The organism is Aureibaculum flavum (assembly GCF_016406085.1).
Taxonomy (GTDB): Bacteria; Bacteroidota; Bacteroidia; order Flavobacteriales; family Flavobacteriaceae; genus Aureibaculum; species Aureibaculum flavum.
In genome coordinates, this window is the sequence record NZ_JAEHFJ010000006.1 from 1 (window position 1) to 57671 (window position 57671).

At 32.4% G+C, this 57671-nt stretch carries 59 protein-coding genes and 1 riboswitch (1 of these 60 running past the window's edge); of the genes, 10 read left to right on the forward strand and 49 right to left on the reverse strand.

What is annotated here, in order from left to right; all coding sequences use genetic code 11:
- Positions 1-171: 171 nt before the first annotated feature.
- The 4 genes from JBL43_RS12870 to JBL43_RS12885 are packed head-to-tail and all read right to left on the reverse strand — an operon-like array spanning position 172 to position 3023.
- Positions 172-813: an MBL fold metallo-hydrolase gene (locus JBL43_RS12870; RefSeq protein ID WP_198841826.1), complete on the reverse strand. Its 642-nt coding sequence runs from the start codon at positions 811-813 to the stop codon at positions 172-174.
- Complete coding sequence (locus JBL43_RS12875) at positions 810-1775, reverse strand: alpha/beta hydrolase (RefSeq protein ID WP_198841827.1); 966 nt, start codon at positions 1773-1775, stop codon at positions 810-812. The genes JBL43_RS12870 and JBL43_RS12875 overlap by 4 nt, the downstream gene beginning before the upstream one ends.
- 14 nt (positions 1776-1789) lie before the next feature.
- A complete protein-coding gene (locus JBL43_RS12880; protein WP_198841828.1) occupies positions 1790-2434 on the reverse strand; it encodes a DsbA family oxidoreductase in 645 nt (214 codons plus the stop codon).
- Positions 2435-2450: 16 nt separating this feature from the next.
- Positions 2451-3023 (reverse strand): carboxymuconolactone decarboxylase family protein, encoded by a 573-nt coding sequence (locus tag JBL43_RS12885; protein ID WP_233098774.1) that lies wholly within the window; start codon positions 3021-3023, stop codon positions 2451-2453.
- Positions 3024-3338: 315 nt separating this feature from the next.
- Here JBL43_RS12885 and JBL43_RS12890 point away from each other — a divergent pair, with 315 nt between their 5' ends.
- Complete coding sequence (locus JBL43_RS12890) at positions 3339-3728, forward strand: winged helix-turn-helix transcriptional regulator (RefSeq protein WP_198841829.1); 390 nt, start codon at positions 3339-3341, stop codon at positions 3726-3728.
- Between the two features lie 314 nt (positions 3729-4042).
- Here the strand turns inward: JBL43_RS12890 and JBL43_RS12895 are convergent, their stop codons facing one another.
- Together JBL43_RS12895 and JBL43_RS12900 are read right to left on the reverse strand one after the other, a co-directional pair.
- Complete coding sequence (locus JBL43_RS12895; RefSeq protein WP_198841830.1) at positions 4043-4936, reverse strand: WG repeat-containing protein; 894 nt, start codon at positions 4934-4936, stop codon at positions 4043-4045.
- 384 nt (positions 4937-5320) lie between these two features.
- Entirely contained in the window at positions 5321-6496 is a 1176-nt protein-coding gene (locus JBL43_RS12900; RefSeq protein ID WP_198841831.1) for a proline dehydrogenase family protein, read from the reverse strand.
- Between the two features lie 360 nt (positions 6497-6856).
- On the opposite strand from JBL43_RS12900, the gene aroB reads away from it, so the two are divergent.
- Together aroB and JBL43_RS12910 are read left to right on the forward strand one after the other, a co-directional pair.
- On the forward strand, positions 6857-7924 hold the full coding sequence (gene aroB, locus JBL43_RS12905; protein WP_198841832.1) for a 3-dehydroquinate synthase: 1068 nt from the start codon (positions 6857-6859) through the stop codon (positions 7922-7924).
- Between the two features lie 215 nt (positions 7925-8139).
- Positions 8140-8520 (forward strand): RidA family protein, encoded by a 381-nt coding sequence (locus tag JBL43_RS12910; protein ID WP_198841833.1) that lies wholly within the window; start codon positions 8140-8142, stop codon positions 8518-8520.
- Here the strand turns inward: JBL43_RS12910 and JBL43_RS12915 are convergent.
- The 3 genes from JBL43_RS12915 to recG all read right to left on the reverse strand — a co-directional run bounded on the left by JBL43_RS12915 (position 8513) and on the right by recG (position 12296).
- The gene (locus JBL43_RS12915) at positions 8513-8875 is read right to left on the reverse strand and encodes a methylglyoxal synthase (RefSeq protein ID WP_198842018.1); all 363 of its coding nucleotides are present in this window, start codon (positions 8873-8875) and stop codon (positions 8513-8515) included. The two genes, JBL43_RS12910 and JBL43_RS12915, sit on opposite strands and share 8 nt — an antisense overlap.
- Positions 8876-8962: 87 nt before the next feature.
- Entirely contained in the window at positions 8963-9823 is an 861-nt protein-coding gene (locus tag JBL43_RS12920) for an N-acetylglucosamine kinase (protein WP_198841834.1), read from the reverse strand.
- A 295-nt stretch (positions 9824-10118) separates the two neighbouring features.
- Positions 10119-12296 (reverse strand): ATP-dependent DNA helicase RecG, encoded by a 2178-nt coding sequence (recG, locus tag JBL43_RS12925; RefSeq protein WP_198841835.1) that lies wholly within the window; start codon positions 12294-12296, stop codon positions 10119-10121.
- An 88-nt stretch (positions 12297-12384) separates the two neighbouring features.
- Between recG and JBL43_RS12930 the strand changes: the two genes are divergently transcribed.
- The 5 genes from JBL43_RS12930 (at position 12385) to JBL43_RS12950 (ending at position 16345) form a co-directional block, all read left to right on the forward strand.
- The gene (locus JBL43_RS12930) at positions 12385-12894 is read left to right on the forward strand and encodes a DUF6438 domain-containing protein (protein WP_198841836.1); all 510 of its coding nucleotides are present in this window, start codon (positions 12385-12387) and stop codon (positions 12892-12894) included.
- A gap of 60 nt (positions 12895-12954) precedes the next feature.
- Positions 12955-13404 (forward strand): methyltransferase family protein, encoded by a 450-nt coding sequence (locus JBL43_RS12935; RefSeq protein ID WP_198841837.1) that lies wholly within the window; start codon positions 12955-12957, stop codon positions 13402-13404.
- Positions 13401-14165, forward strand: coding sequence for a TIGR02757 family protein (locus JBL43_RS12940; protein WP_198841838.1), 765 nt, complete (start codon positions 13401-13403; stop codon positions 14163-14165). The genes JBL43_RS12935 and JBL43_RS12940 overlap by 4 nt, the downstream gene beginning before the upstream one ends.
- A 123-nt stretch (positions 14166-14288) precedes the next feature.
- Positions 14289-15494, forward strand: a complete 1206-nt coding sequence (locus JBL43_RS12945; RefSeq protein ID WP_198841839.1) for an RsmB/NOP family class I SAM-dependent RNA methyltransferase — start codon at positions 14289-14291, stop codon at positions 15492-15494.
- 248 nt (positions 15495-15742) lie between these two features.
- Complete coding sequence (locus JBL43_RS12950; protein WP_198841840.1) at positions 15743-16345, forward strand: hypothetical protein; 603 nt, start codon at positions 15743-15745, stop codon at positions 16343-16345.
- A gap of 94 nt (positions 16346-16439) precedes the next feature.
- On the opposite strand, the gene JBL43_RS12955 is transcribed toward JBL43_RS12950, so the two are convergent.
- The 29 genes from JBL43_RS12955 to nfsB (JBL43_RS13095) form a co-directional block, all read right to left on the reverse strand.
- Complete coding sequence (locus tag JBL43_RS12955) at positions 16440-17471, reverse strand: YncE family protein (RefSeq protein WP_198841841.1); 1032 nt, start codon at positions 17469-17471, stop codon at positions 16440-16442.
- A gap of 5 nt (positions 17472-17476) precedes the next feature.
- Positions 17477-19303, reverse strand: a complete 1827-nt coding sequence (locus JBL43_RS12960) for a TonB-dependent receptor plug domain-containing protein (RefSeq protein WP_198841842.1) — start codon at positions 19301-19303, stop codon at positions 17477-17479.
- Positions 19304-19335: 32 nt separating this feature from the next.
- Positions 19336-19554: riboswitch (cobalamin riboswitch) on the reverse strand.
- A gap of 264 nt (positions 19555-19818) precedes the next feature.
- Positions 19819-20187, reverse strand: a complete 369-nt coding sequence (locus JBL43_RS12965) for a DoxX family protein (RefSeq protein WP_198841843.1) — start codon at positions 20185-20187, stop codon at positions 19819-19821.
- 9 nt (positions 20188-20196) lie between these two features.
- On the reverse strand, positions 20197-20844 hold the full coding sequence (locus tag JBL43_RS12970) for a DsbA family oxidoreductase (protein WP_198841844.1): 648 nt from the start codon (positions 20842-20844) through the stop codon (positions 20197-20199).
- A gap of 3 nt (positions 20845-20847) precedes the next feature.
- Complete coding sequence (locus tag JBL43_RS12975; RefSeq protein WP_198841845.1) at positions 20848-21162, reverse strand: EthD family reductase; 315 nt, start codon at positions 21160-21162, stop codon at positions 20848-20850.
- 87 nt (positions 21163-21249) lie between these two features.
- The gene (locus JBL43_RS12980; RefSeq protein WP_198841846.1) at positions 21250-21813 is read right to left on the reverse strand and encodes a carboxymuconolactone decarboxylase family protein; all 564 of its coding nucleotides are present in this window, start codon (positions 21811-21813) and stop codon (positions 21250-21252) included.
- 79 nt (positions 21814-21892) lie between these two features.
- Positions 21893-22456, reverse strand: coding sequence for a TetR/AcrR family transcriptional regulator (locus tag JBL43_RS12985; protein ID WP_198841847.1), 564 nt, complete (start codon positions 22454-22456; stop codon positions 21893-21895).
- 121 nt (positions 22457-22577) lie between these two features.
- Complete coding sequence (locus tag JBL43_RS12990; RefSeq protein WP_198841848.1) at positions 22578-23423, reverse strand: SDR family oxidoreductase; 846 nt, start codon at positions 23421-23423, stop codon at positions 22578-22580.
- Positions 23424-23529: 106 nt separating this feature from the next.
- Positions 23530-24195, reverse strand: coding sequence for an aspartate/glutamate racemase family protein (locus JBL43_RS12995; RefSeq protein ID WP_198841849.1), 666 nt, complete (start codon positions 24193-24195; stop codon positions 23530-23532).
- A gap of 3 nt (positions 24196-24198) precedes the next feature.
- Positions 24199-25146 (reverse strand): L-histidine N(alpha)-methyltransferase, encoded by a 948-nt coding sequence (locus JBL43_RS13000; RefSeq protein ID WP_198841850.1) that lies wholly within the window; start codon positions 25144-25146, stop codon positions 24199-24201.
- Complete coding sequence (gene egtB, locus JBL43_RS13005; protein ID WP_198841851.1) at positions 25147-26295, reverse strand: ergothioneine biosynthesis protein EgtB; 1149 nt, start codon at positions 26293-26295, stop codon at positions 25147-25149. It lies immediately after the preceding gene.
- Position 26296: 1 nt separating this feature from the next.
- Complete coding sequence (locus tag JBL43_RS13010) at positions 26297-27025, reverse strand: siderophore-interacting protein (RefSeq protein WP_198841852.1); 729 nt, start codon at positions 27023-27025, stop codon at positions 26297-26299.
- A 6-nt stretch (positions 27026-27031) separates the two neighbouring features.
- The gene (locus tag JBL43_RS13015) at positions 27032-27661 is read right to left on the reverse strand and encodes a ferric reductase-like transmembrane domain-containing protein (protein ID WP_198841853.1); all 630 of its coding nucleotides are present in this window, start codon (positions 27659-27661) and stop codon (positions 27032-27034) included.
- Between the two features lies 1 nt (position 27662).
- A complete protein-coding gene (locus JBL43_RS13020) occupies positions 27663-27860 on the reverse strand; it encodes a hypothetical protein (protein ID WP_198841854.1) in 198 nt (65 codons plus the stop codon).
- A gap of 1 nt (position 27861) precedes the next feature.
- Positions 27862-28494, reverse strand: coding sequence for an O-methyltransferase (locus tag JBL43_RS13025; protein ID WP_198841855.1), 633 nt, complete (start codon positions 28492-28494; stop codon positions 27862-27864).
- 193 nt (positions 28495-28687) lie between these two features.
- A complete protein-coding gene (locus JBL43_RS13030; RefSeq protein ID WP_198841856.1) occupies positions 28688-29191 on the reverse strand; it encodes a MoaF-related domain-containing protein in 504 nt (167 codons plus the stop codon).
- Positions 29192-29289: 98 nt separating this feature from the next.
- Positions 29290-30150: a helix-turn-helix domain-containing protein gene (locus JBL43_RS13035; RefSeq protein WP_198841857.1), complete on the reverse strand. Its 861-nt coding sequence runs from the start codon at positions 30148-30150 to the stop codon at positions 29290-29292.
- 160 nt (positions 30151-30310) lie between these two features.
- Complete coding sequence (locus tag JBL43_RS13040) at positions 30311-32200, reverse strand: monovalent cation:proton antiporter-2 (CPA2) family protein (RefSeq protein ID WP_198841858.1); 1890 nt, start codon at positions 32198-32200, stop codon at positions 30311-30313.
- A gap of 3 nt (positions 32201-32203) precedes the next feature.
- Entirely contained in the window at positions 32204-32800 is a 597-nt protein-coding gene (gene kefF / locus JBL43_RS13045) for a glutathione-regulated potassium-efflux system oxidoreductase KefF (protein ID WP_198841859.1), read from the reverse strand.
- A 79-nt stretch (positions 32801-32879) separates the two neighbouring features.
- Positions 32880-34370: an aldehyde dehydrogenase family protein gene (locus tag JBL43_RS13050; protein WP_198841860.1), complete on the reverse strand. Its 1491-nt coding sequence runs from the start codon at positions 34368-34370 to the stop codon at positions 32880-32882.
- A 44-nt stretch (positions 34371-34414) separates the two neighbouring features.
- Positions 34415-35041: a putative quinol monooxygenase gene (locus JBL43_RS13055; RefSeq protein WP_198841861.1), complete on the reverse strand. Its 627-nt coding sequence runs from the start codon at positions 35039-35041 to the stop codon at positions 34415-34417.
- 29 nt (positions 35042-35070) lie between these two features.
- On the reverse strand, positions 35071-36012 hold the full coding sequence (locus tag JBL43_RS13060) for an NADP-dependent oxidoreductase (protein WP_198841862.1): 942 nt from the start codon (positions 36010-36012) through the stop codon (positions 35071-35073).
- 39 nt (positions 36013-36051) lie between these two features.
- Positions 36052-36570 carry a nuclear transport factor 2 family protein gene (locus JBL43_RS13065; RefSeq protein WP_165749685.1) on the reverse strand — a complete coding sequence of 173 codons (519 nt, stop codon included), beginning with the start codon at positions 36568-36570 and terminating at the stop codon, positions 36052-36054.
- A 144-nt stretch (positions 36571-36714) separates the two neighbouring features.
- On the reverse strand, positions 36715-38286 hold the full coding sequence (locus JBL43_RS13070) for a carboxymuconolactone decarboxylase family protein (RefSeq protein ID WP_198841863.1): 1572 nt from the start codon (positions 38284-38286) through the stop codon (positions 36715-36717).
- Between the two features lie 7 nt (positions 38287-38293).
- Positions 38294-39148: an acetolactate decarboxylase gene (gene budA, locus JBL43_RS13075; RefSeq protein ID WP_198841864.1), complete on the reverse strand. Its 855-nt coding sequence runs from the start codon at positions 39146-39148 to the stop codon at positions 38294-38296.
- Positions 39149-39176: 28 nt separating this feature from the next.
- Entirely contained in the window at positions 39177-40079 is a 903-nt protein-coding gene (locus JBL43_RS13080) for a hypothetical protein (protein WP_198841865.1), read from the reverse strand.
- Between the two features lie 12 nt (positions 40080-40091).
- On the reverse strand, positions 40092-40715 hold the full coding sequence (locus JBL43_RS13085) for a putative quinol monooxygenase (RefSeq protein WP_198841866.1): 624 nt from the start codon (positions 40713-40715) through the stop codon (positions 40092-40094).
- 61 nt (positions 40716-40776) lie between these two features.
- Entirely contained in the window at positions 40777-41397 is a 621-nt protein-coding gene (locus JBL43_RS13090) for a putative quinol monooxygenase (protein ID WP_198841867.1), read from the reverse strand.
- A 26-nt stretch (positions 41398-41423) separates the two neighbouring features.
- Positions 41424-42077 carry an oxygen-insensitive NAD(P)H nitroreductase gene (nfsB, locus tag JBL43_RS13095; RefSeq protein WP_198841868.1) on the reverse strand — a complete coding sequence of 218 codons (654 nt, stop codon included), beginning with the start codon at positions 42075-42077 and terminating at the stop codon, positions 41424-41426.
- A 264-nt stretch (positions 42078-42341) separates the two neighbouring features.
- Here nfsB (JBL43_RS13095) and JBL43_RS13100 point away from each other — a divergent pair, with 264 nt between their 5' ends.
- Positions 42342-42725, forward strand: coding sequence for a winged helix-turn-helix transcriptional regulator (locus tag JBL43_RS13100; RefSeq protein WP_198841869.1), 384 nt, complete (start codon positions 42342-42344; stop codon positions 42723-42725).
- 91 nt (positions 42726-42816) lie between these two features.
- Here the strand turns inward: JBL43_RS13100 and JBL43_RS13105 are convergent, their stop codons facing one another.
- The 10 genes from JBL43_RS13105 to JBL43_RS13150 form a co-directional block, all read right to left on the reverse strand.
- The gene (locus JBL43_RS13105) at positions 42817-43146 is read right to left on the reverse strand and encodes a CBU_0592 family membrane protein (protein ID WP_233098775.1); all 330 of its coding nucleotides are present in this window, start codon (positions 43144-43146) and stop codon (positions 42817-42819) included.
- A 118-nt stretch (positions 43147-43264) separates the two neighbouring features.
- On the reverse strand, positions 43265-44128 hold the full coding sequence (locus JBL43_RS20400; RefSeq protein WP_198841870.1) for a helix-turn-helix domain-containing protein: 864 nt from the start codon (positions 44126-44128) through the stop codon (positions 43265-43267).
- Between the two features lie 207 nt (positions 44129-44335).
- Positions 44336-45142, reverse strand: coding sequence for an SDR family NAD(P)-dependent oxidoreductase (locus JBL43_RS13115; protein WP_198841871.1), 807 nt, complete (start codon positions 45140-45142; stop codon positions 44336-44338).
- A gap of 489 nt (positions 45143-45631) precedes the next feature.
- The gene (locus JBL43_RS13120; RefSeq protein ID WP_198841872.1) at positions 45632-47185 is read right to left on the reverse strand and encodes a DEAD/DEAH box helicase; all 1554 of its coding nucleotides are present in this window, start codon (positions 47183-47185) and stop codon (positions 45632-45634) included.
- 251 nt (positions 47186-47436) lie between these two features.
- The gene (locus JBL43_RS13125) at positions 47437-47733 is read right to left on the reverse strand and encodes a hypothetical protein (RefSeq protein ID WP_198841873.1); all 297 of its coding nucleotides are present in this window, start codon (positions 47731-47733) and stop codon (positions 47437-47439) included.
- 46 nt (positions 47734-47779) lie between these two features.
- Positions 47780-48793, reverse strand: coding sequence for a zinc-binding alcohol dehydrogenase family protein (locus JBL43_RS13130; RefSeq protein WP_198841874.1), 1014 nt, complete (start codon positions 48791-48793; stop codon positions 47780-47782).
- Positions 48790-49146, reverse strand: a complete 357-nt coding sequence (locus JBL43_RS13135) for a hypothetical protein (RefSeq protein ID WP_198841875.1) — start codon at positions 49144-49146, stop codon at positions 48790-48792. The genes JBL43_RS13130 and JBL43_RS13135 overlap by 4 nt, the downstream gene beginning before the upstream one ends.
- Before the next feature lie 64 nt (positions 49147-49210).
- A complete protein-coding gene (gene nfsB, locus JBL43_RS13140; RefSeq protein ID WP_198841876.1) occupies positions 49211-49876 on the reverse strand; it encodes an oxygen-insensitive NAD(P)H nitroreductase in 666 nt (221 codons plus the stop codon).
- Between the two features lie 271 nt (positions 49877-50147).
- The gene (locus tag JBL43_RS13145; RefSeq protein WP_198841877.1) at positions 50148-50777 is read right to left on the reverse strand and encodes an alpha-ketoglutarate-dependent dioxygenase AlkB family protein; all 630 of its coding nucleotides are present in this window, start codon (positions 50775-50777) and stop codon (positions 50148-50150) included.
- 7 nt (positions 50778-50784) lie between these two features.
- Positions 50785-52311 carry a BCCT family transporter gene (locus JBL43_RS13150; protein ID WP_233098776.1) on the reverse strand — a complete coding sequence of 509 codons (1527 nt, stop codon included), beginning with the start codon at positions 52309-52311 and terminating at the stop codon, positions 50785-50787.
- A gap of 404 nt (positions 52312-52715) precedes the next feature.
- Here JBL43_RS13150 and purL point away from each other — a divergent pair, with 404 nt between their 5' ends.
- Entirely contained in the window at positions 52716-56420 is a 3705-nt protein-coding gene (gene purL, locus JBL43_RS13155; protein WP_198841878.1) for a phosphoribosylformylglycinamidine synthase, read from the forward strand.
- A 271-nt stretch (positions 56421-56691) separates the two neighbouring features.
- On the opposite strand, the gene JBL43_RS13160 is transcribed toward purL, so the two are convergent.
- Positions 56692-57671 carry the 3' portion of a quinone-dependent dihydroorotate dehydrogenase gene (locus tag JBL43_RS13160; protein ID WP_198841879.1) on the reverse strand. Its footprint extends 37 nt past the window's final position, so only the last 980 of its 1017 coding nucleotides appear in the window; its start codon lies off the right edge, out of view — the gene reads right to left on this strand; the stop codon is at positions 56692-56694.

Below are 57671 nucleotides of genomic sequence, written 5' to 3' on the forward strand. Positions count from 1 at the left end.
AATCGTATTTTGAGCCTAGAATAATAGTGTGTAAATTTAATGAAGAAATTGTTTGTTTTTTAGCTCAGTTCTTTGTTGTATGCAGGTGCTTATATGTAACAGTTAGTTTATTCCTCAACAAATCTAACCTTTTTGTTTTCTTATAAACCTTTAAAATATTAAGGTATGCGATTATATCACATAAGAGTTATACTTCTTTTCATAAGCTATTGTGGTAGAAGGTCCATGACCGGTATAAACAATAGTAGCATCGGGCTTAATTAATAATTTCTTTTTAATACCATCTACTAAAATCTTTAAGTTGCCATATGGTACTTCTGTATGACCAATATCCCCCTTGAAAAGAACATCTCCACCAATCATAAAATCTTGCTGTTCACAGTAAAGGACTATACTTCCTGGTGAATGACCTGGTACATGAATAATCTCAAACCTAGACGTTCCTAAGGGTAGCGTATCTCCTTCTTTGACATAATTGGTTAATGGAGATACGGGTTCCATATGAAGATTAAACCAGCCAGCCATTTCTGGAACTCTTGGCATTAGTAAATTAGCTTCTTTATGACCTATTAAAGGAACTTTCCATTGCTTTAATACAAAGTTAACGCCTGCTACGTGGTCAAAATGTGCATGTGTCAGCACGATTTTAGTAACCTTTAATTGCTCTTTTTCTATAAAAGAAACTAGTATTTGTTCTTCTTCTGTATTCCAACAACCTGGATCTATAAGAATGCAATCTTTTGTTTCAGAGTCCCAAAGCACATATGTATTTACTTGAACGGGGTTGAATGGGAAAACTTGAACATGAATCATTGCTTTATATATTTATCATAGAATTCGCCAAACGAATCGTACGTAAATTTTACCGCATCTTTAGAAATTTGAGCATTAGGAACGTAAGCATCAAAACCGTGATATGCACCTTTATATAATTTGAACTTCACATCAATATTCTCCTGTTTCAAAGCATCAATGTAAGCAATTGTTTCATCCTTAAATGGTTCCATATCACCCACAAATGAGATGGTTGGAGGGAAGTTGGTGTAATCTTTATTTCTTGCTGCCGCTGCGTAAGCAGGAACTTCTTCATTATTAGCTTTAATATTTTTCAAATAAGAATCCCAACCTTTTTTATTTGATTTTGTATTCCAAACAGGAACCGATGTCATCTCTTTAGCCGAATTAGTATTCTGAAGGTCATCTATCATTGGATAAAAAGGCATTTGAAAAGCAATGTTAAAATCACCTGTATCTCTTGCTTTTATAGTAACAGCTGCTGTTAATCCACCACCACCACTATGACCAGCTACCATAAAATTATCATCATAAATGCCGAGTTCTTCAGCATTTTCTTTTGCCCACAACAAGGTGTCATAACAATCATTAAAAGCAGCAGGATAAGGAGTGTCTAAAGCTTTTCTATAAGCGGGAGCGATAACTATACATGGTCTTTTTTCAATAAATTGTTTAATAATATCAAGATTCGGCATCATTTCTGGACTTCCTAAAATATAACCTCCACCATGTATATATTGTAATAGAGGTAATCTCCCTTTAACATTTAGAGGTTTAAAAATGCGTACTCTAATATCAGGACCACCATTCTTACTTGGAATAAAACGTTCTTCATTATGTAGTCCTTTTATTTTTTTTCCATTAAACATACGAGCTGAGAAATTCATCATCTTAATACCCCAATTTCTACTTGCCAAATAAGTAAAGGATTTTAATGGCGTGTACATAGACTGAAGTCCTTTGTCTATTTGGTTTTTCATAATTTTTCTATATTTTAATTTGCTAAAACCTCGGCTAACACTTGCTTATAACTTGCAACAGATTGTGCTCCACCAACAGGTTCTGAGTCATTGAAAAACATGGTTGGTACACCTGATACTCCTTGGTTTTTCCAATATTGTAATTGTTGTTCAACGTGCTTACGAGCTTCTGTATCATCTAATTTTTTAATCCCTTCATCAGCGTTCAGTCCAACAGCCAGTAATTCCTTATATAGAACATCTTTGTCAGATATATCCTTTCGTTCGCTAAAAAAAGATGCTACTAAACGCGAATTTAATTCGGTCTGTAAACCATAACCTTTGGCATAGTCTAGTAAAATATGTGCATTTTTTGTATTCACCACTTTCATGCCATCAAAAAGATCAAATTTAAAGCCTTCAGCCTCAGCCATAGCAGCTAAGCGTAATTTATGTACATCTGTTTCCTCATTGCTTGCTCCATATTTTTGCGACCTGTATAGATATTGATCTATGCCTTCTGCAGGCAAACCTGGGTTTAATTCAAAAGGTTCCCATATGATTTCTACTTTATCTTGTAATTCCATTTCGGTAATGGCTTGCTGAAGTCTTTTGTATCCAATAAGACACCAAGGACAAACCACATCTGAAACGATGTTTATTTTTATCTTATCTGACATTTTTTCTAGTTTAAAATTAGTTTTTAGTCCAAGCTCTGCTTTCAAATGCTTTGTCTACTGGGATATCAAAGATGTGATTTGTGTAGTTACTCATTGTTTTAACAGCTGCCCCTGTAACAACACCAAGAATATGACTTTTTGTATAGCCTACATTCAAAAAGTTTTCAATATCTAATTCTGAAGGATAGCCTCGTTTCTCTATCATTATTTTAGAAAATAAACTTAATGCCTTCAATTTCTCATCAGGAATTTCTGTATTATTTCGTATTGCATCAGTTACTTCTTTAGGGACTTTTGACATACGGTCTGCAATAACACTATGTGCAGCCATACAGTATTCACATCCATTTTCATAATTCATAGATAAAAATATAACTTCCTGTTCTTGTGGAGTAAAACCTGCATTTTTTCTAAACGAATCATAAGCGTAGGTGTAGGCATCAAGTAACGCATCGTTATTTGCCATGGTGCCATACATATTGGCAATCATTCCAGCTCTTTTTTTAGAGGTTTCTAAAATGGAGCTTGATAACGTGTTTGCAGTTTCTATTGTTTTCGGTGCTAAGCTTACTTTCTTTATTGTATTCATAATTTCTATTTTTTTCTTCAGGGATGAAGTTTTAGTTTCTAATATGATGCAAGTATACAAAAGATACTACTGTTGTACAATACGTTACGTTTAGGTTAGCAAGTATACAAAAGGATAGTGTTGTTGATGTGAAGACTTTAGCGTTAAAAAAAAATAAACTTTTTTCAAGAAAAAATTAGTGACTTGTAAATTATAGCGATTAATGGATTTTAAGTTACCTTTGTAGTCTTAGTATATATTAGGTACTTATGTAAATCAGTTAGTTATGATTAGTAAATCTTAGTTTTTATAAAAGTTAAATAGAAATTTAGTAGTATGAATGACAAAAGAATGCAAGAGATGTTGGCTAATTTGGATGTAGAAAATCCATCAGAAGTATGTCCTATTAAAGATGTATTAGCTGCAATGTTGGATAAATGGACAATGATGATAGTATTAGTTCTTGGAAAACACAAAGTGCTCCGTTTTGCTGATGTAAAAAGAAGTGTGGTAGGCATATCTCCTAAAATGCTGACTAAATCGTTGCGAACTCTAGAAAGAGATGGTCATGTATTAAGAACTGTTTATCCAGAAGTACCTATTAGGGTAGAGTATAACTTAACTGATCAAGGCTATATATTTTTGAAAAAATTAGTCGATCTAGCTGATTGGATAGTACCTCACGTACCTACCATTGTAAAAAACAGAGAAGAATTTATTAAATAAACTGTAGAGGAATTAGAAATTCGGGAGAATTAAATAATGCTAATTTGTATTGGTCAAACCTGCTCTTTTACAAATTTTATTTCAAGTTGATAGTTCTATCATTTTAAAATTTGCTAGTGAAGGCTTTATTCATTTAACAATCCGATTATTTGACAGATGTTCCTCCACACTTGCATACAACGTTGTTGTATATGGTTTGTTGCGTGTTTCAAGCAACTAATTTAGTAAATAATTACCGACCAAGAAAGTCCGCGAGGACTTTCGTAAGTAAGCGAGAAGCCAGCAATAAATTATATACGGTGTTAGCGGTAGTTTTAAATTCGTATTTGCTTTGTCTTTCCATTTTTGGTTACAATGGCAACTCCTTCTTCAAATTTCATAGTATCGTATTCACAAGGAATTATTGTTTTTCCATCTAGATTCATCAAACCACGTTTATTGCCTTTTAAGGTTAGTACGTAATTATTTTCAACTTCAAACATATCGTATTCACAAGGAATTATTGTTTTTCCATCTAGATTCATCAAACCACGTTTATTACCTTTTAAGGTTAGTACGTAATTATTTTCAACTTCAAACATATCATATTCACAAGGAATTATTGTTTTTCCATCTAGATTCATCAAACCACGTTTATTGCCTTTTAGGGTTAGTACGTAATTATTTTCAACTTCAAACATATCATATTCACAAGGAATTATTGTTTCTCCATCTAGATTCATCAAACCGTGTTTGTTATTTTTTGTAACAAATACAAAATTTCCTTCGACTTTAAATTCATCAAATTCCTTAGAAAAATTAATTTTTTTGTTTTGACTTTCTAATATTACTTCCTCTTGTTTATTAGGTGATTTAGATTGTGCTTCAGTACTAAATATGTTTATGCCTATAAAAGTTAAAATAAAAAGAGAAGCAGATAAAATTGAAATTTTTTTCATTGTGTTTGTTTTTAAATTAAAGATGTCTTTTAAATACCATAGAACAGTATGGTTTTTAAAATCTGAATTTTGAATTGAGTTTTCAAAAAAATCAACTTCTAAGAATTCAGAAATAATTTTGATGGTAGAGCTTCTTGGTTTAACAGTACCAGATTCAATTCTTTGAATTGTACGTATTGTTATGTTGCATTTTTCTGCAACTTCAGCTTGCGTTAATCCTTTTGCTTTTCTTATTCTAATTAATTTTTTTCCGAAATCTAGTCTATCCATTCAAATTGAAATTTTAAGTAAAATTATCTCTAATCGTAAAACTTGCCAAAAATTTGAGGTGTTTTATATACGACATTTACGCGACATTTGGTTTTTTGTGTTATTTAATCATGACTTTTGATGTAAAAACGATGTTCATTCTAATTACCGCTAACAATTGTATAAACGCAATTGCCCTTCTTTTTTATTTATCCTATAAATGTAATTATTTTTTTTAGCATAATGCTACAACCTATATTATTATTGAACTTCTTACATTGTTTAAATAGTATTAGCCGTTTTTAACGGTTAAGCAACGGCTAAATTTTAGTAAATAAAAACCCAAATAAAGCCAAGCTTTATTTGGGTTTTAAAAATTGTAAATTTTTATAATATAATTGTCACTTACAAACGTCCTTGTTTTTTACGTCGGGTACGTTCTTTTTTAAGTAAGCTTAGTTCTCTACTGGTTTGTCCGGCTACAGAAGTATTTTCTTCTGCCCTACGTATTAAATAAGGCATCACATCTCTAACGGCTCCATACGGCATGTATTTAGAAACATTATAGCCTTCTTTTGCTAAATTGTAAGTTATATGGTCACTCATACCATACAATTGACCAAACCAAATGGTATCGTTATCTTTTGTTAGCCCTTTTTTTACTGCCAGCTCCATTGCTTTTAAGGTGCTTAATTCATTATGCGTACCTGCATATAAAGACAAACCTTGACCGGTAAGCATATATTCAATGGCCGCATCATAGTTTTCGTCAGTGGTTGCTTTATCTTTACAAATGGGCGAAGGATAGCCTTTTTCTTTTGCTCTTTCACGCTCTTTTTCCATATACGCTCCTCGCACCAATTTCATTCCTATTTTATAGCCTTTGGCTTCCGCTTTTTGATGTAAGTTCTTTAAATACTCTAAACGATCCCATCTGTACATTTGTAGCGTACTGAAAACAATCGCTTTCTCCGTATTATATTTCTCCATCATGCTTTCAATTAAATCGTCAGCTGCATCTTGCATCCAACTTTCTTCAGCATCAATTAATAAACATACATCTTTGTCATAAGCAGCTTTACATGCGGTATCAAAACGTTTTACTACTCTGCCCCAATCTCCTTGTTTTTCTTCAGTTAAGGTCTCTCCAGCGGTTACCTTTTCATACAAATTGAATCTTCCAAATCCTGAGGGTTTAAATACAGCGAACGGAATACTCCCTTTTTCTTTTGCAAAATTTATATTTTGTAAGGTCTTCTCTAATGCCAAATCAAACTGGTTTTCTGCCTCCTTACCTTCAACGGAATAATCTAACACAGAATGTACATGGTATTCGTACATTTTTTCTATGTTGTCTAAACAATCCTTCTCATCTACACCGCCACAAAAATGATCAAAAACAGAAGCTCTAATCAATTGTTCTACTGGTAAATGGGCTTTTAATGCAAAATTGGTGATGGCTGTGCCAATTCTAACCAACGGTTCACTTTTTATCATCTTAAATAAAAAGTAAGCTCGTTCTAACTCGGCATCTGATTTTAAAGCAAATGCCGTTTTTGTATCTTCAAATATTGTACTCATTCGGTTGATTTATGTATACAAATATAATAAGAAGATTGTTCTCTTCATTCACAGATTTCAATTTATCTCTCGCTTTAAAAAACGCCCATTTTTAGACTGTTTTTTTACATTTTTTTCTAGAAGTGATCCATTTTCCCATTCGAAAAAGTTACTAATGGGCTCCAAAAAAGACTTATTTTCGCATTAATACCAAAAGTTGAAACCAATTCACTTATTTTTCGATAAATTCGCAAATATTTTTTATTTCATATGACACAAGCATGTTAAAAATGATATGACGCAGTGGCATAATTATTTGCGAACAGTCCCAATTGCGAAACGTAGGGCTAGGATTCGTTAAAAACCAATACAAATCAACTCATGAAGCCAATTATTTCTGCCAGTTATTCTATTTATTTTAATGACGATGCGTATCAAAATTTAAACGATTATATCTCTAAAAATGAGATTAGTAAAGTTTATATTCTTACAGATAATAACTCGCACAAGTTTTGTTTACCAAAGTTTAAAACGAAAATTCCGAATAGTGTTACTATCCAAACCATTACTATAAAAGATGGTGAAATCAATAAAAATATTAACACCTGTGTTCATGTTTGGAAAAAATTAACTGAACTAGAGGCAGACCGTAAAAGTTTAATTATAAACATTGGTGGCGGTATGGTTACTGACCTTGGCGGATTTGTAGCGTCTACCTTTAAACGTGGAATTAAATTTATAAACATACCTACTACCCTTCTCAGTATGGTTGATGCTTCTGTTGGAAGTAAAACGGGCGTAGATTTAGACAATTTAAAAAATTTAGTAGGGCTGTTTTCTAATCCGGAAATGGTTTTAATTGACAGTACGTTTTTAGAGACCTTACCTGAACGAGAATTAAAATCTGGTGTGGCTGAAGTTATCAAATATGGTTTAACTTTTGACGCCGATTTATTAGCCACCATAAAACAAGATAAATGGAAAGAGGTTGCTGCTTTAAACAACATCATCTATCAATCTATTGAAATAAAAAATAAGGTAGTTTTAGAAGATTTTAAAGAAACAGGATTACGTAAAGTGCTTAACTTCGGACATACCGTGGGCCATGCTATTGAATCTTATTATTTAGACCATAAAGACTTAGACCGCTTATTACATGGAGAAGCCATTGCCATTGGAATGATTGTTGAAGCTTATATTTCTAAACAACAGTGTGGTTTTCCTGAAGCGGAACTAGATGCTCTTAAGCAATATGTACTTAAAACCTATGGAAAAACAACGATTTCAAAAGAACACATACCTGCTATTTTAGAATTGATGAAGCATGATAAAAAAAATATAAAAGGAACGGTTCGTTATATTTTATTAAAAAATATTGGCGAATTTGTTATTGATGCTGAGTCAAGTAATGAAATGGTTGTGGAAGGTTTAGCGTATTATGAACGCTAGAGGGTTTTAGAGTAGCTAGAATAGAGAATAGAGAATAGAGAATAGAGAATAGAGAATAGAGAATAGAGAAAATCGATATTGTAATCGTATACATGAGATTGCCACAGGTGTTTTAAGAAGTTATTTAAGAATAGACTTTATCGAATGCCTCGCAATGACAATTACACCAATAACTTCAATACATAACTATTGATAAAAATTAAAATAACATAACGATGAAAACAATAATTACAACTTCAAAAGCTCCAGCACCAATAGGTCCGTACAACCAAGCTGTTTTAGTCAATGGTATGCTTTTTACTTCTGGTCAAATTGCTTTTGATCCTGAAACAGGAAATTTGATTTTAGAAGATATTCAATCGGAAACCAAACAAGTAATGGAAAACTTAAAAGCGGTATTGGCTGAAGCGGATATGACTTTTGAAAATGTAGTAAAAACATCAATTTTTATAGCAGACATGAACGATTTTGCCAAAATTAATGAAATTTATGGTGCTTATTTTAATGACGAAACAGCTCCGGCAAGAGAAACCGTTCAAGTAGCTTGCTTACCTAAAAATGTAAATGTAGAAATTTCTATGATTGCTGTTAAATAGCTCCAATTAATAAATCGGCTGTTGCAGGATTGGTGGCCAAAGGCACATCATGTACATCACACAAACGCATGAGCATTAATACATCGGGTTCATGCGGGTGTTTTTCTAAGGGATCTCTAAAAAAGAGTACCATATTACATTTCCCTTCCGCTACTCTAGCTGCTATCTGAGCATCGCCTCCTAATGGCCCTGAAAGTAACTTTTGAACTTTAAATCCCGCTTTTTCCACTTTCTCTCCCGTAGTTCCGGTAGAAACAAATGTTATCTCTTTATTTAATAATATATCTCTGTGTTCATTTAAAAACTGAACCATCTCAGCTTTTTTTCCATCGTGTGCTATTAAAGCAATTTCCATATGTTCTTTTCTATTTGTTTTTACGCTGGAAAAATTAGGCATTACATAAAAATAAGACGCCCTGATAACGTTAAGATACTATTAATTTTAATGGATGTTTTTAGCATGATAGTTAACCAATCCTTCAATAGGTCTTCTCACAAAATTACCAACTTTGAAGCCCATTTCTGCACCCACTTCATTTATTTCGTCTTGTGCATAATACGCAATAGAACCTGCAAAATGCACGGGTACAGTTTTTATCTCTTCTTTATATTGCATTATCATACTTTTTGTAAATACTCTAATGCCACTTTTAATTAAATCTGTGCTATATTTTAAATCTTTATTTAAGAATAAAAATTCTGCAAAATCTGCTAAATAGGCATTGGGGTTCGGTTGTTTGTATAGATTATATTTAATAAAATCTTCATCCATATTATACCGCTCGGCCATACCTACTCGTAAACTTTCTGGCATTACCTTAAAAAAGTAATCTCTTATCATTTGCTTTCCGTAATAATTACCACTGGCATCATCCATTAACATATAGCCCAAAGATTTTACGCGTTGCTCAATACCTTCACCATTATAGTACGAACAATTAGAACCGGTACCTAATATACAAACCACAGCAGGCTCATTATTGTCAATAGTAGAATATATGGCTGCTAACGTGTCTTCAGCAACAACAACTTCGGCATTAGGAAATAATTTTTCTAATACTTCAGTTAATGCTTTATTGGGTCCATCAGTACCACAACCTGCTCCGTAAAAATAGATATGTTCTACATCATTTTTGTGAAGTTTTAGTCTATCACTTTCTTGAATTCTCCCCATTAACTCACCAGGAGTTAAAATAGCAGGGTTCAATCCTTTTGTTCTCACCTTTTCAAACAATTGGATGCCGTTGTCATCAATTGCTATCCAGTCACATTTTGTAGATCCTCCGTCTGTAATTATTGTCATAACCTAATATTTTAAAAAATTGAACTGACTCAAACTCCTTATTGTTTATCAAATGAAAAGTTTAAATCAGTGCAGTAAAAGTAGTTAACGAATTTAACAAAAAAGATGATAAACATCATAATAATTAAAAAAAATCATCTTAGGTAAAAACTGTTAATAGTATAGTTCATAACTAATTTCAAAAACGATTAGATAACCCCGTGAAAATCATAATTTTGATGTGTTATAATATTGATTATTACAACAACTCCTTTTTTCCCTATAAAAGTCCTAGATGTCCAATTTGGGACTTTTTTCAACTTATATTAGCCCAAATCGCCTTATTCTTTGTTATTTCTTGATAGGTTCTCTTTAATTGTAAATTATTTGGATCTAAAAAATTCGGGTCATTTTTTAAGAGTTCAAAAGCCATTTCTCTTGCTCGTTTTAAAATAGCACCATCTTTAACAAGGTCTGCAATCTTTAAATTTAAAACCCCACTTTGTTGAGTGCCCATTAAATCTCCAGGTCCACGTAATTTTAAATCAACCTCAGCAATTTCAAATCCGTCATTGGTGGCCACCATCGTTTCTAGTCTCGTTTTGGCATCGCTAGTTAATTTAAAACTCGTCATTAAAATACAAAAACTCTGTTCGGCCCCACGCCCTACTCTACCTCTTAATTGATGTAATTGAGAAAGTCCGAAACGCTCTGCACTTTCTATGACCATGGCACTTGCATTGGGTATATTAACGCCAACTTCTATTACCGTTGTAGCCACCATAATTTGTGTTTCATGGTTTATAAAACGATTCATTTCATAATCTTTATCGGCCGATTTCATTTGTCCGTGAACAATACTAATTTGATATTTTGGTTGCGGAAACTCTCTTGAAATACTTTCATAGCCATCCATTAAATCTTTAAAATCGAGTTTTTTTGATTCTTGTATTAATGGATATACCACATAAACCTGTCTGCCTTTCGCAATTTCTTCTTTCATAAATTTGAAAACACTCAACCTATTGCTGTCGTATCGATGAGCTGTAATGATTTGTTTTCTGCCTGGCGGTAACTCATCTATAATAGAAATATCTAAATCGCCATAGACACTCATTGCTAAAGTTCTAGGAATAGGTGTTGCCGTCATTACTAAAATGTGCGGAGGGATGGGAGCTGTTACCTTAGTTTGATTATTTGTCGCAGCTTTTTCTTCATTAGGTTCCGAAGTTTCCTGAGGGGATGGGCTTTTCATCCACATTTTTGCTCGTTGAGCTACCCCAAAGCGATGTTGCTCGTCAATAACCGCAATTCCTAACTTTTTGAATTGCACTTTATCTTCAAACAAGGCATGTGTACCTATTAATATATCTAAAGACCCATCTTCTAAGGCCGCATGAATAATTCTTCGTTCTTTTGTTTTTGTTGACCCGGTAAGGATTTTTACATGAATATCCATTTCAGATAATAATTCTGTAATGGCAATAAAATGTTGATTTGCTAATATTTCTGTTGGGGCTATTAAGGCCGCTTGAAATCCGTTATCTAAAGCAATTAAAATAGTTAAAAGTGCTACTATCGTTTTACCAGAACCTACATCTCCTTGTAAAAGCCTGTTCATTTGAGCACCCGTACTCATGTCTTTTCTAAATTCTTTAACCACTCGTTTTTGAGCATTGGTCAATTCAAAAGGTAAATAGTTGTTATAAAACGTGTTAAAATAATCGCCAATGGTATCAAAAACATAGCCCTTAATTTGGGTTTTATGAATCATGTTTTTGCGAATCAGTTGCAACTGAATAAAAAATAACTCTTCAAACTTTAAACGTTGTTGGGCTTTCGTTAACAGTTGTGGACTCTTAGGGAAATGAATATTAAATAAGGCTTCCCCTTTAGAAATTAAATGCAGCTTATCAATAATAGCTACGGGTAGGTTTTCTTGAAATCTATTTCCTAATTCGAGAAATAAGTTTTGAATCATTTTAGAGACAATCCTATTGGTGACTCCTTTTTTAGATAATAATTCAGTAGATGGATACACCGGCTGCATCGCCGTTTGTAAACTCTTTTTATATTCCGTTACCAATTCCAATTCAGGATGTGGCATACTGAAGGTACCGTTAAAATGATTTACTTTTCCAAAAGCTACATAGGCTGTATTTAGTTTTAAAGATTCTTTAATCCACTTTACACCTCTAAACCAAACCAATTCCATAGTGCCCGTGTCATCAATAAAAGTGGCCACAAGTCTACTTCCTCTTTTTTGTTGAACCGTTTTAATGTTTACTATTTTACCAACGACTTGGACTTCTGCCGAATTTTGTAGCAAACCGTTTACTTTAAAAAATTGAGTACGGTCCAAGTATCTGTTCGGAAAAAAATGCAACAAATCAGACAAAGTTCTAATACCTAATTCCTTACGCAGCAAATCCGCACGAGCAGAGCCGACACCTTTTAGGTATTCTATAGATGTATGTAAATTAGTAAATGCCAAGAATTAGTTTTGACAACGAAGATAGTAATTTGGATAGTTTTAACGAATAAGAATTTCTATATTTGAATCGAACTCTTTTTACAACGCAATGCAGAAACTTATAGTCCTATTTTTATTATTTACAAGTATTGTAGCTTGTCAAAAACCTAAAGTAAACGATAGCAACGAAAATAATAACACTGATTTTTCTACTTTAGAACTAAAAGTAGAACGCGGTGCTTTTCACTATGATACGTTTGTTTTAAAAGACAGCACTATTACTTTCTATCCACAAAAGGAAATGGATTCTTTGGAGCTTAGTGATTCCGTTGAATATCAAGATTACTATACAACATCTGAAAAGGCTATTTCTAAAGCAGATAGAGATACATTGGTTCAAAAAATAATAGCGGCTGATATTTGGGACTTAAAAGAGGAATATACTCCTAATGAATCTTGTACCAGTATGCTAACGGTAACGTTCAGTTTAAATGGTAAAACGAAGAAAATTGTTAGCGAAGATTTTGATCGTGGCTGTCCTGAAATTATTAAATATATTGAAAGTGAACTGGTAAGGCTTCATGGTAAGAAGCTTAAACGAATCTTTTTACCAGGATAGTTTGAAATTTCCAAATAGTTACTTCATAAAATATTAAATTATTCTTCTAAATAGATTTAAATGAAACTTAAAATTCCACCAGCCATCCAATTTTTAATCTTTGCTGTGGCAATGTTTATAATTACAAAATTAACAGGTAAAAATTTCTCATTTGCATTACAAAATGTAGTTGTGCTACTCTTATTTATTCTTGGGACCATCATTGGCCTTTTTTCGGTATTATCTTTTAAAAAAGCTCATACCTCAATTGATCCTATGCATCCTTCAAAAGCCACAAAGCTGATAATATCAGGTCTCTATCAGTATACTAGAAACCCAATGTATTTAGGCTTGGTGATCATACAAACGGCATTGTTTTTCGGATTTGGTAATTACTATAATATCATTATTTTATTTATCTATGGTTGGTATCTCACTAATTATCAAATTAAACCAGAAGAAGAGGCGTTGAAAGAAATATTTGGTGATGTATATACCCAATATTGTGAAAAAGTACGAAGATGGGTATGAAAAAAGCCGAACTAAAAGAGTTTTTAGATGTGAAGGTTGTTGAATACAACAACCCTAAATTTATTGAGTCTGACCCTATCCTTATTCCACATCGATTTCAGCTAAAAGAAGATATTGAAATTTCAGCTTTTTTAACCGCAACCATCGCTTGGGGAAATCGAAAAATGATCATCAATAATGCCAATAAAATGATGGAATTGTTGGATAATAGTCCACATGATTTTATTATCAATCATAAACCTAGTGAATTAAAATCATTAGAAAATTTTGTACATAGAACGTTTAACGGAAATGATTTTGCTTATTTTATACAGGCATTACAGCATATTTATAAAAACCATGGTGGCTTAGAGGCTGTATTTTCGCAACATATTGAAAATAATTCGACCCAAAATGCCATTCATAATTTAAAAAAAGTGTTTTTTGAGTTAGATCATTTACCAAGAACCCAAAAACATATTTCAGACCCATTAAAAGGCTCTGCTGCCAAACGGATCAATATGTTTTTACGATGGATGGCTAGAAAAGATACTGCTGGTGTAGATTTTGGAATCTGGGATTCCATTGCCCCATCAACATTGTCTTGTCCTTTAGATGTACATTCTGGTAATGTAGCCAGAAAATTAGGATTGCTTACCCGAAAGCAAAATGACGCCAAGGCCTTGGCGGAATTAGACCATAATTTACGTGAATTAGATCCAAAAGATCCAGTAAAATACGATTTTGCCTTATTCGGATTGGGAGTGTTTGAAAAGTTTTAGTGCCCTACTTCGCTTGCACTGACAGTATTATTAGTTACATTTGCACATTAATTCAAAAATAAAATTATTGTTTTTGAATTCATAGTTACACGAATAGAAAATTCAACGATTACACAATAGCAAATGCGTTTACATAGAAATTTAGTACTAGCCGTTATAGATTCACTTAATTATATTTATAATGACGGTTTATATGCCGATAAAGTTGTAGAAAAGACTTTAAAAAGAGATACCCGTTGGGGAGCCCGTGACAGAGCTTTTATTGCTGAAACAATTTATGATTGTGTCCGTTGGAAAAGACTCTACAACGAAATTGCAGGAACAAAAAATCATTTTTCACAAGAAAACTTATGGAAAATATTCACCGTTTGGGCTACATTAAAAGGAATTTCTTTACCAGATTGGAAACAATTTGAGGGTACACCTGTACGTCGTTTAAAAGGTAAATTTGATGAATTTCAAAGTAACCGTGCTATTCGCGAATCTATTCCAGATTGGTTAGACGAAATGGGGGTTAAAGAATTAGGCAAGCAATGGGATAAGGAAATTGAAGCCTTAAACCAACCAGCGAGTGTAATATTGAGAACCAACACCTTAAAAACCACTAAAAAAATTCTACATAAAGCGTTACTTGAAGAAGAAATAGGTTCTGAATTTGTTGAAGGATATCCTGATGCCTTAAAACTGATGGAACGCAAAAATGTATTTAGAACAGATATCTTTAAGCAAGGATTTTTTGAAGTACAAGATGCTTCATCACAATTAGTAGCTGCCTATTTAGATGTAAAACCAGGAATGCGTGTCATTGATGCATGTGCTGGAGCTGGAGGAAAAGCATTGCATTTAGCAGCGTTAATGGAAAACAAAGGGCAAATAATTGCACTTGACATTTATGGAAATAAACTGAAAGAATTAAAACGTAGAGCGAAACGAGCAGGAGCTCATAATATTGAACCTCGTACTATCGATTCTACCAAAGTAATTAAAAAACTCTATAATCAAGCAGACCGTGTGCTTATAGATTCACCATGTAGCGGATTGGGTGTTTTAAGAAGAAACCCAGATGCCAAATGGAAACTACAGCCTGAATTCATAGAAAACATTAAAAAAACGCAAGCAGAAATCTTAGAAAGTTACTCTAAATTTTTAAAGATTGGTGGAAAAATGGTGTATGCTACGTGTTCTATCTTACCGTCTGAAAATGAAAAGCAAGTACAGGCATTTCTAAAAACTCATGATAATTTTCATTTAGTTAAAGAGAAGAAAGTTTCACCAGCAAAATCTGGTTTTGACGGATTCTATATGGCTCTTATGGAGAGAACAGCTTAAAAATAGTAAATACCGTCTCCTTTCTGCACTTTAAGAACTCTGGGACGGTACTTTTATTCCTAAAAAAATAATATCTCTTTATTACTTCGTAGGCTATAAATACATAAAATGAATATTATACAGTCTTGGTTATGACGGTATTATTTTATTATATATGGGTATACATTTCCACCTCATGCATACAATTATCCACTAATTGGTACGTTTTATGATATAGCTATTGAAAAATCATATAAACATACCCTGTTATGCTATTAAAGAAATCTATATTTACATTACTACTGTTAGTGGCTTTTACGCTACCATTTAGTACTATTACTGCTCAACAAGACAGCATACCTAAAGAAAATTACAACGTTACTATTGGTAAATCTATCCTCAATAAAAAACTGTGGTCACAACCCTATCGTTATGAGGAAAAAGTACTTCAAACATTTAGCCTTCAAGTTAATATTGAACGTTTAAACCGAAAAGCAGAAGAATTTGATTTCAATTTATTTTCAATGACAGATGAGGAGAAAAAATGGAGAATTAGACCTGTAGCCATTTATTATTATAGAGCGGATAGAAAAATTTATTTAAAATCAAAAGCCGATAATCGTAATTATGAAGATTTTGAGAAATACCCATTAGAAGGCTATGATAATTTTGAAGCCAAAACCTATAAAACAAATACCTTAGGTATAAAAAAGAAACGTAAAGAATCTCCGTCTATACAGTCTTTAGATAAAATGAAATTGAGTACTTCAAAAATTACTTATTATTTAGATTTTCCTGTAAGGCCAGAATTTGACTATGGTAAAGTATATTTTAAAGATATCCCTGTTGGTTTTGCCGGTATAAAGCATTAACCAACCATACTACCTTCAATTAAAAAATGACAAAAAAAGAGCAGCTTTTACTAAGCTGCTCTTTTTTGTATTTAAGATGTGTTATGAACGCTAATTAATCGTTATCATAGACACCGTTTGCACCAATACCTGCAGAAAAGCTAGATAAAAATGTTCCGTCAAGGTCATAAACAGATACTTCAGAATTTTCTGTAAATCCTTTTACATCCGTATAAAACAATTTATCATCAACAACATTAAAGCCATATCCAATAAACCAAGAAGCGTCATCTACTTGAGTATCTACTAATTCTGTATTAACCAACGATGTTACATCAGTAGCATATTTAAAGATTTTAGATCCTGATATAAAATAGATATAATCATCTTCTACTTCTAATTTACTAACACTTGAAAGTCCATCTTCAAAAGTGATTTCACCTATAACATCATCCGTACTCGTATTTACTTTAGTAATACCTGTGCTGTGTAATGCATATAATATACCATCTTCAATCTCCATTGAGTTTAAACCATCTCCAACAGTTACTGAATCTATTACAGCATTCGTGTTTGCATCAATTACTGTAATTTCATTACCGTAACCCCAAGCTGCATTCATAACATATATCTTGTCATTATCTTCTTTAATTTCTTCAACCGTTTTATTAAGAGCAATTTGAGTAATGTATTCAAAGCTATTGGCATCAAAAACCTCAACCGATTGTTTACCACTATTGGTTACAAACAATTTATCGTTTTCTACCACTGCATATCTAGGTAATTCAATACTATCTGTAATAGTTTTAACACTATTAAAAGTATATCTGTTTACTACTTCAATTTTATTACTATTATTAACAACTAAAAAAGCATAATCATCATCAAAAGTTATTGACTGTAATATATCTCCCAAGTTACCTCCATTGATGCTTGAAAATACGGTATTTGTTTCTTGTAAAAAGTCACTATCAATAAATGTTATTGATGAATTTGGAGATCCGAAATTACCTTCGTTACTTACAATATAACCATTTTCAAAGTCACCTTTTGGTAATGGCTCTGGATCGTCAGAATCATCACATGAAGTAAATCCTAATAAGACTGCTAAACTTAATGTACTGAATTTAATAAATTTTCTAATCATTGTTTTTATAGTTTTAAAGTTAAATTAATATGATAGTTTGCACCTGGCATAGGTCTATAGGCCTTGGTTTCATAATTGGTATTAAAAAGGTTATTAACGCCCCCTCCAACAATCCAATTTCTATTTTTTGCAAATGCATAATTCATTGATAAGTTGGTCAATAAAAAATCATTTAGTACAGTGTCTGGATTGTTGTTAGAATAAGTGAAAACCTCTCCTGTATATATAGTGTTTAGCTGTGCAGAAAAATCTGCTATTTTGTAGGATATCCCTAAGGTTGCTTTATGATAGGGTACATATATAAGTTGATAATCCGTTTCTTTATTTTTAGATACGGTATAACTATACAACGTATTAATTTTAAATTGATGGTTACCTAAGGAAATTCCATATTGCAAATTGGTCTCAATTCCATAAGACTGTACCTTATTTGTATTTACCGGTCTCCATAATTCACCAGAATAAGGCAACCAACGTATTAAATCACTAATATCATTATAATAACCCGTTAGCGTAAATTTTAAATTCCGTAAATGAATTTCATTAGAAAGTTCATATTGTAAAGATGATTCTGCTTTTAAATCTGGGTTTTCAGCTCCGGGCCAGTACAAATCATTAAAAGTGGGAATTCTATAATTTTTAGATATGGATGTCTTTAAAGTATACTCAACAAATGGTTGCCAACTCGTACCCAATGAAAATAATAACGGACTGTCATAATCTTCATTCAACTCAGCTCTTAGCGTTGCCTGATAGGTAAAGTTTTTAGCTAAGTTGTGTTTTAAATACACATTTGCACTCCCAGTACTTCGTTGTACATTATCATAGTTTGTGCCTGTTGCCGTTGCTAAATTATATTCTCCACCTACATTAAATAATAGCTTTTTTAATTGTAATTGATAATTGTAATTGGCAATATACGTCCACCCATTACCATTATTTGAACCCTCACTTGTATTTATATCCGGATAAAACCGATACTTTTCATTAATTAATGCCAGCTTTACCGTTGATTGATTTTTGCCAGATTTATATTGATATTTACCCAATATCCGAAGGTGTTCATCACTATATTTATTACGGGTTTGTGTTGTTTCTATAATTGATAGATGCCTTTCACCCGTAAACCAATTAGAATAAATTGAAAAGGAGTTTTTTGCATTCGGATTATACGCAGCATTTAGCGATGCATTGATGTTATAAAATTGGCCATTTTCATTCTTTTGGTCTGAATCTTTGTATTCATAATCATTATCAGAATCTAAATAACTAAGCCCGATTTGCAAATTTGTTTTTGCACCAGATATACTGTGATTTGTACTTAAATTCTTGGTATTAAAGCTACCGTACGAAGTATATATTTCATGCGTATTTTCGGTATCGATATCTAAATTATTATTCAGATAGACTACACCACCAATAGCTCCCGTACCAAATTGAGAACTACCACCGCCTGGACGTACCAACACTTCACTAATATTTTGAGTATTGATTAGATTAAAATCCGTTTGTCCTAAAAAAGGAGAATTTATATTAATACCATTCCACACTACAGCGGTTTGTTGAGCGGTTGTACCTCTAAAAGAGGCTGAAGAAACCATACCAAAACCGTTTTCTTTAAAATAAATAGGTGTTTCAAATTGTAACACTTCGGTTAGTTGTGGACGATAATTTTTTAAAAGTTCTTTACTAATTTTTATAATAGGTTGACCAACAGATTTGTCTTCTAATTTATCAGCAGATAGAAAAACTGTATCCAAGACAGTACTGGTCACTTGCGAGAAGCAAGGAATACTAAATAAAAAAATAATGATTACGATGTTGTATCTCATAATTTCTGCTTATCCCGAACAGGTAATTTGTTTTTAAATGTTTTCAATTGGCAGGTCTCCTGGCTTGCGTCTTATTGTGAACCTTCCCGCAAAAAAAAGCAGTGGTAAGTAGTATTACAATAAGCATCTTGAAATTCATCAAGACTAAGCGTACAGTTGCGGGAACAGCTTCTGATTTTAACAGAATTCCCTTTTAATTTTCACTATTTTAACTTTTCAAATAGTGTAAAACCAATAAGCGGCAAATATAAGTTTTTTTTAGATTTTGGAGTAGCGATTACTATTAAAGTCACATTAATGGTGTACTATTTCTGAATTAGATAATTTTGATAAATAATAATTACACTATCCTTAAAATTAAGGCAGTAATTTATATGATTAGCATTAGTTTACCCCCTTTTTATTAGGATCCGTAAATTGATAGGATATTAAATTCTTAAAACAGACTGAGAACGGTTTCTTAAATTGGTCCCCAGTCCTATAACGATTTGTAAAACTGGTAAAAGGTAGCTATCCTATTCCTTTGTTACCTTATTTATTCTTTTTCTAAAAACATATGATGTTACTAAAGAAACGAATGCAATTACGGACAATAGCTCACCACCATCTTTGATCATAATATGAGCAAAAAATGCCAATATAACCGCAAAGAAAAAAGCGGAATAAGCCCATTCTTTTATACTATTGAATTTTGGGTTCCAAATAGCAAACAAACCTAAAAGTTTAGCCGTAGCATAAGGATAGATGATATATGTAGGATACCCTAGTTTTACAAATTCTGTTTTTATAAATTCATGATTAAAGAAATACATGCCTGCAGATAGTAAGATAACCATCGAAAAAACAACAGTTGCTATGTAATATATTATTTTATATTTTTTCATAATAACCCCCTATTGTTTACTTATTAATTCTGAAAGTACTTGTTTAAAAGTATCGACTGGCTGTGCTCCAGTTACGGCACTTTTTCTATCAAATACAATTGTTGGAACAGAGTTTATTCCTAAATTTTTCCAATACCCTTCTTCACTTTTCACATTGTAACGAGCTTCGTCGTTATCTAATTTAGCTAATCCTTCTGCTGCATTTAAGCCAACATCTAATAACGCTTGCTTTAAAATATCTCTTCTAGATACATCTTTCCGCTCACTAAAAAAGGCAGTAGTTAAACGCATTTTTAATTCCGTTTGCTTATTAAATTCTTTTGCATAATCTAATAAAACATGGGCATCAAAAGTATTGACTATTCGCATATCATCAAAATAATCGAATTTAAAACCAAGTGCCGCACCAACGTCAGTCATATTTTGTTTCGATGCTATTTGTTGCTCTTTAGTAGAACCATATTTCTCTGTAATATGTTCATCTACATTCTGACCTTCAGCAGGCATATCCGGATTCAATTCAAAAGGGTGCCATTCAATGTCTACTTGATCTTCAACACCTAGTTCAGCAATGGCTTTTTCTAAACGTTTGTAGCCAATGGTACACCAAGGACAAACAACATCAGAAACAATATCTATTTTTAATTTTTCTTTCATTTTTTAAAATGTTATCAATTCACTAATTTGTAATACTCCTTTTACATTACTGTAATTTTTTAAGTCAGCCGCAAAAAATTCCGCATGTGGACCAAATGACCCCTGAAAAGAGGCTACATCATCAAATAATAATTGTGCAATAGCAATATAAGGAGCAGCCTCACCAGGAACTCTACTTGCTACCCCTAAGTCTAACTCCAACCCTTTTAAGGCATCGCCAACTTTATTTGAAACCATTGGTAAATGATCATTTTTGTAATAGTCTATATCAAACTTTACATCTTTACCGTTTGGATACATAACAGATACTTTTATCATACTCTTTTATTTTTAAATTTCAAACCAGTAATCCTTCCGAATAAAAATACGAAAGGATTATTGATTAATTATTTTTTTTTTTAAACCCTAAGATTTCACATTCTCTTTAGACCAAGCAAACTTTTTAAAAGGAGCATCTACTGGAGTATTAGCAATATGATTTGTATAATTACTAATTACTTTTTGAGATAAACCTAATATAATTTCTAACACTTGTTGTTCTCCATAACCTGCTGCATAAAAAGCAGCTAACTCCTCTTGATTTACATGCCCACGATTACGTACAATACTTAAGGTCATGTTACGTAGAGCTTCCAACTTTGGATTTTCTAATGGTGTTTCATCACGTAACGCATTATTTATAGCATCATCTACCTTCATCATGCTGGCAATAGCAGTGTGTGCAGGTACACAATAATGACATTCGTGTTCTACGTTTATGGTTTGCCAAACTACAGTTAATTCTTCATTATTAAATGATGAGTCAACAAAAAGTTTATGAATTGTTTGATATGCTTCTAAGATACCTGGAGCTCCAGCTAAAACACCGTGCAACCCAGGAATCATTCCGTTTGATTTCAAAGATTGTTCTAAAAAAGTTTTGCTTCCTTCTGGAGCAGATTCAATGTCGTGAATTTTTAATGTTGTCATAATTTCTGTTTTATTTTGTTATTATTATTATTACTATTTTTTCTAAACAATCGTTTAGTTATTGTGCAAAAAAAAAGGCTTATATATTTTTAAACGTCATTTCAATATAGTCTTCAATTTCTTTTTGCGAATTTACTCTTGCTGCTGCTGCTAAACCATGTTTTGCTAGCAGTAAAAAATTGGCTTCTTTAAGAACCGTCTCTTCACTTTTCTTATGATCCATTCTTAATTTTTCAATAAACAATGCTTTCAAATTATCCATAAAGGCAACCATTTCCTCTTTAATCAATTGATCTTGGTTTTCTGAAAACTCATTATACGTATTGGTTACTAAACAGCCTTTTTGGTTTCCTTCTTTATAATTTGAACTTACAGAGTCATAGAAAAATTGTTTTATATCTTCTACACCATTCGTTGCTTTTTTTAATTTATCTAGTGTAGCACTCACTTTTGTTTTGTAACACTTTAAACTTTCAAGAAAGAGACCGTGTTTATTACCAAAACTAGAATAGATAGAAAATTTATTAATGCCCATTTCTTTTTCAAGCATTTGCATTGATGTTGTTTCGTAGCCTTTTTTCCAAAAAAGTTGCATTGCTTTTTCAACAACTTCATCTTCTCTATATTCTTTTTTCCTTGCCATTATTTCTAATTACTTTGCAAAACTAAACAATCGTTTAGTAATAACCAATTATTTTATCATTTATTTATAAATCTAATGCCAATTACTTCTTAAATAACAGCTATACAAACAAAATAAATATTTATCCCTTAAAATTTTTGATCATTTCTAAAGGCGATTTATGAGGTCTATCTGCTGCTTTTTCAAAATCTGAAGACACATTATAGGCACCTTCTTTTATACCTTCATAAATACCAGCAATTATGGTACCCATAAAATCGCCTAACGCTGCTTTTCGTTCAGTTGCATATTCTTCAAATGAAATACTATTAAAAACGAGTTGAGTATCATATATTTGGTTAATATATGTAACAAGCTCACTCTGTGTGATAGCATTACCAGCTAAATTATAGGTTTTGCCGTTGTGCTTTTCTTCTAAAAGCATTTTTGCATAAGCATACCCCAATTCCTCTCTACTAGTATAGGTACATTTTCCTTCTCCCGCACAATTTCTAATTTCACCTTCCTTAACATAAGTTTCTAAATACTCTAAATCAGGTTCTATATAAATTCCATTTCTTCCAATAACCCATTCCAATCCAGAACTTATAATGTCTTTTTCAGTTTGTCTGTTGGATTGTACAATAGGACTAAAAGCATTATTTTCTTCAGCTCCAACAATACTGGTGTATACTATTTTTTTTACACCATTACTCTTTGCCGCCTCAATCACATTTCTATGTTGAATAATTCTTTTTTGTGGTTCATCCATACCTGAGACCAACAGTACTATATCTATACCCTTTAATGCTAAATTAAAATCTTCACGATTATTATAATCACCTTTTCTAATTTCAACTCCTAAATGTTTTGCTTTTTCGGGTGTACGTGCAATCGCAATTACATGCTCTTTCCCTACTTCTTTAATTAAATGTTTTACAATTGAGCCTCCTAGTTTTCCGCTGGCTGATGTTACTGCTATTTTCATTGTATTGTTATTAAATTGTTATGTTGTATTTAAAATACAAAGTTGGGTATTAATCACAATTATTCAAAGGTAAATGTCGGTCTAAAAATGGTAAATTTATGATTACTTAAAGTACTAATTTTACAGCCTCTTCCATTTGTACTTGTGCCATATCTATAAGTTTTTCATTTCCAATAGGCCGTAAAACAGAAAGCTCTGTACAACCTAAAACAACAGGATTATTCTCTGAATACTTTTTAATAATTAAGTGGAACTTTTTAATTAAATTATCCGTTTCTTTTTCAGAATACACTTCTTTTCTTACTTCATCTATAAAGAGCATATCCTTTTCGGAAGGCTGCAGCACCTCAATACCATTGGCTTTAAAATGATCCTTAATATAGCTTGCTTTCATGCTAAAAATAGAACCAAATAAAACAATGCTATCCCATTTGTTTTTCTTAAGTTTTGATATTGTCAAATGAATTGGATGAAGTATGTTTTTTGTTATTTTTAACCTATCTATTGTTTCATGAAGTGTGATGTTAGGAATTAACAAATGTTCAACATTAAGCTGTTCTAATTGCGTTATATATTGTTTTACTGAAGTATCTAAAGCGTCAGAAGTATAAGGTAAAAGCGTATTGATAGTATTAAAATCAGTATTTAACAATACGAATGGACACGTACTATAACCTCCTTTTTTTAAGTTGTAAAATATATTTAATTGGCTTATATAAAAAGACGTGCTACGGCTACCAAGACCTAATATGCCAAGTGTTGTTTCTGTCATTTTTTAATTTCTAATTAAAACATAATCTGCAAAATACCCTTTGCTATCCATTATTTTATTTTCAATAGAAAAATCAGTATTTTCAATGATCTTCTCTATAAGTTCATCATTATATTTTCTTGAAATTTCTGTGTGTATTTTTTCTCCTTTTGCAAAATGATATGTTTTGCCTATAGTTTTTACCTCTACAGATTGTTCAACAGTACTTATTATAAAACTTTTGGCAACACCATCTTTCTCATCGTATTCAGGTTGATGTTTAAAGTTATTTAAGTTAAAATCACTCTTTAATTCCCTATTAATTCTATCTAGTAAATTAATATTAAAAGCTGCTGTAATTCCTTTACTGTCGTTATATGCTGGTAATACTATTTCTTCAGATTTAATTAAATCTACCCCTAACAAAAGTTTATCACCAGCTAAAAGGTTAGCCCCTAACTTATAGATAAATTCTGAAGCTAAATCGTCAGTCATATTTCCAATATTGGAACCCAAAAACAAGATGACTTTTGGCTTTTTACTTTCTTTTAAAGAATCTAACACTTCAAAATAATCACCTTGTTGCGTTTTAACCGACAGATTGGGAATAGCGGTATTCAAATCTTCCTTTAAAAGGTGTAATGCATTAGCAGAAATATCAATAGGAAAGTAATCAAATTTAAAGTTTTGACTGTCTAATTTTTTCAATAACTCTTTGGTCTTTAAGCCATCACCTGCACCTAATTCTATCAATTCAAAATAAGTATCCTTCTTTAAATCAAAAGTTTGAATTAATTGCTGCGTTTTATTTTTAAAAATATCTAACTCACTACGAGTTAAATAGTATTCTGGTAAATTCATTATTTCAACAAAAAGAGCATCTCCTTTTTTGTCGTAAAAATATTTTGAAGGGAGAGTTTTGGGGTTTGCTTCAAGTCCTTTTTTTACTTCATTTTTGAATGTTTCTATCATCTATTTAGCGAGTCTTATTCCTGTAAATTGCCATCTTTCAGTAGGGTTAAAAAAGTTTCGATATGTTGGTCGGCTATGATTTTTCGAGGTTGCCACTGAAGCACCTCTTAATACCATTTTATTACTCATAAATTTTCCATTATATTCACCAACGGCACCATTTTCTTTTGTGAAACCAGGGTAAGGTAGGTAAGCACTATTTGTCCATTCCCAACGTGGCCCCCAATTCAATTGACCAGCTGCAATTTCCCATTCAAATTCGGTAAGTAATCGCATACCTTTCCATTCGGCATAAGCGTTTGCTTCGTAATAATTTATGTGACATAAAATTGCGTTTCTATCTACTTTTTGCAATCCAGAAAGCGTGTAATGGTACCATTCTACATCCATTTTATGCCAATACATAGGTGCATTGATTGTGTTATTATTCACCCAAGACCAACCTTCGTCTAACCACAGATTAAAATCAGTGTACGCTCCAGATTCCATAAACTCCATGTATTCTCCATTAGTAACCAAATGGTTGTTTACAATAAAGTCGTTAACAAAAACCTTATGAACACCCAATTCATTATCATAACAAAAATCGGCTCCTTGATGTCCAATTTCATAGATACCAGCAGCAACACTTACTCTTTCTACACTTGTGTTTTTACCATGCACTAAAGCATAGTTATCATTAAAAACTGGAAAAATAGGATTGTGGCCTAACATGTACTTTACATCTGTAATCAACAATTCTTGATGTTGTTGTTCATGATTTAAACCAAGAGTAATCAAATTGATAATCTCTTTATCTGAAATAGTTTTTAAAAAAACTTGCATCTGAGTATCTACATACGTACGGTATTCATAAATTGAATCGGTACTTGGTCTAGACATATTACCTCTATTGGTTTGTAAAATACGACTACCCACATTATTATAATAGCTATTAAAAAGAAAATTAAAATTGGGATTAAATTCTTTATAATTATCTAAATAATTTTTAAGGATAAAAGTTTCAAAAAACCATGTTGTGTGAGCTAAATGCCATTTAGCAGGACTTGCAAATTGCACTACTTGAATTGAATAATCTTCCAGTTCTAAATGACTGCAAAAATCAATTGTAGCTTGTCGTATTTCTTTATATTTTTCACTAATATTCATTTTATTCTAATCCTTTTTTATCTGGGTTCCAAAATGGTTTTGTCTTAATTTGTTTTATATTCCATTTTAATTCATGTCTAAAATATTGATTTAATGCAATACATACTCTACTATCACCAGCAATATAAACTATTTTTTCTTTTTTTAATTTACCTGCCAATTGTTTTACAATTTTTAAAATTTCATCAATTGCGTTTTGTTCTAAACTATAAAAGTTAAAAGGAATAGAACCATCTACATCTTGAAAAAAATCATCACTGTTTTTTGTGTAAACTAGACTTTCTACATGCTTGGTGTTTGACAAGTTTCTATGTATAATATATAAATGTGAAAGTGCTGATAAATCACCAATCATTAAATAACTATCTGCGGTAGTATCCAATAAAAAATTCCCTTTTTTCCATTTAAAATAAACCGTATCTCCGATGTTACAATTTTGACCCCATTCTGCTCCAATGCCCTTACTTTCTGTCGCAATAGCTAAGTCTAAATAGCCTTCAGTGTGGTTAATATTCCATACACTATAGCTTCTCACTTTATCCTTAAAAGAAATATTATCATTGCCAATACCGATACCCAAACGTATAAAATAACCGGGCTCAAATTCTGCTTTCTTAATACTCTCACTTTTCAATCTAATTTGATAAACAGATGGTGAAAGTTGAACCTTATTTTCAATTATTGCATCTTGCAATACTACCTTTTTTAATATATTTTCTAGTAATCCCATTTTATTCTAAAGTGTTGACACTTTTCTCTTTTTACGTATTTTAATAAATTTACTTTTTACTGAAGGCATTCGTATAATAAAGCCTAAGCCAACAATAATGGCATAAATTAACCATGTTTTTTCTAATAGTACAATATGTAACAAACTTAAAAAGATGGCTATGTAAGCTAGGCTTTGAAGTTTTTTCCAATTCTTTTTTAGAAGCCTCATAGATTTTTTATTAGAGGTAAAAAACAAAGGAACTAAAATTAAAATCGCAATAAATCCGGCAATATAATTAAATTGAGAAAAGGTTTCTAAAAAGCCCTCTGCTATTAAAAAAATGATAAAATGAAGGAAGCTCCATACAGCAGTTGAAATACCCATGGCTTGCCTTACATAAAGATTGGTAACTCCAAAAATGATAAAGACCGGTGTTAAGGTTAACACGGCAGTCATCCATCTTATAGCAAATTCACCAGAGATATGATATAACATTTCTAAAGTGGTCATACCTTCACTACCAGCACCTTCAACTAAAGTAATTGAAAAACCATTTGTAAAATCAACGTTAATCATGTTTAAAATAATAAACATGGGGAATAAGGCTAATAGTGCAACTATCATCCAGCCATAATTCCTTTTTAAAAATACCATATTATTTGGTTGATTTCATTTCTGCTAATTCCTTTTCTAAAGCTTCTGCTTTTTCCTTGAATTTTTGCATAGCATTTTTTAGTTGACCTACTTTTTTGATCAGTTCATCATCTTGAACGGCTTTAAAAGTTGTTTCTCCGTTCGTTACTTTTATTTTTGATTTACCACCACAAGTTGGGCAGTTTGCTACATCACTCATATTATTTATTATTTATTGTTATTAATACCACTTTACCATTAAATTCAGTTTGAAATTTATATTTTTTATTTTGACTAACTGTCTTTAAAAATGCTAATGACTCTTCCATATTTGCATTGTCTACATAAACAATAGTATTGTTATTAAAATTTGGTTCTAACATTTGAAATATGGGCAAATACAAATCTTTCCAACCATCTAAAAACAACAAATCTATTGACGCTCTATGGTTTTTTAAAGTTTCCATGGCATCACCAATTCTAACTTCTATTATAGTGTTAACTCTCGCTTTTTTAAAATTTTCAATAGCTTTATGAGCTTTAGACTCTATTAATTCTGTTGTAATTATATGACCTTGAGTTTCAATTACTCCTTTTGCTAAATACAAGGTCGATATTCCGAATGAAGTGCCAAACTCAACAATATTTTTAAAATTATTGGACTTAATTAATTGCACTAAGCCTTCTCCTTGCTTTTTGGAGATGGAGAGATAGGCATCTTTAAAATCTGAAGGTTGCATAGGTGTAAACATACTTTTTGCAAGTCCTTTAATGATTTTATATTTATCTTTTTTTGAGTCGCTTAATAAGTAGTTTAAGGTATTCTCAATGTTGTTGTTCTTTACCAAATCCATAAATTTATAATTTAAATACACTGCAACGTTGACATAAACAATGCCTTAAATTTTTATCAAATTGAGTTTTAAATATACATGTGAAACCTACTCGCTTAGTAAGAATACATTTAAAATACAAAAATCGAATAGATTTGAAAAAACCTTTAACGCATATCACTTTTTTCCTAATTGAATCGCTACAATTATAAAACTATTCAGTTTTGTTTAAATGATCAATAATTCCACTGCTAAATACTGTTTTTAAGGTTCTTGCAGGTTTGTTTTCGTAACCGATGATAATCGAACTATGCACTATCATTTTTTCGAAATCAAAAACTATAGTTAAATAATCTTTTTTTCCTGTTTCGTGCCAATTGACTAAATACAAGTTATCACCAATTTTACGAGAACGATAAGAGATGTCTGAATTCCCATTACCTTTTGCTGGACCTGCAACCCATTCATATTCAGCTTTACCATTGCTAAACTCCATATGGATTGCAGTTCCGTTTTGATACTGAAAGTTCAGTGAGTAACCATCTAAAAAATGTTCTGGCTCACCAAATTGAAATTTACTTTCTTCGATGGTTTTGCTTTGAGCGAAACTATGTCCTACACTAAATAACGTAAGACAAACAAAAACGATTAATTTTGTTTTACCGACGAAGCTTTTATTATTTATCTTGTGTAAGTGATTTTTCTCTGAATAATTCATTTTCTATCAATTTAAAGTTTGATACAAAATTGGCACTTTACTCAATAGTCATAAAGGTAAATCTTCGTAAAAAAATGGTTAATATGAGAAACGAGATACTATAATTCGTTTTTAAACTGTTTGGGTGTAGTTCCAGTATGCTTTTTGAAGAATTTTGTAAAATTTGTGACCTCATCGAAACCTACAGCATATCCGATTTCCTTTAAACTATTATTAGTGCTTGCAATGGCTCTTTTTATTTCAAGAATCACAAAATCATCAATAAATTTTTTGGCAGTATTCAACGTAAATTCTTTAACTATTTGATTTAAATGTTTTGTAGATACCATCAAAACATTCGCATAGTCCTTTACATTCCGAGTGGAAACATACTTTTCTTCAACTAAATTTTTAAATTTAAAAAATAATGGATAATACTTGTTTTGATTGGGCTCTTTACCATCTTGAGATAAGCGTTCTAGTCTCAGTAAGTATAATTCAAGCATAGCAGCCACAATGTTTTTTTGGGCGAAAGTATTTTCCATTTCAAGTTCATCCTTTAATTGCTCAATAAACGTTTCGTTAAAATTACTTCCATCAACAGTTGTTTTGGAAATATGATAATTATAGAGATGTGAAATAAACTCAATGGACGATTTAGAAAAATAATTCAAAACAAATTCTTCGGTGAACAAAACAAGAAATCCATCATATTTAGGGTTTTCCTCAAATGCATGTACTTGTCCCTTTGCTATTTTTAATATTGAACCTACCTTTAATGGATATTCTTTTAAATCGACCTGATGACTCCCCTCACCTTTGGTAACAATTAACAAGGCAAAAAAACTAACTCTGTGAGGTAAATTGGGATTATGATCTAAACCTGTTTTTATTTTAGCAAATAACTTGGATAAATAAAGAAACTCGAACTCTGTTTCTTTTTTCTCGCTTTGAAATGATATGTTGGGAATGTTATTCAAATCGTTGTTATGTTTTCTTATTTTTAAATATAATGATTTCGATTTAAAAAATTATACTTCGTGATTTTTAAGCTCACTCTATTACATATTTCCTACATAGAGCAACACTTGGATGTTTTTCTAAGTTCTAATTACGCTAATTACAGATAGCTGTATAGATCTAAGACTCTTTTGTGTTTTTCAAAATCGCTCTTATATATTCACTATCCCAATGGTTATCATATTCAACAATACCTCTTTTAAAATCTTCATTTAAAAATTTTTCTTGTTGCTCTAACTCTTTTTTAACTTTAAAAATATAGTCATCATCATGGTTTGGTTCTGTTGCTAGCCTTCTTAAACTATCTTCGTCATATTTTATAAAATTTCTAACCTGTCTATTAATTGTATATTTTCTAAATCCTAATTTACTCAATACATCTTTAGCTAAGGTTAATGAAGTTTCTAGTGATTCGCGATAAATATTTTCGTTACCAAGATTTAATAACTCATAAGCATCAAACCTATCTTTTGTTCGGATCAATAATTCTACATGCGGATATTTATCTTTAATTAAACTACTAATTGCTTTAGAAACTGAAATTTTATTGGTTGCACATATAACAATTTTAGCTTCTGCAATACCTGCCGATTCTAATAAGTCAATACGTGTTGCATCTCCATAGTATACCTCAAAGCCCATTTTCCTTAGAAAATCTACACGACTAGAATCATGATCAAGTATGGTTGTTTCAACACCATGAGATCGCAAAAACCTTCCTATAGTGCTTCCGAAATTACCAAAACCAACTAATATAATTTTTTGAGATTTTGCAATATGATCCATAGGCCGTTTTACAGACTCTTTAGTACCAATTCTCGGCAATATTAAACGTTCGTTAATTATTCCAAGTATGGGTGTTAAAGACATACTAAGTGCAGTTATCACCAACATCATATCCATTTGATCTTGCTGTAAAATATTGAGTCCTGAAGCGAACGCCAGCAGTACAAATGCAAATTCTCCTATTTGTGCTAAGCTAAATGTCAATAACAACTTTTGATCTAATTTTAGTTTAAACAGATGACCAGTTATAAATAAAACTATCGCTTTTAAAACAATAATTGCAACTAAAATTCCGCCAATGGTAAGTGGACTGTTCGCTATAACGATAAAATTTATGGAAGCTCCAACCGCCATGAAGAAGAGGCCTAAAAGTAAATTTTTAAACGGTTCTAGCGTACTTTCTAATTCATGTTTAAACTCACTATTTGACAAAACTACTCCACCCAAAAAGGCACCTAAAGCAGGACTAATTCCAACATATTCCATTAAGAATGAAATAGAAAAAACGATTAAAAAAGCTGCTGCTATTAGTAACTCACGCACACCTGTCTTAGCTACTTTACGCATCATAGGAACTATTAAATATTTACCTGCAACTATTATTAATACCACTGATAAAATAATAGCCAATGTTTGTAAACCTATGGGTAGACTATTTAATAAATTAGAATGCCCATCTTGGTTTTCGGCAGAAACATTACCGTCTGAATTTGACAATAGTGGAATAAAACCCAACATAAAAATCACAATAATATCTTGAAAAAGTAATATGGAAAAGGAAGCAGTACCAAATGTGGAATCCATTAATCCTTTTTCCTTTATCGTTTGCATTGCAATTGCTGTGGATGATAATGCGACAGCCATAGAAATCACCAACGCTACTTTCCACTCTAAACCTAATAGTGTAAACAAAATATAAGAAAGTAACATGGTCCCTCCTACTTGTAGACCTCCCATGCCTACAATAGTTTTTCTCATTTTCCAGAAATTTTTTGGTTCAATCTCTAGCCCTATGAGAAACAACATCATTACGACACCAAACTCTGCAAAATGTAATATGTCATCACCTTCATTTCCAATAAAACCTAGTACATAAGGTCCGATTAATACACCTGCTAATAGATATCCAATGACAGAACTTAACCCAAATCGTTTGGCAATAGAAACACATAATATGGCTCCAGCTAAAAAGACAATGGCTTCAAACAGTAAACTTCCAGTCATATCTTATGAGATTTTTAATTTTTCTATATCATTTAAAAATAAAGTATCCTTAATATCAGATCGTTCCACAGTATTTTGAAGTAAGCCTATTAATTTCGAATATTGATTTGCATAAATTTGTAAATCTTCATCATTTAATTTGTGTGTTCCCATAACAGCAAATGGAGGCAAATACTTCATACCACATAATTTTGCAGTTTGTTCAAACGGTCTTAGAAATTGATTCACAGAAAAGCTATTTACACCCTCTGAACAATACATATCTTTTGACCCTCCAGTGGTTATTACATTAAGGCAGATTTTATCTTGTAGTGCTACCCCTTTAGGTCCATAGGCCCAATTAAACTCTAAAACCATGTCTATCCACTGTTTCATTAATGGTGGACAACTATACCAATATAATGGGTGATGCCAAATAATAACATCATGTTCATTTAGCAGTTCTTTTTCTTTATCTACATCAATATGAAAATCAGGATAACGTTCGTACAAATCGTGCAGCGTTACTCCTTCCTTATCCTTTATCCTTTCAATAAGTGCTGAATTTGCTCTTGACTTTTCAAATTTAGGATGCGAAAACAGAATTAGTATTTTTTTCATACGGCAAATTTAAATGAAAAAAAATAAGCGATTAGTATTTAACTTCTAATCGCTTATTTAAAATGTTTTAGGCCAGCCTTTATTTAAAATCAGATGCTTTGAACGGATATTTTCTTGGTGTTTTCTGAATAGTTATCCAATGTGCAACGGTAAACGATTTTACGCCCCATTGTCCATTAAAACGACCTAATCCTGAGTTTTTAACACCTCCAAAGGGTGCATAAGCACTATCATTTACGGGTTGGTCATTAATATGCGTCATACCAGCTTCAATACCTTGTGCAAATGCCATTCCTTTAGCTTCGTCTTGTGTAAATACAGCACTAGACAAACCAAAATCTGTAGCATTAGCTAAACGCAATGCGTCTTCCATATCTTTAGCACGCGTAATAGAAACTGCAGGTCCAAAAATCTCGTGTTTAAACAACGGACAATTTTCATCTGTATCTACAAAAACGTGCGGTGGCATATGCAAACCATCTGCTTCACCACCTAAAGCCATTTTATAACCTTGTGCTTTAGCTTCGTCTATTAAATTTTTAACGGTGTCAAATTGTGCTTGATCTATGATTGGTCCTACAAACGTGTCAGGATCATTCATATCTAAACGTTTTAAGGTTTTAACTTTTGCAATGAATTTTTCTGTGAATTCGTCATAGACTTTATCTTCTACAATAATTCTGTTAATAGCCATACAAATTTGACCTTGGTTCATAAATTTACCCCAAGCAGCAGCCTCAACAGCTTGATCAATATCAGCATCTTCAAGCACTACGAACGGACTGTTACCACCCAATTCTAATTCGATATTTTTAATGATATCAGCACTCAACGCATTTATTCCTACTTGACGACCAACCGGAGTTGAACCTGTAAAAGAAATTAATTTTGAAATTGGATGTTTGGTAATTGCAGTACCAATAGTACTTCCGCCACCTGGCAATACACTTAATAACCCCTTTGGAAAACCTGCTTCCTCTAAAAATGAAGCAAAAATTAATCCTCCAGTCACTATAGAAGTCGATGCTGGTTTTAAAACCACTGCATTACCAACTGCTAAGGCAGGACCTAAAGTACGTGCTGTTAACTGTCCTGGGAAATTCCAAGGAGAAATTAATCCTATAACCCCTAATGGTTTTCTAACTGCAATGGATTCTTTTCCTTCAATATCTCGCGGTAAAATTTTACCTTCTACTAATAATGGTAAATGCACAGCACTTTCAAAAACACTAGCTACCAATTCGGCTTCAAAATAACCTTTAGCTAAGGTTGCTCCTACTTCTTTTCGTGCCCATTCTGCAAATTCTTGTTTACGATTTCTAACAACCGTAGCTAGTTTTTGCATCATTCTGCTCTTTTCTGGAGGTAATACTGCAGCCCATTTTTTTTGTGCAATTGCAGCTGTTTCAAAAGCTTCATTTACATCATCTACAGTTGCACTACTTAAAGAAAATAATTCCTCTTGATTCCAAGGGTTAATATCTTTTATGGCTGGCCCTTTTCCGTCTTTCCATTCGCCACCCACAAATATTTTTTTGGTGTAATTAGGTAATTCTTCTTGTGTTTTCATTTTTAGTGTTTTTTTTGATTACTATCTTTAATAACCAATAATTATTATATCTCGTTTACTTGATGTAAATATTCTGGGATAGGACGTTCTAATGTTTCTGATAACACTTTACCAGTTTCCATAGAAAGTGCGTCTGTTGTAGAAAATTTCAGTGCAAATTCTTGTGTTTTCCATTCCTCAATAACTACCAACTGATTTGGATTTTCTAAAACCGTATATGCATTGAAAGAAACACAATCATCTTGTGCTCGCACATTCGGTATTTGCTTCTCGTATTGTGCTATCAGTTTTTTGTTTTCATCAGCTTTAATATCAAACAAAGCAATAACACGTAGTTCTGCTGAATTTGCAGTACTGCTAAACTCTTCAACTCCTTTTTCTTCGGAAACTTCACCAACCAAAACATAAGCTTTAGGTGGGTTTACAAGTGCTTCATTTGCTAATTCTGCTAGTTTTAGTTCGTAGGGTTGAGAACGATGAAATGCCACAGCCTCTTCTCCTGTAAACAATTCATATCCAAAAAACATATTAGGGTTTTGCTTGTCTTCAAACAAGCGAATACCCAAACATCCTGGTTCTTCAACACTTCCCTTTTTAACAGCAATTAAAGCCTCTTTAAATTGAGAACGGAATGCTGGTTTTACTTCAAACTGACCTATAACTTTTATCATCTTACTTGATTTTAAATTATTGATTAATTCTAAAGAGTAACAATCACTTTGCCAACCGTTCTTCCTTTTTCTACTTCTCTATGTGCGTCTGCCATATCTTCAAAAGCAAACGTTTTATAGATGTTTGGTTTAATAGCACCACTTTCTAACATTCCTTTTAAAGTGTTCATGTCTTTAGCGCTTGAATGCACTAAAATATTAGAAACCGTTTTGTTTCCTTTCTCTGCTATAGCTTTAGCTTCTTCGGGCATATCCATACCAAAAGTGGTAATTACTGTTCCTCCATCTTTTAAAACCTTAGTGGAGTTCACTAATACTTGACCACCTTGAGTATCTAATACAAAGTCGATATCAGATAAGATTTCTTCAAATTTTTGTGTGTGATAATCTATAGCTTCAGCTGCACCAATAGATAGTACAAAATCTTTGTTTTTAGCTGAAGCAGTAGTAATTACATACGCTCCGAAGCTTTTTGCTATTTGAATTGCAAAATGACCAACTCCACCAGAACCAGCTTGAATTAAAACTTTATCTCCTTTATTAATTTTTCCTTCTAAAATTTGTAATGCCGTTAAAGCAGCCAAAGTAGTCGCAGCAGCTTCTTCAAAAGAAACGTTGCTTGGCATAAGTGCTAAATGAGCTTCTGGAGCTGCAACAAATTCCGCGTATGCTTTACCTGCTCCTGGAAAGTTTACCATCCCAAAAACAGTATCACCTACTTTAAAATCGGTAACGGCTGTACCAGCCTCAGTTACTGTTCCTGCAATATCCCATCCTAAAATAACTGGACGATTTTTACCGTACATTGAATCCAACATTTTGTCAGTGTACTTTGGTTTTACATCTGCAGGGTTTAATGAAATTGCTTTAACAGCAACTAACACTTCGTTTTCTTTTATGCTTGGCTTTTCTACTTCTGCTAAATGAAGGTTTTCTGGTCCTCCTGCTTTTGTTAATACTATAGCTTTCATATTGTGTGTTTTTTAAAAAATTATATTTGATGAATTTGATTAAAATAAAGGATTATCGTTCGCAGATTTATCTCCTTTATTGAAGGTGTTAAACGCATCCCAATGTTCAGAAATTTTACCGTCTGTAATTCTAAAAACATCCATTGTAGAGGTTCTATCACCTTCTTTATTTGTAATTACTTGTACAAAAACTAGGTCTTTTTCTGCAACAATAAGATTGAAGTTGAGTTTAAATTTAGGAGCATCTTTTAACCAAATAGGTAACATTTCTTTAAGCGCTTCTCTACCGTCTGCAACATTAGGGTTGTGCTGAATGTAAACTGGACCAACATATTTATCTATGTTTTGATAATTCTGGTTTCCGAAGAGGTCTTGATAAAAATCTGTTACTACTTTTTTGTTTGCCTCTAAAGTCGCTTGCTCCTGATTTTGAACTTCTATTTTAGATTCCAAATTTGTAATGTTTTCATTTAATTTTTTTAATTCCGCAGAATTGTCTGTACAAGATGCAAATAAGATAGCACCAATTAATACTACTGTTAGTTGTACTTTTTTCATAATTTTAATTTTAGTTATTTGTTAATTTTAATGACACTATAAATCTATAAATGTCTTATAATTTAGTAATGGTAAAAATGCTCCCTTGGACTGTACTTTTGTGCCCTTCTTGATGTTTACTGATTTTATTAAGAAAGAGGCTCCCTACTTTTTATCGTAGACTACAGTCGCCCCTTTACCTTGTTTTAAGGTCAATCGCATCTGTGTAGCATTTACTTCGATTACAATTTCGTCATAACCCAAATCCAAATCCCCAATTTTACTTGTACGCGTAAAGAAAGTATCTTTCCAATCCCAAGTTCCCGTTAGTATTTTCCCGCCAAAGACTCCAAATATTTGTCCGTCGTGAGAAGCTACAGATGTACCTTCTTTATCACCGTAAAAATTATCGGCAGTTAATTTTAAATACTCCTCTTTTGTTTTAATTCGATGCCAGTTATCATCAATAGACTCGCTAGAAACCAAATTATTTGGAAGTGAAAAAGATTCAATTTTATTACTAAAGAGAATTGGTGCATATAGGGTATTGCCTAGAATACTTATATCTGCTAAACCTTTTGAAAAAGTTCCAACTAATTGTTTAGCATTATCGTTAATAAAAAACAAATCGCTAACCGTACCACCAGTCACTAAATATCCATCTTTAACTGCTGCTAAACCATCTAAAGCACCTAATTGATAGCCACTTTTAATCATCGTAGCTGTTTTGTCTTTTAGGTTGACTTTATACAAACTACCATACTTATCTGGAGTTAACTCTAATGATAATTCTGCACCAAAATCAGCTATAATTAAATTATCATCTTGGATGAAAATTCCGTTTGGATGCTTAATTTCTGGTGTTTGAAACCAAACCACTAGTTTGTTATTTTCTAAAGTGAAAATTTTTCCGCCTGCAATATCAGAGATAAAAACCTGTCCAGTTTTAGAAACTACAACATCATTTAATGAAACCACATCTGTTGATGTAAAGCTATTTATGAGCTTACCTTTTTTTACATCAATTATATGAAGTTCCTTACCATCACCTACATACAATTTGTCTTGGTATAAAGCTAAACCAGCAGGGTTGTTTAACCCTGTTACCCATTTATAATTATCTACTTTACCAGCTTTTGTAATTCGGCTTATATATCCTTTTTCATTCTGATTTACGTTAGAAACATACAACCAATCTTCAGTTGGAGAAGCTACTATAGATTCTGGCATAGCAAAACCCTCTAATTCCCAATTTTTAATTAATTCATTAGAAGAATTAACTTTTGTAGTCGCCAAATAATTGGTTTCATCTAAAACTTCTTTCAAAGCAAAAATCCCATTGTTTGATGCTGGGAAGCCTGTGTATAGGCTTAATAAAATCATCGTTTCAGAAATCTCATTTGGAGTTACACCAAGGTTTAGTGCTGCTTTCATATGAGATTTTAATTGTGATTTTGCATTGGCTTGTGTAGTAAGGCTGGCTATTATTAATAATTCTTTTGTCTTAAAATCTAAACCTGTTCTGTTGTAAATTTCTCCAAAACCATAACGAATAATATAATCTGCCATATCTGGAGACACGCTTTCAAAAGCGGCTTCCAGACCTTTTGAAGCGCCATCGCCATTTACCTCATTTACAATTTTTACGCCTGTTTTATAGTTATCTTCCTTTGTGTTTTGTGCAATACTCGCAAAAGAGAAAGACAATGCTAAAACTAAAATTATATACTTTTTCATTCTATTATTATTTTCCATTTTGCTTAGCGGTAGCCTTTGGAGCTGCACCTTGTTTTAAATCTTTATTTCTGAATTTTTCAGTTTCTGGAAGTTGTAAATTCACTTGATTTACTTCTTGAATTTCAATAGAAAGCTTATCAAATTTGATATCCTCTAAATGTCCACCCAATTTTATATCGTCTGATAAAAAGTGAAAATGCATTCCCGGAATTACAATATTTCCTAGATAATCTGGTGTAAATAAACCTACCAAAGTGCCCTTAATGTTGTCTCTAGTATACATTACACGAGTGTCTAAATATTCAAATAAAGACACATCTTCATTCTCTACTTTATGTGCAGAAGCCATCTTTAGATACTTAAATTCACCTTTAATTCTATACGCGTAAAAGCTATTTTTAGAGGTTGAATATTTCTGAAGTTCTCTAGTTAAGTCTTCATAAGACTCAATATTTTCAACAGTTACGGTTTGTTTCGGCTGAAAATTTATCATCGTCATATTTGGCGATTCTAAATCGTCTGGTGCTTCTGCGATTTCACCTTCGGCATCAATCGTATAGACCACTCCGTCTACAGCAACCAGCTCTCCAGCCAAATGATTTACGGTTCCAATACCAATGTTACCCTGTTGCACCATTTGTTGCGGGGTAATATCACCTTCGTAAATACTATTTAACAAGGCAACCGTTGGTGCATATTGGTGAATGGTGTTTTCGGTATGAGGCGCCAAACCGTGTTCGTCCACACCTTGAGAATGTGAATGTCCGTGTGCTTCTTCCGAAGTTGACATTGCTTCTTTTTTAGTCTCATTTCCGCAGCTTGCTAAAAGGGCCAACGAAAATAATAGCATTAGTTTTTTCATAATGATTGATTTTTTTTGTTCAACTGAATTAGTTTTCAGTAAACAACATATTTGCACTTCCTAATAAGTAATTTCTCCATCCAAAATTAGGATACGCTTTATCCATTTTCTGAATGAATTCTTCGCTATTTTTAGAAGCAGCAAGTAGTACTTTCATTTCTTCAAGATAATTAATTTTAATGGTCACATCTCCCGAAGTTTCGGGTGCACTGTGTGAAGAAAAATAGGTGGTATACCCTTTTTCCTGAAAATCAGAAAGCTCGTTAATTACGGTGTCTATAAATTCAGAATTAAAAATCATAGTATGGTTATCGTGCCCAACCATATGCAAATGGACAGCCTTTATTTCTGGCATTTCTACATCAAAACCAAAACCAGTTGGCGTAATAATAAAAGGAATTCCTGAAATTTCTTGTGCTCCTGCTTCTAGCAAATCGGTTGGCACTATTGTAGTTTCGTCTAGATCTTCACCTGAGACTTCTGCTAATTTTGAGAGCGATTCATTACCAGAATTCGTCATATAATCTAAAGATTCTTGATTAGAATATATATGGTTAAATTTTAGTTTATCCGTATCAAAAAAGTGCTTTCCTATTAAATGATAAGAAACCATCACATCAATATTTGTGTAACCTAAACCAACAATATAATCCACTAGTTCATTGTAATTATCTTTCATTGGTGGTGTTTCAATCAATACTCCTTTTCCGTTTTTTTCAATAAAAAAAGCGTGTGTATTAAAAAAACCTTTGGTTTCGTAAACGTGAACTTTAGTTTGACCGTAATCAAAAATTTGCATCGTACCCTTATCTAATTGTACTGCTTTTGTGTTTTCATTAAATGTTCTCATACTTGGTTCTTGAGCAGAAATTTCCTGAATGCCAACTGCAACTATAACTCCGAAAACTAATGCTGTAAATCTATTTTTCATTTTAAATATTTTTTAAATTTCAGTTACAAAATTCATGTATTGTTCTAAATCTCCAACAACAGCCTCATTCATTAATTTACCTGTTTTTTCTGCGTAAGGTTGGTGAAAATGAATATCCCAAACATCAGATTCTTTTCTCCAATGCTCATAAACAGCCAATGTATCGTCTTGGTCATCTACTGTGTATAAATCAAAAAGAATGTTTCCTTTTTCCTCTTTTCTGGTATGAGTAATATGGTCTTCAAACTGATTTAAAAGTTGTGCTCTAAATTCTGTTTTCAACTTAAATATGAAGAATATGATAAATACTTCATCTTCCGGATTTGCAGATTTAGAATGGTCTGGTAACGGATTAGTATCACCTAAGAAATAAAAATCTGGAGCACCTGCTAATGCAGTTTGTCCAACTTTCATTAACTTCTTTGTGTGTGGCTCGTTATCGTGAGATGTTATTGCTGCTTTGTCTGCCCAACGTTCGTAAACAAAAAATACATTGGCATCTGTATTCGATACAAATACCTTAATTTCTTTATTACCAGCTTCTTTTTGTGTTGCTGCTTGTGCTTCTTTTAAGGTTGTTGCAAAAGTAGTTGCGTGTTCTGGTTTTGCTGTAAATTTTACTATTGTACTTTTCATATCATTAAATTTTAAGAATTATTTTATTATGTCTGTGAAAGATTGCTTAGAAACTGCAACCCTAAATTTGTGTAACGAAATTCATATACTGTTCTAAACCTCCAACAACAGCTTCATTCATTAAAGCTCCTGTAATTTCAGAATATGGCTGTTTCATATGAATTTCCCATACGTCGGCTTCTTTTCTCCAATGTTCATAAACAACTAAAGTATCATTCTGACCTTCAACAGTGTATAAATCAAATAATAAATTCCCTTTTTCCTTACGAGTATTTTCAATATGAATTCCAAAACGTTCAATTAAACGTTCTCTATATCCATCTTTAATTTTAAAAATAAAGAAAATAATAAATAATTTGTCTTCTGAATTTGGTGTTTTAGCAGGAACTGGAGCTGGATTTGTTTCTCCTAGAATTAGAATATCTGGAGCACAAGCCAATGTACTTTCAGCAACTTTCATCATATTTGATGCGTGTGCTGTTTTTTTATGACTTTCTGATGCTGCTTCATTTTCCCAACTATCATAAGCAAAAATTATATTTGGGTTTTTAGTATCCACAAACAAATTCATTCCTTTAAAACCTTCTTCTTGTTGAGCTCCTTTTCTATTTTCTAACAACGCTTCCATAAAAGTTGCTCTACCTTCTAGTGTTGTTGTGAATTTTACTATTAAATTTATCATTTTCTTAAATTTTGTCTATTTGTTAATTATAACACTGTAATTATTTCTTCTTCTGGTAAACGAGATTTTGGCAATGCTGCGTTAAAATCTGAATCTTTTCTATATCCTAAAGACACAACAGCTAATGCTGTATACCCTTTTTCACGTAAGCCGAATTCTTCATCTAAAGCTTTAACATCTACACCTTCCATTGGGCAAGCGTCTATACCTAAAGCAGCAACTCCTAATAAAAGAGACCCCATATTTAAATAGACTTGTTTTTCCATCCAATGTGGTAAATCTTTAAGGTCGTATTTATGAATATCTGCAAACAACATACGTCCACCGTGCATTTGGTCTTTAAATTCTTGTGCAGCAAAACGACCGTCTTTATCTTCTTGCTCTAAAATGCTAGTCATATATGCATAGTCTGCATTTGTGCGAGCAGCAATAACAATTACGTGAGAGGCATCTAAAACCTTAGGTGTATTAAAATGAAAAAATCCTTGTGTTCCTTTAGCAATACGAGCTTTCCCTTCTGGAGTATCTGCAATTAAAAAATGCCAAGGTTGTAAGTTTACACTAGATGGACTTAAACGCAATAAATCTTTTACTTGTTTAAAATCTGCATCTGAGATCTTTTTAGTAGCATCAAATTCTTTTACGGAATAGCGGTTGTTTAAAATTTCAGTTAAATTCATTTTTGTTTTATTTATATGTTGATTCGTTATACTATCATTTTTATAGTGACAAAAGTATGTATAGTATTATTGTCTTGCAATAACGGTCGTAAAGTATAGTATGATATAAATTATTAACTAACTGATTTAAAGTTTTTTAAAAATAAAAAAATAACTATAAAAAATATAGTTGCATACTAAATTAAAGTATACTACCTTTGTGTTTTAAATTCAGGAAAAATTGCATAACTTAATTGGTAGTTATGTATTAAATAATATATAGAAATGGACCGAAAAGAACTATTTGAAAAAAAACCGAAAATCAAAATCAATGGTAAAATTTCATTTTGCCCTACAAGTGCTGCTATGGAACTTATTGGTGGTAAATGGAAAAGTGTTATCCTAACTCATTTAATTGGCGATAAAAAACGTTACAATGAATTACGAAAAGAGATTCCAGGTATTACGGAGCGTACCTTGAGTTTACAATTAAAACAATTAGAGGCCGATGGCATAGTAAACAGAAAAGTGTTTACAAAAAAACCGCCTTTAAAAGTAGAATATACGCTTACAGCGTTTGGACAAACGTTGGTTCCTATTTTAGAACTGATTACAGAATGGGGTTTACGAGCAGCAGAAACTAAAGGTGAATTTTTATTTGATGAATAAAAAAACTTTAAAAGCATAAAAGGCAGCCAATGGCTGCCTTTTTACTACATCATAAATTACAATTTTGTAACTTTTAAATACTTAAAAACCTTTAATAATTCCTTGATTTTAATCGCAAAATTCGCAATTGCAAACGTTGATAAAAATAAAGGTTTCCGTGTACGCTTTCTTTATGAATAGCATGATCTTTTCTCTTTGTTTTGTATAATGTAAAAGTTGCCATTATACTCCATATTAAATTTGACACAAACGAAGGGATCGCATTATAATAATAACAATTAATTGCAATTAAAAGTGCTCCAAAAAGATTTAAGTACTTCGCATAATCAAAATACTTTTTATTTTCTATAAGTGTTAGTCCGTAAGCAAGAATTAAAAAGCCAGAACCTGACCATCCTAATATATCAATTACTAATTTCATTTCTATTAATTTGTTTCATTTGTTGTTGTTAAACTATGAAGCAAATTTGCTGTAAGACCATTAATATATTATGATAAAAAAGCACCTATAAATGGTAATTTTTAGCCATTACAACATATTAAAATCGATTCCTAAATTCTATGGGTGTAATATGTTGATGTTTTTTAAAAAACTTTACAAAATTTGTAGGTTCATCAAAACCGAGTGTATATCCAATTTCTTTTACACTATCTGTAGTATGGACTAGCAAGCGTTTAGCTTCTAATATTATTCTAGCATCTATCATTTGCTTTGGTGTAATATCCATTATTTTTAAAGTGGCATTACTTAAACGCTTTTGAGTAACATTAAGCTGAATTGCGTATTTACTAACCGATTTTTGTGTTTGATACTGTTTGTCTAAAAAGTCTCTAAACTTAATTACACATTCTAAATCTGACCCTTTATTAATTTGTGTACTATTTTGATTTTGTCTTTCTCTCTCAGATAACAGCAATAAATTCTGAAGATAATTTCTAAGAATATCTGACTGATAATTGTCTTCATCTGAAGTTAATTCCGTTTTAATAAGTTTCATAAAACTATCAAATACAGAACTTAAACCTTTTACCTCAATACTAGAAATAGTATATAAATCATTAAAAAGCATACTACTTCTTAAAAACTTTGTGTCATATTCTGTTTTACAAAAAAAGTTGTCTGTAAATAAAAGTATTTCGCCATGTATAGGCTCTTTACTATCATAACATTGAACACTGTTTTTATCGACAAATAAGATAGAATTTGGTTGTATTTCAATAGGATGAAAATCTACCATATGCTTTGGCTTCCCACTTTTAAACCAAATAATCTGATAGAAATCAGTTCTATGTGGTATAATTAAATCATCAAAAAGATTCGCATAATGCGTGCCCAAGTCTAAAAGCTCAAACTCATGAGCTACTCCTTCTTTAAACCCATACTTTTTAATATTTGATGTCACTTATAGTGGTGTTTAATTATAAAACAAAAGTATCCATTTTTTGATTGTAAATTTCAGCATTTTTGCAATGAATTATAAATGCAAAATATAAAAAATAAGAATCTCTAACAATAAAAAACTCCGAGAGCTATTTCTGTCGGAGTTATAACCTAAATTTATTTAAACCTAAATTGCCCAATAAAGATTGGTAAAAAATTAAAGAACTATTTATAGTAAACCTTTGGTAATACTTAATAACTTTTCAATTTTACCTTCGTCATACGCATCTGGATGTGCAGGAGAAAAATATCCTTTAACTTCACCTTTATCATTGTCAAAATATTTACCTGAATCATTTTTATAGTCTTCAGACAATGCTAGATCAACCAAAATATCGCTCCCTTTTTCTACTGGTGACCAATGTTGACCAAACGCCTCTTTAACCATTTTTGTATTTAACAACGACCCTGGATTTACGGCAATAACTGTTATATTTGGCTCTTGTTGTGCTAAATTAAAACTCCACATCGTTAATGCTAATTTACTTTGTGCGTAGGTTGAATTTTCAGACTGTTGTTCTTTTCCTGTCAAAACAGCTTCAGAAACTGGTGCTTGTGCTGCAGAACTTAAATTGATAATTCTTGGTGCTTCCGATTTTTTTATGTTCGGAAGAATAGCATTCGTTAATACATAAGGAGCTAAATAATTAACTACCATTCTAATATCTAAACCATCCTTATTCTCTAAAGTTTTACTTTTAAAAACCCCCGCATTATTGATTAAAATATCAATTTTAGGAATTTCATTTTTAATTTTATCAGCCATTTTTATAACGGATTCTAAATCTGAAAAATCAGCTACAAAACCTACTATATTTTGATTATTTGAAGCCTCTTTAATTTCAGATATTACTTGAAACACTTTTGCTTCATTTCTTCCGTGCACATAAATGTTGTGACCTTTTTTAGCTAAATTTAAAGCAGTAATTTTACCTATTCCGTCTGTACTTCCTGTAATTAATATAGTTTTACTCATGATATTTTTATTTGTTTTATTCTAATGACACCTTGTGCGTGGCCGAAAGGTGTTTTTAGTTGTCAACTATGAAAACTTACATTTTCTAATTTTTTTCGAACCTTGGTATGAATTTCTCGCAATATCTTTTTTGCAATTCACTCTAAAGTAGCATCCTTAGTTATCATATTGCACCTTAAGTTTAAAGCTAAATGATTAACACAAATACTTCTTCATTTTTCAATATTATCGATCAAACAATTAACACCTAACCTAATGGATTGGTCGCTACACTTTTGCTGTCATCAAAAGTGGTACCCCTATATCCTTACCCTACAAATACATAAATATGACTATCTGAGTGGTATAGCTTACTCCGTTGGATAAATCAAATGATTATCTTGTGAATACTACGTTCTTTTTTCAAAACCGCGGCTACACATTTATCCTATTTTAAGTAGCATTAGATAAACCAAAAAAACAATCTAATCTCTGGATTATAAGACTCCGTTAATCTTCCGGTGGATAACCATGAATTTGTTCAAAAACGGCATCAAAATTTTTAAGAAGATAGGTGTTCAATTTCTTTTGATAATCCAGTTTTAGCCAACTTATAAAATTATTGGTGCTTTTACTTATACACTTGCTATAAACTTTTATCCTATTATCAATGTCTTCTTTAAGTAATTTTGCCAGTGTAAGGGCATCATAAACATCTTCACTGTTTTCTATACAGATATAGGCATGTTGTTCTATGGATTTTTCCAATACCACTTTAGAGGTTTCTCCGGAAAAGGTGGTATCCTTATATAAGGCACTAATATCCAAGTAAGTGTCCTTCGATTTTGAAAATTCTGACCGAATGTCATCGGCCAACTCATGTTTAAAGGTACTTTCAATAGCTTCATCGTCCTTAATACGGTCTATGTAGTAATTCGGAGATTTAAAAATGGCCTCCCAGTTTAGATCTGCACCCCAAGGACCAAAACGATAGATATTATTACCAAGATCTATAACAGTAAATTTAGATTTGTTGTTCAATACCCGAGACCCCCTACCAATCATTTGGTAGTACAAAGTCAAGGATTTCGTGGCCCTGTTTAAAATAATGGTATCTATAGTGGGTTCATCAAAACCAGTCGTCAGAATACTTACAGATGTTAGTATGGCATCGGGAGTTTCATGAAACCACTTTAAAATTTGTTTTCGTTGTTTTTTGGTAGCGGTATTGTCCAGATGCATAATGGGTAACCCTGCATTGTTAAAGGTATGGTATACCTGGACTGAGGTATCTATACCATTGTTGAATATCAATGTTTTTTTACCCTTGGAATGTATCAAATAAGCTTCTAGTAATTTATTTAACATCGACGGACTCGTATATAGGTCCGAAGAAGATTTAACTGTATAATCCCCATTGGAACCTATCTCCAAAGAAGTCAGTCCCATGTCATACTGGTGTGTTTCCGCTCTAGCCAGAAAGTCGTTTTCAATTAAATTTTCTATGGATTCGCCAGGAATCAGCTCATCGTAGTTGCTATTCATGGGCAACTCCTTATTGGAACTTAAGGGCGTAGCTGTAACCCCAAGAATAAATGAGTTTTCGAAAAATTTGAACAGTTTTGTAAAGGAATTATAATGAGCCTCATCTACAATGACCAAACCAACGTCCGAGATATTCAATATACCGTCGTTAAGCCTATTATTTAGCGTTTCCACCATGGCAACATAACAGTTGTAGCGTTCATGGTCATCTAAATTGGCTTTGCTATTGACTACTTTATTGACCACTCCAAAACTGGTAAGCATTTTAGAAGTCTGGTTACAGAGCTCTACGCGATGTGTCATGACCAAAACCTTTTTTGAGTGATTTTTAAGGTATTGTCTGACCATTTCAGAGAAAATTACGGTCTTTCCGCCACCAGTGGGTAATTGATATAAGAGGTGGTAATCATCTCTTTCATTATCGAACTTTTCAAATATCTGATTGATAGCACCTTGCTGGTAGCTGTAAAGTTCTTTGTCCGTCTTCTTTTCCTGTATTTCAAATAAGGGCTGTTGCATAATATCTTTTTCTTGAGTGTGCAAATGTAAAACCTTCGACAAGTTATTACTAATATTTTGAAAAGCTTTCCGAAACAATTCCTTATTATTTCCTTAAATGATATCCCATGGTAGATATTCATCGAAGGAATTTCACCAAATTAATCCCTAAAACAGGCGTCCATCAGAAAGTTGATCACTTGCAACCGATGATGCAAAGTCATTCAGTATTTAACTCGATTTTATCAAAAAGAAACGCCTCCTACTATAGGTTAAAACCTGAAAATATAAAAAGGTTTTGTTGATAAACCTTTGCCCTCATTATATACAGCTCCTCTGCTTACTTGTGCTGCAGACACATACATATAATCATCTACATGATTATAACTTACACCATGTGACCATAACATATTAGGGTTCTTTATCATCGTTTTCACACTTTTATCTTTTGCTAAAACTACAGCTACACTATTCGTTTCTAAAGCCGTGAGGTAAATATCCCCCCTATATCGATACGCATTCCCCCATTTTTTTGGTTTCTCTGAATAGGTTTCAATTTTACGATCCAATTCTCGATACTCATTTCTCGTACCTCAAAATTCAATCGTAGTGACATCACATTAAAAAACCTTCTAAAACTATTTTACCTTTTGCGTTTCCGGTTTCTAAGAAAGCGTGTGCTTTTCTAAGATTTTCCGCATTAATAGTTCCGAAATTTTCACCTAAAGTGGTTCTTATCGTTCCGTTATCTATTAATTGAGAAACTTTGTTTAAAATGTTATGTTGCTCTATCATATCTTCCGTTTGAAACATAGCACGCGTAAACATTAATTCTATATGTGTTGAAACTGCTTTCCCTTTAAAAGGCATAACATTTAAGACCTTTGGGTCATCAATAAATCCGAATTTACCTTGTGGTTTAATCAGCTTTACAATTTCATCAATGTGTTGTTCTGTACCATTTAAACTCACTACATATTCTGGAGCAGGAAGGCTATATTTTTCAAACTCTTCGCTCAATTTATTTCTGTGGTTGATTACCGTATCTGCACCTAATTCTTTTAACCAATCTGTAGTTTCTTCGCGAGAAGCGGTAGCAATAATGTTCAGTTTTGTTAACTTCTTGGCTAATTGCACCATAATAGAACCAACGCCTCCAGCTGCTCCTATTATTAAAATAGATTTATTGGCATCGTCTTTAGACACCTGTAATCTATCAAATAACATTTCGTAAGCAGTAAGTGTTGTTAATGGTAACGCAGCAGCTTCAGCATACGATAAACTTGATGGCTTTTTACCAACAATACGTTCATCTACCACTTGATATTGAGCGTAACTTCCTTGACGTGTAAAATCGCCAGCATACCAAACTTCATCACCAACATTAAAAAGGGTAACGTTTTCTCCAATTGCTGTTACAATTCCGGTAGCATCCCAACCTATAACTTTCCATTCGTCACCTTGTACAGGCATATTTGCACGAACTTTATAATCTGCAGGATTTACAGAAATGGCTTTTATTTCTACTAAAATGTCTTTTCCTGTTGCTTTTGGTTTGTTTAATTCTATATCTTGTAATGCGTTTTCATCTTCAATTGGAAGATTCTCTTTGTATCCTACTGCTTTCATATTTTATTATTTTTTCTTGTAACTTTTAATACCGTTATAAATGCCCATATTTCAATAGCGACAATGACTACATGTATCCAAAAATCTACCATTGGTGAAGTAGGAGCGTTTAATAACGGAAATAATGGGTCAATTATCATTTCTTGTCCTTCGCGAAAAATATTCATAAACAAAACCACCAAAAATTGCTTCGGATTCTGAGTGATTAGAACATAAATTGAGGCGAGTGCCATAACCAATGTTCTTGCTCCCATCTCATAAATAAGATTTAGAGTAGGCACACCGTCTACAGCAATGCCAGAATCTACCATCATCTGATGATTGAAAAAATACATATAGACTTGTCCTAGCATTATTAGGGTCAACAGAATCTGAACTATATTGACCCACAAGGGTATTTTTAAATTATTCATATTGCTATATTACAGTGATAATTTCACTTTGTGGTAATCTAGATTTTGGTGTTTTTTCTGTTGAATTAAAATCAGATGCTGCTCTATAACCTAAAGAAACAACTACTAGAGACGTAAATCCTTTTGCTCTTAATCCGAATTCTTCATCTAAAGCTTTTACATCAACACCTTCCATTGGCGTTGCATCGATACCTAAACTAGCTACACCTAATAAAAAGTTACCAATGTTAAGGTATACTTGTTTTTCCATCCAATGTTGATAATCCTTTAAATCATATTTATGAATATCGGCAAAAGCGTTCATTCCTCCGTACATTCCGTTCTTTATGTCTTCATTAGGAAATCTTCCGTCTTTATCCTGTACTTCTAAAAGGTGTTTAAAAAAAGTATCATCTGCACCTTCACTTGTTTTTGAACAAAACAGTACAACTGCTGACGCATTCGTTATTTTTGGTTCATTAAAATGAAAAAAGCCTTGTGTTCCTTTTGTCATACGTGCTTTTCCTTCTGCAGTTTCAGCAACTATAAAATGCCAAGGTTGAAGGTTTACACTTGAAGGACTCATCCTTAATAAGTTTTTAACCTGTGCCATATCTTCTTCAGATATTTTCTTGGTTGTGTCGTATTCCTTTGTTGAATATCTCCAGTTTAATGTTTCTTGTAAATTCATTTTTATATATTTTTTTATTTAACTATCATTTTTATAGTGACAAAAGTAAGTATAGTATTAAAACCTCACAATAACGGTCATAAATGATAGTACTAAAATAAATAGAAAATCAACCCAAATTGATGTATTGAAAAAGGGATTACTTGCATAATTAAAGGTGAATTAGACGCTAATTCTTAAAACTTTCACAAAAAAGATAATAAACATGTTTTTAAAACTACAAAACGTACATTACGTTTAAGTTACTCCTTTATTAATACCATTTTTGGTTTTATCCAACCCATCTAAAGGTCAAGTTTATTCGTGGTCTAATTTTTTTTGTGGTCTTCGGAATTTTATGCTTCCAATTGTCTTGAGTGGCACCTTGCATTAGCAATAAACTTCCGTGTTTTAAAGGAATGTCTAAGCGTTTTAAATCTTTTCGAGTTACGTGCTTTAATTGAAAAGGTCTCGTTTCCCCAAAAGTTACAGAGCCAATAACCGTGTTTTTACGTTGAGCAGCATCATAATCCTGATGCCAATCTACGCTATCTTTTCCGTCGCGATAATAATTAAGTAAACAACGTGTAAATTTGATGTCAACTTCTTTTTCAATTCGTTTTTTTATGAATAACAAATCGTCATTCCATAAATGCATTTTACTTTTGGTATTAGTATATTGAATGTCTTTACTAATATCGCCATACCAAGCGATAAGCCTTGGATAATCTACCAATTTACCGTGAATCGTAATCTGTTCTTGTTGCCAAGGTGTATTTTCTAATAAACTTTTATATAACTTATTGCTTTCTTCTATGCTAAAGAAATTTTCAAATAAAATAACATCTGCCCCAGGCACATCAAATTCCGTTTTACGAACTTCGTCAGTCGAAAACAAGTCGATTTGATTGAATGATTCCATAATAATCCTATTCTAAATTATTGGCTTTTAGTCGGTTTTTTCTAAGATCTTTTACAAAAAAACCAAACATAATGATGATAAAAAACGAAAACGGCAACGAGGTTATAATTAACAAGCGTTGCACAGCCTCTAAAACATTGACATTTGCCTTAATATTTCCTAAAAGAATTAAAGCAATGGTTGCTAATAAGATAAAAACAGACCAAATGACACGATGGGTTTTATTTGGATTTTTAGACCCTTTATCTGTAAACATACTTAACACGAATACAGCAGAATCCACTGATGTAATTAAAAAACTGATTAATAAAAATATAGACGTTATATTTAGAAATGTAGCGAGCGGATAATGCTCAAAAAACACAAAAATCGATGAGAACACATTACCAAATTGGTTATCGTAAGCTCCCCAAGCTTCAATTAAATTAAATGCTGAAGATCCAAAAACCGAAAACCAAAAAAATGTACCCAAAGAAGGAATAATTAATACCCCTAATAACAACTGCCGTATGGTTCGACCTTTAGAAATACGAGCAATAAAAATACCTGTAAAAGGTGCCCAAGCTAACCAAAATGCCCAATAATAGAAGGTCCAACCCGTTAAAAACTCTAAACCAGGATTATAATCTCCAATAGCCAAACTCATAGGTATAAAGTCGATGATATACTGATATAAAGCAGTAAAAAAAGAAGCGACAATGCCTTGTACATCGCTTGTAATAAAGACGAATAACAAGATGACCAACGTTACAATTATGTTTAATTTTGAAAATATTTTAATCCCTTTATTAACACCTTGCCAAGCAGAATAACATGCTATTGTTGAGATAAAAACACATAGAATTATAGTTGTTGCTAATCCTAAATCTGCACTAAAAACATGATTTAGTCCCCCATTAATTTGAGTCGTACCCAAACCAATTGCAGCTATTAAGCCAAAAATAGTGGTGATAATAGTAATTATATCCACACTACCTCTTATCGGTTTGCTTTTAATACGATCTTCAATGGTGGCACTAATTCTGACTTTCTTTTTATTGACGTGTAATGCATAGCCAACAATAACTGCAAATAGTCCATAAAATGCCCAAGCAGTAATTCCCCATTGATAAAACGTGAATTCTAATGCAATAGTTTCATTAGTTACACCAGATGCAAAAGGCGGATTTTGTTGCATAAAAACAGGTTCTTGTACTGCTCGTAATAAAATACCAGACCCCATTCCTGCACTATATAACATAGCAGTCCATGCCCATAGTGAATGTTCTGGTTTAGAGCTTGGTGTGCCTAATTTTATGTTTCCGTATTTGGAAAATGCTACCAATAACAATGCTACAACACAACCAAACCCTAAGTACAAATAAAAGTATCCAAAATAATTCCGAACCCATAACGAGGTACTTTCAATAGCGTTATAACTTGCTTCAGTTGCAAAAAATACAACTAAAGTGCATATAAAAATGATACCTACCGAAATAGATAATATCGAATGTTTTTGAATGTGTTTTAAAATCAAAACTATTGGTTTATGCAAAAATAGGGATTAGAATATAAATCCTAATCCCTAAGCATTATTTACTCAGTTGTTATTTACTGCTTCACAACTATTTGCTGAGCTTCATTTTTCTGTTTATGGTTTAAATAAAAATTATTAATCAAAACTATTATGATCATAAAAGCGGCTGAATAACCGTATTTTCTTCCTAATTAATGATAAAAATAAAATTAACCTCTTACTAAATCATAGACTGTAAATAATCAAAAAGCCATTTATTTTTCACTTGTCATTAGTAAATTAATGCCATTCGTTAAACCATGTAACATGGAAACTCTAGAGATACTAACAAAACCATGTTAAAAACATTTGTCATTTTTGTTTCTTTTGACACATCCTTAACCATCTAAATATGTATTTTTACTGCTCACAAAAGCAAAGCAATGATCTATTTTTTTGGAGAACCCCACACCAAAGTGTTTGCCGTTCAAACCGCAAGTAATTTAACAACAGAGACCATTAATAAACTTACTTGGTTATTTGGTAATAAAACCATGCTGCAACAAGCAACTATTGATGCTTATTTTGTTGGACCACGTGCTGCAATGATAACACCTTGGAGCACCAATGCTGTTGAAATAACTCAAAACATGGGTATTGAGGGGATATTAAGAATAGAAGAATTCATCGCTTCAACTGAAATATTTGCAGATTTTGACCCTATGCTTTTTCAAAAATATATAATATTAAATCAAGAGATTTTTGATGTTCATGTGCAACCAGAAGCGGTTTTAGAAATTGAAAATATCGCATATTATAATCAACAAGAAGGACTTTCATTAAGTGATGATGAAGTAGAATACCTCGAAAATTTATCTGCAAAATTATTTAAAGAATCCGGGAGAAAACTAACAGATTCTGAGGTCTTCGGATTCTCACAAGTAAATAGTGAACATTGTCGTCATAAAATATTCAATGGCTCTTTTGTCATTGACGGTAAGGAAAAACCATCTTCTTTATTCAAATTGATTAAAAATACTTCTGAAATACATCCTAATGATATAGTTTCAGCATATAAAGATAATGTGGCTTTTATTAAGGGTCCAAAAGTGGAACAATTTGCTCCAAAAACTGCTGACAAGCCTGATTTTTACGAAGTTAAAGATTATAATTCTGTAATATCCTTAAAAGCAGAAACACATAATTTTCCAACAACTGTTGAACCTTTCAACGGTGCAGCAACCGGTTCCGGTGGTGAAATTCGCGATAGACTCGCTGGTGGAAAAGGCTCTTTACCTTTAGCTGGAACCGCCGTATATATGACTTCGTATTCTCGATTAGAGCAAGAAAGACCGTGGGAGGAAGCGATGCCAGCACGTCCTTGGTTGTACCAAACACCAATAGATATTTTAATTAAAGCATCTAATGGAGCTTCTGATTTTGGTAATAAATTCGGTCAACCCTTAATATGCGGATCTGTTTTAACCTTTGAACATGGAGAACACTCTAGAAAATTAGGTTACGACAAAGTGATTATGCAAGCTGGAGGTATCGGATATGGAAAAGCAGAGCAAGCATTAAAAGACACACCAAAAATAGGTGATAAAATTGTACTATTAGGTGGTGATAATTATAGAATTGGAATGGGTGGTGCCGCAGTATCGTCTGCTGATACAGGTGCCTTTGAAAGTGGTATTGAATTAAATGCCGTACAACGTTCAAATCCTGAAATGCAAAAAAGAGCGGCAAACGCCATTCGTGGTATGGTAGAAAGCGATATAAATCATATTGTTTCTATTCACGATCATGGAGCGGGTGGTCATCTGAATTGCCTTTCTGAATTGGTAGAAGATACGGGTGGAAAAATTGATATGGACAAACTTCCTGTTGGAGATCCGACACTATCCGCTAAAGAAATTATCGGTAATGAGTCTCAAGAAAGAATGGGATTGGTTATTGGTGAAAAACATTTAGAAAATTTACAACGAATTGCAGAAAGGGAGCGTTCTCCTATTTATACTGTTGGTGATGTTACAGGTGATAATCGTTTTACCTTTGAGTCAAAAACGACTGGTGAAAAGCCAATGGACTTAGCGTTGGAAGATATGTTTGGTAGCTCTCCAAAAACGATAATGAATGATGTAACCATTCAACGAAATTATGAGGAGTTGGTATATGATAATGATAAATTTACAGACTACCTTAAACAGGTATTACAGTTAGAAGCTGTTGCCTGTAAAGACTGGTTGACAAATAAAGTAGACCGATGTGTGGGTGGTAAAGTTGCCAAACAACAATGTGTTGGCCCATTACAATTACCACTTAACAATTGTGCGGTAATGGCGTTGGACTATAAAGGTAAAGAAGGAATTGCAACGAGTATAGGACACTCTCCTATTTCAGGTTTAATTGATCCTGTTGCTGGTAGTAGAAATTCAATTGCAGAAGCATTGACAAATATTATCTGGGCACCACTTGAAGAGGGACTCAAGAGTATTTCACTTTCAGCAAACTGGATGTGGCCTTGTAGAAATGAAGGTGAAGATGCTCGTTTATACAAAGCTGTTGAAGCTATTTCAGAGTTTGCCATTGAACTAGGTATAAATGTACCTACAGGGAAAGATTCTTTGTCAATGAAACAAAAATATCCTAATGAAGAGGTAATCGCTCCAGGAACTGTAATTATTTCGGCCGCAGGTCATTGTAATGATATTACTAAAGTTGTTGAACCTGTATTGCAGTCAAATAAAGGTGAAATTTATTATATAAATATGTCATCAGATTTCCACTCATTAGGAGGAAGTTCTTTTGCTCAAATTTTAAATAAAGTGGGTTATGATGCTCCTACAGCTAATCACTCAGAGATGTTCGCAACTACTTTCAATACAATTCAAGACTTAATAAAGAGTGACAAAATTGTAGCGGGGCATGATGTTGGCTCTGGTGGTTTAATTACCACATTGTTAGAAATGTGTTTTGCAGACAATAACTTAGGTGCTGAAATTGATTTATCTTCTGTCTCTGAAAAAGACACTATTAAGCTTTTATTTTCTGAAAATGCTGGTATTGTATTTCAAGCTAACAATGCTATTGAAAAAATATTAGATGAGGCTAATATAGATTTTTTCAACATAGGAAAAGTAACTACTACAGGATCATTAAATATTATTAATTATGACGAAAAATTAGCATTAGACATTTCTGAGTATAGAGATATTTGGTATAAAACATCTTATTTATTAGATGAACATCAAACCGCAAATAATTTAGCTCAAGATAGATTTGAAAATTATAAAAACCAACCGTTAGCCTACGTGTTTCCAAAACATTTTACGGGTAAGCTGAAAGATATAACAGAATTGTCAGGTCACGCGTCCCGAGATATTCGGGAGAGACCTAAAGCCGCTATTCTCCGTGAAAAAGGTAGTAATTCGGAACGCGAAATGGCAAATGCAATGTATTTGGCAGGATTTGATGTAAAAGATGTTCACATGACCGATCTAATTTCTGGTCGTGAAAATTTAGAAGATATTCAATTTTTAGGAGCTGTTGGCGGATTTAGTAATTCGGATGTGTTGGGTTCTGCTAAAGGTTGGGCAGGTGCCATTAAATATAACGAAAAAGCGAATAAGGTAATCAACGATTTCTTTGCTAGAGAAGATACCTTATCTGTTGGAATTTGCAATGGTTGTCAGTTATTTATGGAATTGGAAGTTGTCAATCCCGATCATACGATCCATGGAAAAATGGAACATAACGACTCTCATAAACATGAAAGTTCTTTTACTTCTGTACATATTCAAGAAAACAATTCAATAATGCTATCTTCTTTAGTCGGTAGTACTTTAGGTGTTTGGATTAGTCATGGTGAAGGTAAATTTAACTTACCCATGTCCGAAGACAATTATGATATTGTCGCCAAATATGGTTATGCTGAATATCCTCACAACCCTAATGGTTCTGATTATAACACTGCCATGTTATGTGATAACAGTGGGCGTCACTTAGTAACAATGCCACATATAGAACGCTCTACATTCCAATGGAATTGGGCAAACTATCCTGCAGGAAGAAAAGATGAAGTTTCTCCTTGGCTAGAAGCATTTGTAAATGCTAGAAAATGGATTGAAAAGAAAAACCCATCCTAAATCCTTCCCGTAAGGAAGGACTTTAACTATTACATTATTACTACTTATCAAATTATAATAAATATCAATGAGAACGGCTCCTCCCTTTAGCCAAAGGGAGGTGGCATCAGACAAAGGAGGATGGCGGAGGGTTTGAAGGCCCAAACCACAAGATTTTAGCACGGGTTTGCTATAAAACCCAAAGGTCCGAGCTTTCAAACTCCGTTTTCTCCCGCGAAAAGCGGGATTCATCCTCCTTTATATCCAAAAGATAGAGCTAAAAAAAGTGAATTTATGCTTTTGCTAACAACTTATTTATCCGCTTTACCAACGCAGGACCTTCATAGATAAAACCTGTATAGACTTGTACTAAATCTGCACCTGCCTCCATTTTTTCAAGGGCGTCTTCCGCAGAATGAATTCCACCAACACCAATTATAGGAAATGCTTTATTAGATTTATCAGCTAAAAATCGAATCACTTCTGTAGAACGATTGGTTAAAGGTTTACCACTTAAACCTCCTGTTTCATTTTTATTTTCAGATTGTAAACCTTCTCTAGAAATTGTAGTATTTGTAGCTATTACACCATCAATTTTTGTGGTTTCAATTATATCAATAATATCAAGTAATTGTGTATCCGTTAAATCGGGAGCAATTTTTAATAAAATTGGTTTTCTAGTGGCTTTTTTATTATTTTCTTCTTGTAAGGTGTTTAACAATTTTGTTAAAGGTTCTTTCTCTTGCAAGTCTCTTAAATTAGGAGTATTGGGTGAGCTCACATTGACCACGAAATAATCAACTACATCAAAAAGTTTATTAAAACAGATTATATAATCGTCAATAGCATTTTCATTAGGCGTAATCTTATTTTTACCAATATTACCACCTATAATAATTTCTGTTTTTTTATTCCTTAATCGTTCAACTGCAGCATCTACACCTTCATTATTAAACCCCATTCTGTTAATAATACCACCATCTTCTTTAAGCCGAAAAAGGCGTTTTTTAGGATTTCCTGGTTGTGGCTTTGGTGTTACCGTTCCAATTTCAATAAATCCGAATCCATAATAGGAAAGTTCATCAAATAAAAAGGCATTTTTATCCATTCCCGCTGCTAAACCCACCGGATTTTTAAACGTTAGTCCAAATAAATTACGTTCTAACTTTTTATCTTCAACAGTAAATTTACCTTTAACTATGGCTTTTATAAAAGGAATTTTAAAACCATTTTTTATACTAGAAAATGTAAAATGGTGGACTTTTTCAGGAT

Coding starts and splice junctions, on each gene's coding strand:
- JBL43_RS12915 (WP_198842018.1), bottom strand. CDS start 8,875: ATGGAAATTGCTTTAATAGCACACGATGGAAAAAAAGCTGAGATGGTT.
- JBL43_RS12890 (WP_198841829.1), top strand. CDS start 3,339: ATGAATGACAAAAGAATGCAAGAGATGTTGGCTAATTTGGATGTAGAA.
- JBL43_RS12880 (WP_198841828.1), bottom strand. CDS start 2,434: ATGTCAGATAAGATAAAAATAAACATCGTTTCAGATGTGGTTTGTCCT.
- JBL43_RS12930 (WP_198841836.1), top strand. CDS start 12,385: ATGCAGAAACTTATAGTCCTATTTTTATTATTTACAAGTATTGTAGCT.
- JBL43_RS13010 (WP_198841852.1), bottom strand. CDS start 27,025: ATGGGATTACTAGAAAATATATTAAAAAAGGTAGTATTGCAAGATGCA.
- JBL43_RS12985 (WP_198841847.1), bottom strand. CDS start 22,456: ATGGCAAGGAAAAAAGAATATAGAGAAGATGAAGTTGTTGAAAAAGCA.
- JBL43_RS13025 (WP_198841855.1), bottom strand. CDS start 28,494: ATGGATTTGGTAAAGAACAACAACATTGAGAATACCTTAAACTACTTA.
- JBL43_RS12885 (WP_233098774.1), bottom strand. CDS start 3,023: ATGAATACAATAAAGAAAGTAAGCTTAGCACCGAAAACAATAGAAACT.
- nfsB (WP_198841876.1), bottom strand. CDS start 49,876: ATGAATTTACAAGAAACATTAAACTGGAGATATTCAACAAAGGAATAC.
- JBL43_RS12970 (WP_198841844.1), bottom strand. CDS start 20,844: ATGAAAGAAAAATTAAAAATAGATATTGTTTCTGATGTTGTTTGTCCT.
- nfsB (WP_198841868.1), bottom strand. CDS start 42,077: ATGAATTTAACTGAAATTTTAAACAACCGCTATTCCGTAAAAGAATTT.
- JBL43_RS13105 (WP_233098775.1), bottom strand. CDS start 43,146: ATGAAATTAGTAATTGATATATTAGGATGGTCAGGTTCTGGCTTTTTA.
- JBL43_RS13120 (WP_198841872.1), bottom strand. CDS start 47,185: ATGCAACAGCCCTTATTTGAAATACAGGAAAAGAAGACGGACAAAGAA.
- JBL43_RS12975 (WP_198841845.1), bottom strand. CDS start 21,162: ATGATAAAAGTATCTGTTATGTATCCAAACGGTAAAGATGTAAAGTTT.
- JBL43_RS13040 (WP_198841858.1), bottom strand. CDS start 32,200: ATGACTGGAAGTTTACTGTTTGAAGCCATTGTCTTTTTAGCTGGAGCC.
- JBL43_RS12945 (WP_198841839.1), top strand. CDS start 14,289: ATGCGTTTACATAGAAATTTAGTACTAGCCGTTATAGATTCACTTAAT.
- budA (WP_198841864.1), bottom strand. CDS start 39,148: ATGAAAAAACTAATGCTATTATTTTCGTTGGCCCTTTTAGCAAGCTGC.
- JBL43_RS13080 (WP_198841865.1), bottom strand. CDS start 40,079: ATGAAAAATAGATTTACAGCATTAGTTTTCGGAGTTATAGTTGCAGTT.
- JBL43_RS13135 (WP_198841875.1), bottom strand. CDS start 49,146: ATGCTAGGACAAGTCTATATGTATTTTTTCAATCATCAGATGATGGTA.
- JBL43_RS12935 (WP_198841837.1), top strand. CDS start 12,955: ATGAAACTTAAAATTCCACCAGCCATCCAATTTTTAATCTTTGCTGTG.
- JBL43_RS12870 (WP_198841826.1), bottom strand. CDS start 813: ATGATTCATGTTCAAGTTTTCCCATTCAACCCCGTTCAAGTAAATACA.
- JBL43_RS12875 (WP_198841827.1), bottom strand. CDS start 1,775: ATGAAAAACCAAATAGACAAAGGACTTCAGTCTATGTACACGCCATTA.
- JBL43_RS12960 (WP_198841842.1), bottom strand. CDS start 19,303: ATGAGATACAACATCGTAATCATTATTTTTTTATTTAGTATTCCTTGC.
- JBL43_RS12995 (WP_198841849.1), bottom strand. CDS start 24,195: ATGACAGAAACAACACTTGGCATATTAGGTCTTGGTAGCCGTAGCACG.
- JBL43_RS13070 (WP_198841863.1), bottom strand. CDS start 38,286: ATGAAAAAGTATATAATTTTAGTTTTAGCATTGTCTTTCTCTTTTGCG.
- JBL43_RS12955 (WP_198841841.1), bottom strand. CDS start 17,471: ATGATTAGAAAATTTATTAAATTCAGTACATTAAGTTTAGCAGTCTTA.
- purL (WP_198841878.1), top strand. CDS start 52,716: ATGATCTATTTTTTTGGAGAACCCCACACCAAAGTGTTTGCCGTTCAA.
- JBL43_RS12910 (WP_198841833.1), top strand. CDS start 8,140: ATGAAAACAATAATTACAACTTCAAAAGCTCCAGCACCAATAGGTCCG.
- JBL43_RS13085 (WP_198841866.1), bottom strand. CDS start 40,715: ATGAAAAGTACAATAGTAAAATTTACAGCAAAACCAGAACACGCAACT.
- JBL43_RS13000 (WP_198841850.1), bottom strand. CDS start 25,146: ATGATAGAAACATTCAAAAATGAAGTAAAAAAAGGACTTGAAGCAAAC.
- JBL43_RS13090 (WP_198841867.1), bottom strand. CDS start 41,397: ATGATAAATTTAATAGTAAAATTCACAACAACACTAGAAGGTAGAGCA.
- JBL43_RS13145 (WP_198841877.1), bottom strand. CDS start 50,777: ATGGAATCATTCAATCAAATCGACTTGTTTTCGACTGACGAAGTTCGT.
- JBL43_RS13100 (WP_198841869.1), top strand. CDS start 42,342: ATGGACCGAAAAGAACTATTTGAAAAAAAACCGAAAATCAAAATCAAT.
- JBL43_RS13130 (WP_198841874.1), bottom strand. CDS start 48,793: ATGAAAGCAGTAGGATACAAAGAGAATCTTCCAATTGAAGATGAAAAC.
- JBL43_RS12900 (WP_198841831.1), bottom strand. CDS start 6,496: ATGAGTACAATATTTGAAGATACAAAAACGGCATTTGCTTTAAAATCA.
- JBL43_RS13050 (WP_198841860.1), bottom strand. CDS start 34,370: ATGAAAACACAAGAAGAATTACCTAATTACACCAAAAAAATATTTGTG.
- JBL43_RS13020 (WP_198841854.1), bottom strand. CDS start 27,860: ATGAGTGATGTAGCAAACTGCCCAACTTGTGGTGGTAAATCAAAAATA.
- JBL43_RS12990 (WP_198841848.1), bottom strand. CDS start 23,423: ATGAAAATAGCAGTAACATCAGCCAGCGGAAAACTAGGAGGCTCAATT.
- JBL43_RS13060 (WP_198841862.1), bottom strand. CDS start 36,012: ATGAAAGCTATAGTATTAACAAAAGCAGGAGGACCAGAAAACCTTCAT.
- JBL43_RS12965 (WP_198841843.1), bottom strand. CDS start 20,187: ATGAAAAAATATAAAATAATATATTACATAGCAACTGTTGTTTTTTCG.
- egtB (WP_198841851.1), bottom strand. CDS start 26,295: ATGAATATTAGTGAAAAATATAAAGAAATACGACAAGCTACAATTGAT.
- JBL43_RS12895 (WP_198841830.1), bottom strand. CDS start 4,936: ATGGATAGACTAGATTTCGGAAAAAAATTAATTAGAATAAGAAAAGCA.
- JBL43_RS13030 (WP_198841856.1), bottom strand. CDS start 29,191: ATGAATTATTCAGAGAAAAATCACTTACACAAGATAAATAATAAAAGC.
- JBL43_RS12950 (WP_198841840.1), top strand. CDS start 15,743: ATGCTATTAAAGAAATCTATATTTACATTACTACTGTTAGTGGCTTTT.
- JBL43_RS13115 (WP_198841871.1), bottom strand. CDS start 45,142: ATGAGTAAAACTATATTAATTACAGGAAGTACAGACGGAATAGGTAAA.
- aroB (WP_198841832.1), top strand. CDS start 6,857: ATGAAGCCAATTATTTCTGCCAGTTATTCTATTTATTTTAATGACGAT.
- JBL43_RS13015 (WP_198841853.1), bottom strand. CDS start 27,661: ATGGTATTTTTAAAAAGGAATTATGGCTGGATGATAGTTGCACTATTA.
- JBL43_RS13065 (WP_165749685.1), bottom strand. CDS start 36,570: ATGAAAAAAGTACAACTAACAGTAGTATTAATTGGTGCTATCTTATTT.
- JBL43_RS12980 (WP_198841846.1), bottom strand. CDS start 21,813: ATGACAACATTAAAAATTCACGACATTGAATCTGCTCCAGAAGGAAGC.
- kefF (WP_198841859.1), bottom strand. CDS start 32,800: ATGAAAAAAATACTAATTCTGTTTTCGCATCCTAAATTTGAAAAGTCA.
- JBL43_RS13055 (WP_198841861.1), bottom strand. CDS start 35,041: ATGATAAAAGTTATAGGTCAGTTTGAAGTAAAACCAGCATTCCGTTCT.
- JBL43_RS12920 (WP_198841834.1), bottom strand. CDS start 9,823: ATGACAATAATTACAGACGGAGGATCTACAAAATGTGACTGGATAGCA.
- JBL43_RS12940 (WP_198841838.1), top strand. CDS start 13,401: ATGAAAAAAGCCGAACTAAAAGAGTTTTTAGATGTGAAGGTTGTTGAA.